Source organism: Asanoa siamensis (assembly GCF_016862555.1).
Lineage (GTDB): Bacteria > Actinomycetota > Actinomycetes > Mycobacteriales > Micromonosporaceae > Asanoa > Asanoa siamensis.
This window is the reverse complement of record NZ_BONE01000024.1, coordinates 1-56,790: the sequence shown is the minus strand read 5'-3', so window position 1 is coordinate 56,790 and position 56,790 is coordinate 1. Positions and strand designations below refer to the sequence as shown.

At 72.8% G+C, this 56,790-nt stretch carries 52 protein-coding genes and 1 pseudogene (1 of these 53 only partly in view); 39 read left to right on the top strand and 14 right to left on the bottom strand.

The window, feature by feature from the left end; translation table 11 throughout:
* The 3 genes in view from Asi02nite_RS16705 to thiD are tightly spaced (each overlapping or abutting the next) and all read left to right on the top strand, a layout consistent with a single transcriptional unit that may run on beyond the window.
* A protein-coding gene (locus tag Asi02nite_RS16705) for a thiazole synthase (protein WP_203713933.1) crosses the window boundary here: on the top strand, nt 1-70 show its final stretch. The gene continues 701 nt to the left of window position 1, outside the view; the window shows 70 of its 771 coding nt (coding positions 702-771); its start codon lies off the left edge, out of view; its stop codon occupies nt 68-70.
* Complete coding sequence (locus tag Asi02nite_RS16700) at nt 67-630, top strand: thiamine phosphate synthase (RefSeq protein ID WP_203713931.1); 564 nt, start codon at nt 67-69, stop codon at nt 628-630. The genes Asi02nite_RS16705 and Asi02nite_RS16700 overlap by 4 nt, the downstream gene beginning before the upstream one ends.
* The gene (thiD, locus tag Asi02nite_RS16695; protein WP_203713929.1) at nt 627-1,436 is read left to right on the top strand and encodes a bifunctional hydroxymethylpyrimidine kinase/phosphomethylpyrimidine kinase; all 810 of its coding nucleotides are present in this window, start codon (nt 627-629) and stop codon (nt 1,434-1,436) included. The genes Asi02nite_RS16700 and thiD overlap by 4 nt, the downstream gene beginning before the upstream one ends.
* A gap of 96 nt (nt 1,437-1,532) precedes the next feature.
* Here thiD and gntF read toward each other — a convergent pair.
* Nucleotides 1,533-2,387: pseudogene (gene gntF / locus Asi02nite_RS16690) on the bottom strand (guanitoxin biosynthesis pre-guanitoxin forming N-methyltransferase GntF); the annotation flags it as partial.
* 350 nt (nt 2,388-2,737) lie between these two features.
* Here gntF and Asi02nite_RS16685 point away from each other — a divergent pair.
* Nucleotides 2,738-4,738 carry an ATP-binding protein gene (locus Asi02nite_RS16685; protein WP_203713927.1) on the top strand — a complete coding sequence of 667 codons (2,001 nt, stop codon included), beginning with the start codon at nt 2,738-2,740 and terminating at the stop codon, nt 4,736-4,738.
* A 38-nt stretch (nt 4,739-4,776) separates the two neighbouring features.
* On the opposite strand, the gene Asi02nite_RS16680 is transcribed toward Asi02nite_RS16685, so the two are convergent.
* From Asi02nite_RS16680 to Asi02nite_RS16670, 3 genes are all read right to left on the bottom strand, one after another.
* On the bottom strand, nt 4,777-4,995 hold the full coding sequence (locus tag Asi02nite_RS16680) for a hypothetical protein (RefSeq protein ID WP_203713925.1): 219 nt from the start codon (nt 4,993-4,995) through the stop codon (nt 4,777-4,779).
* Entirely contained in the window at nt 4,992-6,017 is a 1,026-nt protein-coding gene (locus Asi02nite_RS16675) for a hypothetical protein (RefSeq protein WP_203713923.1), read from the bottom strand. Before Asi02nite_RS16675 ends, Asi02nite_RS16680 begins: the two co-directional genes overlap by 4 nt.
* A 188-nt stretch (nt 6,018-6,205) precedes the next feature.
* Nucleotides 6,206-8,002 carry a sigma-54-dependent Fis family transcriptional regulator gene (locus Asi02nite_RS16670; RefSeq protein ID WP_203713921.1) on the bottom strand — a complete coding sequence of 599 codons (1,797 nt, stop codon included), beginning with the start codon at nt 8,000-8,002 and terminating at the stop codon, nt 6,206-6,208.
* 109 nt (nt 8,003-8,111) lie between these two features.
* On the opposite strand from Asi02nite_RS16670, the gene Asi02nite_RS16665 reads away from it, so the two are divergent.
* The 10 genes from Asi02nite_RS16665 to Asi02nite_RS16620 all read left to right on the top strand — a co-directional run bounded on the left by Asi02nite_RS16665 (nt 8,112) and on the right by Asi02nite_RS16620 (nt 18,461).
* Nucleotides 8,112-8,354, top strand: coding sequence for a hypothetical protein (locus Asi02nite_RS16665; RefSeq protein WP_203713919.1), 243 nt, complete (start codon nt 8,112-8,114; stop codon nt 8,352-8,354).
* 79 nt (nt 8,355-8,433) lie between these two features.
* A complete protein-coding gene (locus Asi02nite_RS16660) occupies nt 8,434-10,086 on the top strand; it encodes a ferritin family protein (protein WP_239126759.1) in 1,653 nt (550 codons plus the stop codon).
* Nucleotides 10,087-10,096: 10 nt separating this feature from the next.
* Entirely contained in the window at nt 10,097-11,143 is a 1,047-nt protein-coding gene (locus Asi02nite_RS16655) for an FAD-binding oxidoreductase (RefSeq protein WP_203713917.1), read from the top strand.
* The gene (locus tag Asi02nite_RS16650) at nt 11,140-12,306 is read left to right on the top strand and encodes a ferritin family protein (protein WP_203713916.1); all 1,167 of its coding nucleotides are present in this window, start codon (nt 11,140-11,142) and stop codon (nt 12,304-12,306) included. Before Asi02nite_RS16655 ends, Asi02nite_RS16650 begins: the two co-directional genes overlap by 4 nt.
* Nucleotides 12,303-12,674, top strand: coding sequence for a propane 2-monooxygenase effector subunit MimD (mimD, locus tag Asi02nite_RS16645; protein ID WP_203713914.1), 372 nt, complete (start codon nt 12,303-12,305; stop codon nt 12,672-12,674). The genes Asi02nite_RS16650 and mimD overlap by 4 nt, the downstream gene beginning before the upstream one ends.
* 5 nt (nt 12,675-12,679) lie before the next feature.
* On the top strand, nt 12,680-13,750 hold the full coding sequence (locus Asi02nite_RS16640) for an amidohydrolase family protein (RefSeq protein ID WP_203713912.1): 1,071 nt from the start codon (nt 12,680-12,682) through the stop codon (nt 13,748-13,750).
* The gene (locus Asi02nite_RS16635; RefSeq protein WP_203713910.1) at nt 13,747-14,442 is read left to right on the top strand and encodes an iron-sulfur cluster assembly protein; all 696 of its coding nucleotides are present in this window, start codon (nt 13,747-13,749) and stop codon (nt 14,440-14,442) included. Before Asi02nite_RS16640 ends, Asi02nite_RS16635 begins: the two co-directional genes overlap by 4 nt.
* On the top strand, nt 14,439-15,464 hold the full coding sequence (locus tag Asi02nite_RS16630) for an NAD(P)-dependent alcohol dehydrogenase (RefSeq protein ID WP_203713903.1): 1,026 nt from the start codon (nt 14,439-14,441) through the stop codon (nt 15,462-15,464). Before Asi02nite_RS16635 ends, Asi02nite_RS16630 begins: the two co-directional genes overlap by 4 nt.
* Before the next feature lie 13 nt (nt 15,465-15,477).
* On the top strand, nt 15,478-17,169 hold the full coding sequence (groL, locus tag Asi02nite_RS16625; protein WP_203713901.1) for a chaperonin GroEL: 1,692 nt from the start codon (nt 15,478-15,480) through the stop codon (nt 17,167-17,169).
* 17 nt (nt 17,170-17,186) lie between these two features.
* Nucleotides 17,187-18,461 (top strand): Nramp family divalent metal transporter, encoded by a 1,275-nt coding sequence (locus Asi02nite_RS16620; RefSeq protein WP_275410348.1) that lies wholly within the window; start codon nt 17,187-17,189, stop codon nt 18,459-18,461.
* Here Asi02nite_RS16620 and Asi02nite_RS16615 read toward each other — a convergent pair.
* Nucleotides 18,458-18,691 carry a hypothetical protein gene (locus tag Asi02nite_RS16615; RefSeq protein ID WP_203713899.1) on the bottom strand — a complete coding sequence of 78 codons (234 nt, stop codon included), beginning with the start codon at nt 18,689-18,691 and terminating at the stop codon, nt 18,458-18,460. The genes Asi02nite_RS16620 and Asi02nite_RS16615 overlap by 4 nt on opposite strands.
* 122 nt (nt 18,692-18,813) lie before the next feature.
* On the opposite strand from Asi02nite_RS16615, the gene Asi02nite_RS16610 reads away from it, so the two are divergent.
* Nucleotides 18,814-19,356, top strand: coding sequence for a vWA domain-containing protein (locus Asi02nite_RS16610; RefSeq protein WP_203713897.1), 543 nt, complete (start codon nt 18,814-18,816; stop codon nt 19,354-19,356).
* On the opposite strand, the gene Asi02nite_RS16605 is transcribed toward Asi02nite_RS16610, so the two are convergent.
* Complete coding sequence (locus Asi02nite_RS16605) at nt 19,353-20,504, bottom strand: hypothetical protein (RefSeq protein WP_203713895.1); 1,152 nt, start codon at nt 20,502-20,504, stop codon at nt 19,353-19,355. The two genes, Asi02nite_RS16610 and Asi02nite_RS16605, sit on opposite strands and share 4 nt — an antisense overlap.
* Nucleotides 20,505-20,591: 87 nt before the next feature.
* Between Asi02nite_RS16605 and Asi02nite_RS16600 the strand changes: the two genes are divergently transcribed.
* Genes Asi02nite_RS16600 through Asi02nite_RS16560 form a run of 9 tightly spaced genes read left to right on the top strand, consistent with a single transcriptional unit; the run spans nt 20,592 to nt 32,416 of the window.
* Entirely contained in the window at nt 20,592-21,326 is a 735-nt protein-coding gene (locus tag Asi02nite_RS16600; protein ID WP_203713893.1) for a vWA domain-containing protein, read from the top strand.
* The gene (locus tag Asi02nite_RS16595; protein ID WP_203713891.1) at nt 21,313-22,374 is read left to right on the top strand and encodes a protein phosphatase 2C domain-containing protein; all 1,062 of its coding nucleotides are present in this window, start codon (nt 21,313-21,315) and stop codon (nt 22,372-22,374) included. Before Asi02nite_RS16600 ends, Asi02nite_RS16595 begins: the two co-directional genes overlap by 14 nt.
* Entirely contained in the window at nt 22,374-23,435 is a 1,062-nt protein-coding gene (locus Asi02nite_RS16590; RefSeq protein ID WP_203713889.1) for a hypothetical protein, read from the top strand. Before Asi02nite_RS16595 ends, Asi02nite_RS16590 begins: the two co-directional genes overlap by 1 nt.
* 34 nt (nt 23,436-23,469) lie before the next feature.
* The gene (locus Asi02nite_RS16585) at nt 23,470-26,112 is read left to right on the top strand and encodes a hypothetical protein (protein WP_203713887.1); all 2,643 of its coding nucleotides are present in this window, start codon (nt 23,470-23,472) and stop codon (nt 26,110-26,112) included.
* The gene (locus Asi02nite_RS16580; protein ID WP_203713885.1) at nt 26,102-26,497 is read left to right on the top strand and encodes a hypothetical protein; all 396 of its coding nucleotides are present in this window, start codon (nt 26,102-26,104) and stop codon (nt 26,495-26,497) included. Before Asi02nite_RS16585 ends, Asi02nite_RS16580 begins: the two co-directional genes overlap by 11 nt.
* Nucleotides 26,498-26,526: 29 nt before the next feature.
* Complete coding sequence (locus tag Asi02nite_RS16575; protein ID WP_203713883.1) at nt 26,527-27,006, top strand: hypothetical protein; 480 nt, start codon at nt 26,527-26,529, stop codon at nt 27,004-27,006.
* Nucleotides 27,003-28,697: an Hsp70 family protein gene (locus Asi02nite_RS16570; RefSeq protein WP_203713882.1), complete on the top strand. Its 1,695-nt coding sequence runs from the start codon at nt 27,003-27,005 to the stop codon at nt 28,695-28,697. The genes Asi02nite_RS16575 and Asi02nite_RS16570 overlap by 4 nt, the downstream gene beginning before the upstream one ends.
* Nucleotides 28,698-28,724: 27 nt before the next feature.
* Nucleotides 28,725-31,121 carry a CHAT domain-containing protein gene (locus tag Asi02nite_RS16565; protein ID WP_203713881.1) on the top strand — a complete coding sequence of 799 codons (2,397 nt, stop codon included), beginning with the start codon at nt 28,725-28,727 and terminating at the stop codon, nt 31,119-31,121.
* Nucleotides 31,122-31,135: 14 nt separating this feature from the next.
* Nucleotides 31,136-32,416 carry a hypothetical protein gene (locus Asi02nite_RS16560; RefSeq protein WP_203713880.1) on the top strand — a complete coding sequence of 427 codons (1,281 nt, stop codon included), beginning with the start codon at nt 31,136-31,138 and terminating at the stop codon, nt 32,414-32,416.
* Here Asi02nite_RS16560 and Asi02nite_RS16555 read toward each other — a convergent pair.
* The 3 genes from Asi02nite_RS16555 to Asi02nite_RS16545 are packed head-to-tail and all read right to left on the bottom strand — an operon-like array spanning nt 32,371 to nt 35,821.
* Nucleotides 32,371-34,413 (bottom strand): S9 family peptidase, encoded by a 2,043-nt coding sequence (locus Asi02nite_RS16555; protein WP_203713879.1) that lies wholly within the window; start codon nt 34,411-34,413, stop codon nt 32,371-32,373. The two genes, Asi02nite_RS16560 and Asi02nite_RS16555, sit on opposite strands and share 46 nt — an antisense overlap.
* Before the next feature lie 36 nt (nt 34,414-34,449).
* Nucleotides 34,450-35,481, bottom strand: a complete 1,032-nt coding sequence (locus Asi02nite_RS16550; protein ID WP_203713878.1) for a WXG100 family type VII secretion target — start codon at nt 35,479-35,481, stop codon at nt 34,450-34,452.
* Nucleotides 35,459-35,821 carry a hypothetical protein gene (locus Asi02nite_RS16545; RefSeq protein ID WP_203713877.1) on the bottom strand — a complete coding sequence of 121 codons (363 nt, stop codon included), beginning with the start codon at nt 35,819-35,821 and terminating at the stop codon, nt 35,459-35,461. The genes Asi02nite_RS16550 and Asi02nite_RS16545 overlap by 23 nt, the downstream gene beginning before the upstream one ends.
* A 115-nt stretch (nt 35,822-35,936) precedes the next feature.
* Between Asi02nite_RS16545 and eccCa the strand changes: the two genes are divergently transcribed.
* The 12 genes from eccCa (at nt 35,937) to Asi02nite_RS16485 (ending at nt 46,896) form a co-directional block, all read left to right on the top strand.
* Nucleotides 35,937-39,932: a type VII secretion protein EccCa gene (gene eccCa, locus Asi02nite_RS16540; RefSeq protein WP_239126758.1), complete on the top strand. Its 3,996-nt coding sequence runs from the start codon at nt 35,937-35,939 to the stop codon at nt 39,930-39,932.
* A 111-nt stretch (nt 39,933-40,043) separates the two neighbouring features.
* A complete protein-coding gene (locus Asi02nite_RS16535; protein WP_203713875.1) occupies nt 40,044-40,379 on the top strand; it encodes a hypothetical protein in 336 nt (111 codons plus the stop codon).
* A gap of 30 nt (nt 40,380-40,409) precedes the next feature.
* Nucleotides 40,410-40,721: a WXG100 family type VII secretion target gene (locus Asi02nite_RS16530; protein WP_203713874.1), complete on the top strand. Its 312-nt coding sequence runs from the start codon at nt 40,410-40,412 to the stop codon at nt 40,719-40,721.
* 26 nt (nt 40,722-40,747) lie between these two features.
* On the top strand, nt 40,748-41,152 hold the full coding sequence (locus Asi02nite_RS16525; RefSeq protein ID WP_203713873.1) for a hypothetical protein: 405 nt from the start codon (nt 40,748-40,750) through the stop codon (nt 41,150-41,152).
* Nucleotides 41,152-42,276 (top strand): hypothetical protein, encoded by a 1,125-nt coding sequence (locus Asi02nite_RS16520; RefSeq protein WP_203713872.1) that lies wholly within the window; start codon nt 41,152-41,154, stop codon nt 42,274-42,276. The genes Asi02nite_RS16525 and Asi02nite_RS16520 overlap by 1 nt, the downstream gene beginning before the upstream one ends.
* The gene (locus Asi02nite_RS16515; RefSeq protein WP_203713871.1) at nt 42,276-42,674 is read left to right on the top strand and encodes a hypothetical protein; all 399 of its coding nucleotides are present in this window, start codon (nt 42,276-42,278) and stop codon (nt 42,672-42,674) included. Before Asi02nite_RS16520 ends, Asi02nite_RS16515 begins: the two co-directional genes overlap by 1 nt.
* A 12-nt stretch (nt 42,675-42,686) precedes the next feature.
* Nucleotides 42,687-44,024: a hypothetical protein gene (locus tag Asi02nite_RS16510; protein ID WP_203713870.1), complete on the top strand. Its 1,338-nt coding sequence runs from the start codon at nt 42,687-42,689 to the stop codon at nt 44,022-44,024.
* The gene (locus tag Asi02nite_RS16505) at nt 44,021-44,299 is read left to right on the top strand and encodes a YbaB/EbfC family nucleoid-associated protein (protein WP_203713869.1); all 279 of its coding nucleotides are present in this window, start codon (nt 44,021-44,023) and stop codon (nt 44,297-44,299) included. Before Asi02nite_RS16510 ends, Asi02nite_RS16505 begins: the two co-directional genes overlap by 4 nt.
* Nucleotides 44,296-44,676 (top strand): hypothetical protein, encoded by a 381-nt coding sequence (locus Asi02nite_RS16500; RefSeq protein ID WP_203713868.1) that lies wholly within the window; start codon nt 44,296-44,298, stop codon nt 44,674-44,676. The genes Asi02nite_RS16505 and Asi02nite_RS16500 overlap by 4 nt, the downstream gene beginning before the upstream one ends.
* 17 nt (nt 44,677-44,693) lie before the next feature.
* Complete coding sequence (locus Asi02nite_RS16495; protein WP_203713867.1) at nt 44,694-45,401, top strand: hypothetical protein; 708 nt, start codon at nt 44,694-44,696, stop codon at nt 45,399-45,401.
* Nucleotides 45,402-45,406: 5 nt separating this feature from the next.
* Nucleotides 45,407-45,778 carry a hypothetical protein gene (locus Asi02nite_RS16490; RefSeq protein ID WP_203713866.1) on the top strand — a complete coding sequence of 124 codons (372 nt, stop codon included), beginning with the start codon at nt 45,407-45,409 and terminating at the stop codon, nt 45,776-45,778.
* Entirely contained in the window at nt 45,775-46,896 is a 1,122-nt protein-coding gene (locus Asi02nite_RS16485) for a zinc ribbon-containing protein (RefSeq protein ID WP_203713864.1), read from the top strand. The genes Asi02nite_RS16490 and Asi02nite_RS16485 overlap by 4 nt, the downstream gene beginning before the upstream one ends.
* Before the next feature lie 33 nt (nt 46,897-46,929).
* Here the strand turns inward: Asi02nite_RS16485 and eccB are convergent, their stop codons facing one another.
* A complete protein-coding gene (eccB, locus tag Asi02nite_RS16480; RefSeq protein WP_239126766.1) occupies nt 46,930-48,339 on the bottom strand; it encodes a type VII secretion protein EccB in 1,410 nt (469 codons plus the stop codon).
* A gap of 56 nt (nt 48,340-48,395) precedes the next feature.
* Between eccB and Asi02nite_RS16475 the strand changes: the two genes are divergently transcribed.
* Nucleotides 48,396-49,508 (top strand): type VII secretion protein EccE, encoded by a 1,113-nt coding sequence (locus Asi02nite_RS16475; RefSeq protein WP_203713860.1) that lies wholly within the window; start codon nt 48,396-48,398, stop codon nt 49,506-49,508.
* Nucleotides 49,505-50,218 (top strand): hypothetical protein, encoded by a 714-nt coding sequence (locus Asi02nite_RS16470; protein WP_203713858.1) that lies wholly within the window; start codon nt 49,505-49,507, stop codon nt 50,216-50,218. The genes Asi02nite_RS16475 and Asi02nite_RS16470 overlap by 4 nt, the downstream gene beginning before the upstream one ends.
* A gap of 41 nt (nt 50,219-50,259) precedes the next feature.
* Here the strand turns inward: Asi02nite_RS16470 and eccD are convergent, their stop codons facing one another.
* From eccD to Asi02nite_RS16455, 3 genes are read right to left on the bottom strand one after another with little or no spacing between them, the layout of a single operon-like run.
* Nucleotides 50,260-51,636, bottom strand: coding sequence for a type VII secretion integral membrane protein EccD (eccD, locus tag Asi02nite_RS16465; RefSeq protein WP_203713856.1), 1,377 nt, complete (start codon nt 51,634-51,636; stop codon nt 50,260-50,262).
* Between the two features lie 34 nt (nt 51,637-51,670).
* Nucleotides 51,671-53,248, bottom strand: coding sequence for a S8 family serine peptidase (locus tag Asi02nite_RS16460; protein ID WP_203713854.1), 1,578 nt, complete (start codon nt 53,246-53,248; stop codon nt 51,671-51,673).
* Nucleotides 53,245-54,471: an MFS transporter gene (locus tag Asi02nite_RS16455; protein WP_203713852.1), complete on the bottom strand. Its 1,227-nt coding sequence runs from the start codon at nt 54,469-54,471 to the stop codon at nt 53,245-53,247. The genes Asi02nite_RS16460 and Asi02nite_RS16455 overlap by 4 nt, the downstream gene beginning before the upstream one ends.
* Nucleotides 54,472-54,557: 86 nt before the next feature.
* On the opposite strand from Asi02nite_RS16455, the gene Asi02nite_RS16450 reads away from it, so the two are divergent.
* Nucleotides 54,558-56,168 (top strand): hypothetical protein, encoded by a 1,611-nt coding sequence (locus tag Asi02nite_RS16450; protein WP_203713850.1) that lies wholly within the window; start codon nt 54,558-54,560, stop codon nt 56,166-56,168.
* A 34-nt stretch (nt 56,169-56,202) separates the two neighbouring features.
* Here Asi02nite_RS16450 and Asi02nite_RS16445 read toward each other — a convergent pair.
* A partial coding sequence (locus tag Asi02nite_RS16445) for a COG4315 family predicted lipoprotein (RefSeq protein ID WP_203713848.1) occupies nt 56,203-56,790 on the bottom strand: 588 nt, incomplete at its 5' end.

Sequence of the window (56,790 nt, the reverse complement as noted above, 5' to 3'; positions counted from 1 at the left end):
CGCGGGGCGCATCGAGCGGCGGTGGCACGCGCAGGCGTCCACTCAGGACGCCGGCCGGGCCGCCCTGTGAGGCTGCCGCGACTGCTGGTCCTGACGGACCGCACGCAGTGCGCCGGCCCGCTGGTGGAGACCGTGGCCGCGGCGGTCGCGGCCGGCGCCCGCGCGGTGCTGCTGCGGGAGAAGGACCTGCCCGCCGCTGCCCGCGAGTCGCTGGCAGCTTCGCTGAGTGGCATACTGAGTCCCGTGGGTGGGACCCTGTTGGTTGCCGGCACCGCGCACCTCGCGGCGCGCGACCCGTTCCCGGCGATGCGGCCCCCGGTGCTGGGCCGTTCCTGCCACGACGCGGCCGAGGTGGCCGCGGCGCGGGCCGAGGGTTGCGACTACGTGACCGTGTCGCCGGTGTTCCCGACGGCGTCGAAGCCCGGCTACGGGCCGGCGCTGGGCCCGGCAGGGCTGGGCGCCCTGGTCGCCGACGCGCCGCCGGTCTTCGCCCTCGGCGGCATCCGCCCGACCGACGTGCGCGCGTGCCGTGCCGCCGGTGCGTACGGCGTCGCGGTCATGGGCGGTGTGATGCGCGACCCGGGGTCTGTCGCTGACTATGTGGACGCACTCGAGGAGGCCAAACCGTGAACCCACCCGTCGCGCTGACCATCGCGGGCTCGGACTCCGGTGGCGGCGCCGGCATCCAGGCCGACCTGAAGACCTTCGCGGCGCTGCGGGTGTACGGCACGAGCGCGATCACGGCGCTGACGGCGCAGAACACCATCGGCGTCCGCGGCGTGCACGCGACCCCGACGGATTTCGTCGTGGCGCAGATCGACGCGGTCCTGGACGACCTCCCGGTCGGCGCGGTGAAGACCGGCATGCTGGCCACCGCCGCGACGGTCGAGGCGGTCGCGGCACTGGCCGCGGCGGGCCGCCTCCCCCACCTCGTCGTCGACCCGGTGATGGTCTCCTCCAGCGGCGACCGCCTCCTGGAACCGTCGGCGGAGGTGGCCTACCGTTCGCTGCTCTTCCCGCACGCCACGGTGGTGACGCCGAACCTGCGCGAGGCCGAGGTGCTGCTCGGCACGCCGATCCGGAACCGCGACGACCAGCACGCGGCGGCTCGCGCGCTCGGCGATCTGGGTGCCGCGGCCGCGGTGGTCAAGGGCGGCCACCCGGCGGGTGAGGCGACCGGCGAGGCGGTCGACGTGGTCTGGGACGGCAAGGAGGCCTACGAGTTGCATGGGCCGTGGATCGACACCCCCAACAACCACGGCACCGGCTGCTCATTCGCGGCGGCCACCGCCGCCCATCTGGCCCAGGGGGACGACCTCCGGACGGCGCTCGAAGGTGCCAAGGCCTTCGTCAGCCGCGCGGTCGCGGGCGGCGCCCACTGGCGCCTGGGCACGGGCCACGGACCGCTCGACCACTTCGGCTGGGCCGACGCTTAGCCCCCACGCGAGCAGGACCGCGGCGTACCCGTGGGTCGTGTCCTGGCCGGTGGCCCGGACCTCGACGTGCGGGTCGAACGCGGGTCGCAGCACCGCCCGGAGGTCGTCTTCCCCGACGTTCGCGCTGGGGAACAGCCGGCCGCCGACGGTGTAGCCGCGGCAGCGGTGCAGCGCGGCGGTGACGAACAGGCCGCCGGGCCGGACCAGGCCCGTGATGTTGCGCATGAAGCGGCGCCAGGTGGCGGGGTCGTCGGTGGCGGAGTCGGCGCAGTAGGCGCTGACCACGGTCGCGTACCGCTGGTCGACGGGGCGCGGATCGCCGGCGTCGACGCGTACGAGCCGGGTGATCTTCGCTCTGGTCAGGTCCGCGCGGTTCGCCACCTCGGCTTCGGTCGGCTCGCGGCCCGTCTCGCAGCGCAGCGTGTGCCGGATGAACGGGCGCCAGTCGTGGGCGCCCGGCTCCCCGTCGATCCAGCGCCGGATCTCGGCGAGGTTCGCCGGCAGGTAGTCGCCCAGGTGGATCTCGGAGGCTCTCTCCGCGGCCGCGAACACGTGGTGCATCGTGGGCCCGACGCCGAAGAACAGCACCGGCTGGTCGCGTTCCGCGTGCCGCAGGGCGTCGACGAGGAACGCGATGGTGACGATCTCGTCGGGCTCGACGGTGCGGTAGTAGTCGGCCAGGTAGCGGGCCGGATCCCAGTCGGTGTCGAAGGACGCGTACCGGCGGCGGCGCAGGACGGCGGTGGTGAGGCGGGCGAGGCCGTACTCGTAGAGGGCCGCACCGAGGTTCGCGCCGGCGAGGAAGATCAGCGCGTCGGTCGTGGTGATCGTGTCCGTCGCGGCGGCGGCACCGAACGCCGCCGCGTAGTAGGGCAGCTCCTTGGCGACCTCGGTGGCGGCGTACGCGACGGCCGCTGGCAGCCGCGGTGACCGGCCGCGCCGGCGGGCCATCTCGTACGCCGCCTTGGACAGCACGTTGGTGCTCGTGCCCGTCGCGGCCAGCAGGCGACCGTTGGCCCGCAGGTTGACACCCAGGCCCACGGCCCAGGTCAGGTAGCTGCCGACGAGCATGGCCAGCACCCAACTTTGGTCGAGGCCCGCGAGCAGGCCCGAGGCCACGAGGCCGGCGCCGGCCGCCGCGGCGACCGCGTCCAGCGCGTAGGTGGACGCCGCGGTGGCGGCGACGCTGATCGTCCACGTGAATCGCATGGCCGACGGTTGCCCGGAAGCGCGCTCACCCGCCAGGTCAGATAGTTGTTAATCGCTGTCCAAAGCGGGTCCGGCGGCGGAGAGTGGACCACGTGGCCACGAGCCTGGGCGAGCTGCTGGAAGGCGCGCGGCGGGAGCGGTTCGTCGGGCGCCGCGCCGAGGTCGCCAGCTTCGACGACGCGCTCGCCGGGCGCACGCCGCGCCGGGTGCTGTTCGTCCACGGCCAGGGCGGCATCGGCAAGACCACGCTGCTGGCGGAGTTCCGCGCCCGGGCGCGCGCCGCCGGCCGCGAGGTGGCGCAGGTCGACGGCCGCGAGATCGACCCCTCGCCGGAGGCGCTGCTGAGCGCGCTGGGTGGCGCGCTGGGTGGCGCGCGGCCCGGCGTGCTGCTCGTGGACGGTTACGAGGAGCTGGGGCCGATCGACGGCTGGGTACGCGACGATCTCGTCCCCGGTCTGGCCGCCGACACCGTTGTCGCGCTGGCCGGCCGTTCGCCGCCCGCCGCGCCGTGGCGGGTCGACGCCGGCTGGCGGCACCTGGTGGCCGTGCACCGGCTCGACCCGTTCGACGAACGGGACAGCCTGGACCTCCTGGCCCGGGCCGGCACCGCGCCAGGGGTGCGGGCCCATCTCGTGCGGCTCGGCCACGGCCACCCGCTGACGATCGCCCTCCTGGCCGACCTGGCCGCGACGGGCGCGGTCCCGGAGTCCCTCGCCGACGCGCCGGACCTCATCTCGGTGCTGCTGGAGTCGTTGCTGCACGACGTGCCCGGCGACGCGCACCTGACCGGCCTCGCGACCTGCGCGATCGCCTGGGTGACGACCGAGGAGTTGCTCGCGCACATGGTGGGCGTCGCCGCGCCGGAGGTCTGGCGGTGGCTGGCGGCACGGCCGTTCGTCACCCGCGGCCCGCGCGGGCTGTTCGCCCACGACCTCGCCCGCGACGTGCTCGACGCGGAGTTCGAGCGCCGGCTGCCGGAGCGGTACCGGGGGCACCGCCGGACGATCCACGCGTACACGGTCGCGGGCCTGCGCACGACCAGCGGCCCCGACCGCCAAAGGCACGGCCAACAGCTGCTCTTCCTGCACCGCAACAGCCCGTTCGCCAGCGGTTTCGCGGCGTTGCGGGCGCTGGGCTCCGCCGCCGTCGTGCCGGCCCGCACCGACGAGCACGAGGAGGTCGGCGGGATCGTCGAGCGGTTCGAGGGTCCGGCCGCCGGGGCGCTCGCCCGGTCCTGGCTGCGCGACCAGCCCGACCACCTGCACGTGGTGCGCTCCCCCACCGGCGTCGCCGGGTTCGCCCATCACCTGTTCTTCCCCAGCGGCGGCGAGGCCCACGACCCGGTCGTGCGCGCGATCCTCGACCACGTCGACCGCCACGGCCCGGCCCGCCCGGGCGAGCTGGTCAACATCATCCGCTTCATGGGCGGCACGGGCGACTACCAACGCGACCCGTACGCCGTCCTGGCCGCACCGGTCTCCAGCGTGATCGAGTGGATGACCAAACCACTCGCCTGGTCGTTCGGCGTAACGGTCGACCCGGAGTTCTGGGCACCACGTTTCGACTACGTGGCTTTCGCGCCGCTGGTCTCGGTGGACCTCGACGGCCGCCGGCACGTCGCGTTCGGCCTGGACTGGCGCCGCCTGCCGGTCGACACCTGGCTGGACCTGATGCGCGAACGCGGCCACACGGGCGAGACGGGCCCACCGCCGACGGCCCTGCTCCGCCCACCACCGCTGTCCCACGCGGAGTTCACGGCGGCGGTCAAGTCGGCGCTGCCTTACTTGCACCGCCCGGCGCAACTGTGCACGAGCCCCCTGCTGGGCTCGGCGCTGGCGTCGACCCCGACGGGCCCGTCCACGGACGGCCTACGCGCCACGATCGAGGCGGCGGTGACCCGCCTCGCGGACGAGCCGAAGGGCGCCCAGCTGGCGTCGGTCCTGCACCGCACCTACCTACGCCCGGCGCCGTCACAGGAGGCCGCGGCCCAGGTCCTCGGCCTACCCCTGAGCACCTACCGCCGCCACCTGGCCCGCGCCCTGGACCGCCTCACGGAGCTCCTCTGGACGATCGAGACGTCTAGCGCGCTTTAGGTCCGGGGACGACCGGGATTGGATCCCCAGCGCCCTACTCACACCTGTTCGTCGGGCGAAGGTCGATTGGCTGGACCGCCCAGCAGCCGACCAGCTTCGGCCCGCCGCTCGGCGCTGGGGTGCCAGAGGGCGACGATCACGGTGGCTGTGTGGAGGGCCATTGCCACCATGCGCGGCAACATCAACAACACCACTATCGGCGTTCCAACCTGCCCGGCACTCGCGACCAGCTCACCGAGCACGTCAGCGGCGATCACCGGCTGACTCCGTCGCCGACGCTTCGACGCCGTGGCAACACCCGATCGAGCCACGCGCTGGCGGCGCCCACTTTTTCGAATGAGTCCCGCCAGTCGTCGTCAGGCCCTGGGAGCTCTCGAACGAACCGCAACTCGAGCATGGCGTCGCGGGATCCAGCCGGGTGGAAGTTGAACCGGCACTGCCATTCCGTATGAGGATCTGCCTCGTCGCAGCGGCACGTCATCTTTGCCAGTTCGAGCTTCAAACCGAAGTGAGGATCGGTGAGTACTGACACGAAGGACGCATGCGACTTCCAGGCATGGCTCATGGTCGACATCTCGATGATCCATCGGGAGCCGGTGACCCAGGAACTCGTCGTATACGCCGACGATACGGAGTAGAAGAGATTGATGCGCTGGAACAGATCGCTGCCCAGCCGCCAGAGAGCGTCGCCACGGAAGGCGATCCAACTTGGACGTTCGGCGGCTTCTTCCGCCGTCAGGACGCGCTGGTTCCACAACGGCAGAAACCCCGCGGCGCGAGTGTCATCCTCGACCTTGGCGAGGACGGCGCGCCAATTGGTTCCTCTGCTGCCCCGGAGAACAAGGTGTCCGGACCCGTCCCGCTCAATGAGGTGGAGGTCGCGTCCACCCTTGCCTGCGATCGACTGGACCCTGAGACCCGGAACCTGGCTGACTTCGACATCGGGCTGGAGATAGGGCAACAAGTTGTCGACGGCGACCGAGCTCATGAGTTGCGTAGTGCGATCGAGGAAGACGGTGTGATGATCCAGCGCAATGATGACCTTGCCACGCTCGTGCCAGACGCCCTTGACTCCAAAGGGATGCGCCCAACAGTTGCCGCCTGCGCGGACCACCTGCTCGAAAACCAGTCCGGCGAACCGTGTCCGTTCTTGATCGATGGTCGGCAGCATGACATCGGGACGCGATCGAAGGTCGGCGATCGCGTGGGCCTGCGGCTCGCCGGTGTAGAGCACTCGGCGGCGGGCGACCTGGGCCAGGGACTGCTGCTGCGCGAACATCGCGGCTCCGCTCCTGAGCGCTCCTACCCCTCGAGCACCCAACAACGTGGTTGCGGACGCACAGCCATGCCAAGCGAGCGTGATATCCCATGAATGGTGTGGCTAACGGGGTAGCGCCACACCGAGACGGGCCACTCAGGTCCCTGTGGCTCGAATTATCACCGAACTGACCCACTGCGGCAAGTCGGTCAGGTCGTCGGGGTGACGATGCCGTACTCGTGGATTTTTCTGTAGATCGTGGCTCGTGACATGCCCAGCGCGCTGGCCGCCTTGATTTTGTTGCCGTCCCAGTCCATCAGGCTGCGGACGATCGCGTCGCGTTCCATCGCTTCCAGCGGGCTCAGCAAACGGCGGCTGACCGTGCGGCATTCCGGCGGTAGGTCCGCCGGCAGGATCGCGCCCGCGCGGCGGTGTTGGACTATGCGGCGTAGCACCTGGAACAGCTGTTCCGTGTTGCCTGGCCAGCTCGAGCGCAGCAGCAGCTGCATCGCGTCCGGGGAGCACGTCAGGTTGCTGCCGCCGACCAGGCGGGACAGGAAGAACGGGACCAGGGCGTGGACGTCCTCCACGTGGTGGCGCAGCGGCGGCAGCTCCACCGTGCTCGGGAAGAACCGCAGCAGGCCCGCCATCTCGCCGCTGTCGTGGCGTTGGCTCAAGGTCACCGCGACCCACGGCGGCGACGGGAGGGCGCGGGCCTCCTCCAGCAGGCGGGACAGCGACCGCAGGCGGCCGCTGCTGAGCCGGTCCACGTGCGTGATCACCACCGCGCGGGAGTCGTCGAGCAGCTCGCGGTGGGCGTCGGCCAGCCAACCGCGGCGGACCGCCGTGGCCGCGTCCAGCACCGTGAAATGCACGCCGGGGCGGCGGTGCTGGTGGACCGCGCGGACCACCGCCAGCTTGCCCACCCCCGGCTCGCCCTCCACCGCGAGCCACTCGCCCGCGTCGTAGACCGCGCGCACCTGGTGGCAACCCCGCAGCCACAGCGCACCCGACCCCACCAGGCCGGGGAGGAACATCCGGATCGGGGTGGCCGTCTCCGGGCGCGACGCGGCGCCGGGCCCGGAGAGCTTCACGTGCACGACACCGCCGGCCAGGCGGCCCTCGCCGCGGACCGGGCGGCAGTAGAGGCGGGCCCGGGCGCCGCTCGGCAGGGACACCACCACCGAGCCCGTCGGCGTCCGGCTCGCCAGCGTCTCCGCGGCCTGGGCCAGCAGGATCGACTGCTCCGTCGGGTCGAGCACCTGCCGCGCGTTGTCGTTCATCATCACGACGTCGTTGTTCAGGGCCATCACGATTCCGGCGGTACGGCGGCAGGTGCGCAGGTATTCCTGCAGCAACTCGAGCTCGCGGATGCCGCTGTCGGTCAGCAGCGCCTGCTGGATCTGGCCCGCCGTGGTCTTGGCCAGCGTCAGCAGCAGCGGGTCGGCGTCCTTGCGCCAGCAGGTCAGGTCGACCGCGCCGACGGTCTTGCCGGAGATCGGGTGGTGGATCGGGACGCCCGCGCAGGCCAGGTCCTCCAGGTTCTCGGCGTAGTGCTCGTGGCCGAAGACGTGCATCGGCCGGCCGCCTTCCAGGGCCGTACCGATGCCGTTGGTGCCGACATGTTCTTCGGCGTAGCTGAAACCGGGCGCGAGGTTGACCCGTTCCAGGTGCGTGTCGAGATCACGACCCGCGTCCATCCTGGTCAACACGAGCCCCTGCGGGTCGGTGAGGATGATGCTGATCGGCTGGCCGTCGAGGTGCTCGCGCAGGTGCCGCAGCACCGGCAGGGCGCTGCGCGTCAGCGGCGTGTCGAGATCCGGGTCTCGCACGTAGGTCAGGTCGATATGGTCGGCGGCCACGTTCCAGCGCCTGGACCGCCACCAGGAGGCGAGGATCGCGTCGCGCACCTGGTTGGTGTCGACGGCCTCGGCGGTCAGGAACTGTTCCCGTGTTCGCGCCAGCTGGTCGCTGTGCCCGTCCGGCGACTTCGATCGTGGCGGCATGGCGGCCCCCATGCTCCGGTTACATCCTGGTTACACCGTACGCGCCGGGTCCAGCCGGACCGTCTCATGTTGAGACCCCACAGCCGGCGGCCGGGTGTGGACTCGAACGATGGAGCCGACGGAGGCGCGCGAGTCGTTCAACCCGTGGAGCGTCGTCAACGTGGTCTTCCACCACCTCGCGGCGCAGGGCCTGCATCCGATCCTGGGCGGCGCCGATCCGGGTGCCCCGGCGGCCGATCTCCTGCGCGCCCTGGGCATCGAGCCGGCGGCCGAGGGTGATCGACAGGTGGGCGAGAACGTCAGGAAGCACCTCGCGGAGATCCGCGCCGCGATGTTCGACGACGGCTCCTGACTCAATGTGAGACCGCAGGCGACAACGGTGTGCGGTCTGATCCGTCGCATGGCGCACAGTCAACGGTGAGGAGTGACCCATGAGTCGGCAGAGCGTGGCCAGGGCTCATCAGAAGATCCAGGAGTTGTCCTGGGAACCCATGTACCACGAGCCGGTGTCCCACTACGGAACCGACTACACCTTCCGCAAGGCGCAGAAGAAGGACCCGCTCAAGCAGGTCCTGCGGTCCTACTTCCCGATGCAGGAGGAGAAGGACCACCGGGTGTACGGCGCTTCCGACGGCGCGATCCGCGGCAACATGTTCCGCCAGGTGCAGGAGCGTTGGCTCGAATGGCAGAAGCTGTTCCTGTCGATCATCCCGTTGCCGGAGATCTCCGCGGCCCGCGCGATGCCGCTGCTGTTCCGCACGGTGCCCAATCCGGAGCTGCACAACGGCCAGGCCATCCAGATGATCGACGAGGTCCGGCACTCGACGATCCAGCAGAACCTCAAGCGCCTGTACATGAACAACTACATCGACCCGGCGGGCTTCAACAGCAGCCTCCGCAACTTCCAGAACGACTACTGCGGGACGATCGGGCGGCAGTTCGCCGAGGGCTTCATCACCGGCGACGCGATCACCGCGGCCAGCATCTACCTCACGATCGTCGCCGAGACGGCGTTCACGAACACGCTCTTCGTCGCGATGCCGGCCGAGGCCGCCGCGAACGGCGACTACCTGCTGCCGACGGTGTTCCACTCGGTGCAGTCCGACGAGTCGCGGCACATCAGCAACGGGTACGCGACGCTGCTCATGGCGCTCGCCGACGAGGGCAACCACCAACTGCTCGAGCGGGACCTGCGGTACGCGTGGTGGAACAACCACCGGGTCGTCGACGCCGCGATCGGGACCTTCATCGAGTACGGCACGAAGGACCGCCGCAAGGACCGCGAGTCGTACGCCGAGATGTGGCGCCGCTGGATCTACGACGACTACTACCGCTCGTACCTCGTACCCCTCGAGAAGTATGGTCTGGTCATTCCGCACGACCTCATCGAGGAAGCCTGGAACCAGATCTGGAACAAGGGCTACGTGCACGAGGTCGCGCAGTTCTTCGCGACCGGCTGGCTTGCCAACTACTGGCGGATCGACCCGATGACCGACAAGGACTTCGAGTGGTTCGAGCACAAGTACCCCGGCTGGTACGACCGGTACGGCAAGTGGTGGGAGCAGTACAACCGCCTCTCCACGCCTAACGGGCACCACCCGATCGTCGCGGAGGACGTCGACTACCAGTACCCGCACCGCTGCTGGGTCTGCATGGTCCCGTGCCTGGTCCGCGAGGACATGGTGATGGCCGAGGTCGACGGCCAGTGGCGCACCTACTGCCACGAGGCGTGCCGGTGGACCGACGTCGAGGCGTTCCGCCCGACCTACCAGGGCCGCCAGACGCCCAACATGGGCCAGCTCATCGGCTCCCGCGAGTGGGAGACCCTCTACCACGGCTGGAACTGGGCCGACGTGGTCTCCGACATGGGCTTCGTCCGCGACGACGGCAAGACCCTCGTCGCGCAGCCGCACCTGAACCTCGACCCGTCGAAGATGTGGACGCTGGACCACCTGCGTCGGATGGATCCTCTCCTGAGCCCGAACGTGCTGCTCAACGAGATGACGGACGACGAGCGGGCCGCCTTCCACGCCGCGTACGTCCGGGGTGGACCGGCCGGACGCTTCGCCCGCGACGACGCCTGACGGCACGGCGATGGGCGAGAAGCACCGCGTCCGGTTCGAGCCCGTCGGCATCGAGATCGAGGTCGACGAGGAGCAGACCGTGCTGCGTTCCGCGGCCGAGCAGGGGCTGATGCTCATGCACGGCTGCAAGGAAGGGCAGTGCGCGGCCTGCAAGTCCTTCGTGCTCGACGGCGACGACATCGAGCTCGACCGGTACTCCACCTTCGCCCTGCCCGACTACGAGAAGGAGGAGGGCTTCACGCTGCTGTGCCGGGCGCACGTCTACGAGGACGTGACGATCGAGCTGCTCAACTTCGACGAGGAGATGATCCGGTCCGGGCTGCCGATCCAGAACGCGGTGGCGGAGGTCGTGTCGATCGACCACGTGACGCACGACCTCCGGCACCTGGTGCTGCGGCTCGTCGAGCCGACGGACATCACGTTCTTCCCCGGGCAGTACATGGACATCGCGGTGCCCGGGACCGACGCGACCCGGTCCTTCTCGATGGCGAACACCTCCAGCCGTGAGGGCGGGCGGCTGGAGTTCGTCATCAAGGTCTACCCCGACGGCCTCTTCTCGTCCTTCCTGGACGGTCGGCTGGCCGTCGGTGACCGGCTCGACCTGACCGGCCCCTTCGGCGTCTTCACGCTCCGCGAGGGGCACGACGAGGACATCGTCTTCGTCGGCGGCGGCGCCGGGCTCGCACCGATCCTGGCCCTGCTGCGCTCGATGGCGGAGCGCGGGATCGACCGCCGGGCGGTGTTCTACTACGGCGCCCGGCGCCGGCGCGACCTCTGCTTCGTGGCGGAGCTCGAGGCGCTCGAGGAGAAGCTGCCGAACTTCCGCTTCGTGCCGGCGTTGTCGGAACCCTCCGATGAGGACAACTGGGACGGCGAGGTCGGCCTGATCACCGACGTGGTCAAGCGCGACGAGGCCGACCTGCGCCGCGCGCACGCGTACCTCTGCGGGCCGCCCCCGATGGTCGAGGCGGCGATGCCGTTGCTCGGCCTGCTCGGCGTACCCGAGAAGCACATCTACTACGACAAGTTCACGACGACTGGTGGGGAGGACCGATGACGACCGCGGAACGCAGTGTTCCCAAGCCCGTCTTCACCGACGCCGAAGCCGGTGCGAAGGAGTTCCCAGACTCGACCGCGCGCCGGTTCAACTACTACACACCGCAGAAGCGCAAGCAGACCCACTACGAGGACGTGACGGTCGAGGTCCAGCCCGACCCGCGGCACTACCTGGCGCAGGGCTGGCTGTACGGCTTCTCCGACGGTCGCGGCGGCTACCCGCTGGACTGGACCGTGCTGAAGGCGTGGGGCTCGGACCGGCCCGAGCCCGCCCGCGGTCCGGGTTCGGGCGGCAAGGGCTACGACTGGCCGGCCCACGGCTGGCACGAGTTCCGTGACCCCAACGAGGAGTGGGAGCTGTCGCTCTACCGCTACAACGCCAACGTCGTGCGCCAGGTCGGCCAGAACGTCGAGGCTGCCCGCCGCTCCAAGGCGTTCGAGCAGTGGAACACCAACTGGGTGCGGTTCGTCGAGCGGCACGTGGGTGCCTGGATGCACGTCGACCACGGCCTGGGCCTCTACCTGTTCGCCAACGCCAACCGGCGGGCGCCCACCAACATGCACAACAACGCGATCTCGGTGAACAGCATGCACCGGATCCGGGCCGCGCAGGACCTCGCGCTCTACGGCCTCACGCTGAGCGAGGAGATCGAGGGCTTCGACGGGTCGGCACACCTGGACGCCTGGAACAACGACCCGGCCTGGCAGGGCGTACGCGAGACGGCCGAGCGCCTGACCGCGGTCGACGACTGGTGCGAGGCGGTGTTCGCGGCCAACGTCGTGTTCGAGCCGCTCGTCGGCGAGCTGTTCCGCAGCCACCTCGTGCAGCACGCCGCGCCGCGCAACGGCGACTTCGTGACGCCCACGATCGTCGGGGCCGAGGAGTACGACTTCTCGGAGCGCGACCTGCGCTACACGCGGGCGATGTTCGAGTTGCTGACCGCCGATCGCGAGTTCGCCGAGCACAACAAGCGGATCCTGCACTCCTGGATGGCCGACTGGGTGCCGGCCTCGATCGCCGCGGCCCGCGCGTTGCAGCCGCTGTGGTCGCAGCCGGAGGCCAAGCCGCCGCGCTTCGAGGACGCGCTGGACAGCGCCAAGAGCCGCTTCGCCGGCATCGTGACCGACCTCGGCCTCGAGACACCGAAGGAGCTGGCCCAGTGACGCAGTTCAAGGTTTCGGAGAGCCCGTTCAAATCCGACAACAGCCCGTCGAACATGTGCGGCTTCACGCTGATGAACAACCAGGTCGGCGTCGTGGTGGCCGAGGTCATGAGGACCAAGCCGAACGTACGCGTCACGCCGTTGCCGTCGATGATCCGCGTCGACGCGCTGAACCGGATGGACGTCGTCTACGACGAGATCTCCGAGGCGCTCGGCGAGGAGGCCGGCTACTTCGACGCGGCCGAGTTCGAGGAGAGCATGTCGACCCACTACGGCCGGATGATCCACGAGGACGACCGCACCATCATGTTCGCCAACCCCGAGGACGCGGCCGAGTACATCGGCTTCGACCTGACCGCCGGGAGGTAACCGCTGTGTACGAGAAGGACGGGGAGAAGTACTTCGTCGTCGACAGCCACATGCACTACTGGCAGGCGGGTCCGGAGACCTGGGTGCCGGGTGCCGAGCACTACGCCAAGGGCTGGATCGAGTGCTTCCACGCCTACCAGGGCCTGGCGCCGGCCGAGACGCACTGGCCGATCGAGAAGTTCATGTCGTACACCGAGGACGACCTCATGAAGGACGTCTTTGAGGACGGCTACGTCGACGTGGCGGTGTTCCAGCCCACCTACCTGACCGAGTGGTACCGGGACGGCTTCAACACCACCGAGCGCAACGCGGCGCTGGGCGAGAAGCACCCGGGGAAGTTCATCGCCAACACGCGGTGGGACCCGCGCGAGGGTGAGGACGGGCTCAAGAAGCTCGCGGAGAACGTCGAGCGCTACGGCAGCAAGGGTGTCAAGCTCTACACGGCCGAGTGGCGCGAGGGGTCGCGCGGCTGGAAGCTCACGGACCCCGGTGCGTACAGGTATCTGGAGGCCTGCCGGGACCTCGGGATCGTGAACATCCACGTCCACAAGGGACCGACGATCTGGCCGCTGGACAAGGACGCGTTCGACGTGTCCGACGTGGACCACGCCGCGACCGACTTCCCCGAGCTGAACTTCATCGTCGAGCACGTGGGCCTGCCGCGGATCGAGGACTTCTGCTTCATGGCGACCCAGGAGCCCAACGTGTACGCGGGCCTCTCGGTCGTCATCGGCGGTCTCATGCACGCCCGGCCGAGGTTCTTCGCGAAGGTGATGGGCGAGCTGCTGTTCTGGGTCGGCGAGGACAAGATGACCTTCGGCAGCGACTACGGCATCTGGGAACCGAAGTGGCAGATCGAGGGGTTCGTCGACTGGGACTACCCGAGTGACGAGTTCTCCGACTACCCGCGGGTCACCACGGCGACCAAGAAGAAGATCCTCGGGCTCAACGCCGCGAAGCTGTACGGCATCGAGGTGCCCGCGGAGTGCCAGCTCCCGGCCGACGCCGGCACCCCCGCCGCCCGCGACGACTCGGTCGGCGTGTCGGCAGAGTCGCCCGCGGCCACGTTGGCATGACCACCACGGTCGGGTCGCGCACCCTCCTCGAGGCCCTCGGGGAGGTGCGCGACCCTGAGCTGGACGAGCCGATCACCACGCTCGGCTTCGTCGCGTCGGCATCGCTGTCCCCGGACGGCGACGCGGCGGTGCACCTGCGGCTGCCGACCTACTTCTGCGCGCCGAACTTCGCCTACCTGATGGTGGCCGACGCCTACGACGCCGTGTCCACCGTGGACGGCGTGCGCCGGACGGAGGTGGTGCTGGACGACCACTTCGCAGCCGACGCGATCAACGAGGGGGTGGCCGCGCGGGCCGGGTTCGTCGCCTCCTTCCAGGGCGAGGCGGTCGACGAGCTCGACTCGTTGCGGTCCGACTTCCTCCGCAAGGCCGTGCTGGCCGGCACCGACCTGGTGTGCCGGCCACTCGTCGACTCGGGCTCGTCGCCGGCGGCCCTGGCCGCGATGACGCTGGGCGAGGTGCCGCCGTCGCCGGCCCTCGACCGGTTGCGCGGCCGCCGCGCAGAGCTGGGCCTGCCCGCGGGCGACGAGGCCCCCCTGCTCGTCGATCCGGCATCCGGCGCGGCCGTCGGCGCCGAGGCGGTGCCCCTGCACCTGCGCAAGGCCCGGCTGACCCGCACCAGCCTGGACGCCAACACCGGCATCTGCCGCGGCATGCTGCGGCACCGCTACGGAGTGGAGGAGGAGACATGAAGGCTGTCCGGCTGAAGGCGTACCACGAGCTGCCGGTGGTCGAGGAGGTGCCGGACCCGACCGTCAAGGGCCCGTTCGACGTGCTCGTCCGGGTCGGCGGCGCCGGTGTCTGCCGGACCGACCTGCACATCATCGAGGAGCAGTGGGCGGCGGCGATGGGTGTCGCGCTGCCCTACACGCTCGGCCACGAGAACGCGGGCTGGGTGCAGGAGGTCGGCTCGGCGGTCTCCAGCGTCGCCGTCGGCGACACCGTGATCCTGCACCCCACGCCGACCTGCGGGCTGTGCCGGGCCTGCCGGGCCGGCGACGACATGCACTGCGTCAACAGCTCCTTCCCGGGCCTGTCCGGCGACGGCGGGATGGCCGAGTTCCTGCTGACGTCGGAGCGGGCGTGCGTGAAGCTGGATCCCTCGACCCAGCCGAAGGATGTCGCCGCGCTCGCCGACGCCGGCATCACCGCGTACCACGCGGTCCGCAAGGCCGCGCCGTTGCTCTTCCCGGGCACGACCGCCGTCGTGATCGGCGCCGGCGGCCTCGGGCACATCGGGATCCAGTGCCTGGCGGCGCTGACGGCCACGCGGATTGTCGTCGTCGACCGCAACCCCGACGCGCTCAAGCTGGCCGAGCAGATCGGCGCCAACGACACCGTCGTCGCGGACGGGTCGCACGTGCAGGCGGTGCAGGACCTGACCGACGGTCGCGGCGCCGACGTCGTGCTCGACTTCGTCGCCGAGCAGGGCGCGGAGAAGGACGGCTTCGCGATGACCGCGCGGGCCGGCTCCTACTTCGTCATCGGGTACGGCGGCACGGTGGAGATCCCGACCCTCGACATCATCTCCACCGAGCGCAACATCGTCGGGAACATCGTCGGCACCTACAACGACCTCGCGGAGCTGATGGTGCTCGCCCAGGCGGGGCGGGTCACGCTGCACACCCGCACCTATCCGCTGGACGCCGCGGTCGACGCGATCCAGGACCTCGACGCCGGCCGGGTCCGCGGCCGCGCCATCCTCGTACCGTAAAGGAGCCCTTCCGATGGCCAAGGAACTGCGCTTCGGTGCCGATGCGCGCTCCCTCCTGCTGAACGGCGTCGACAAGCTGGCCGAGGCGGTCAAGTCGACGTTGGGCCCGAAGGGGCGCAACGTCATCCTCGAGAAGATCACGGGCTCCCCGGTCGTGACGAACGACGGCGTGACCATCGCCCGGGAGATCCACCTGAAGGACCAGTTCGAGAACATGGGCGCGCAGCTCGTCAAGGAAGCGGCGATCAAGACCAACGACATCGTCGGCGACGGTACGACCACCGCGACCGTGCTGGCCCAGGCGATCGTGCACGAGGGCATGCGGGCGATCGAGGGCGGGGCGAACCCCGTACTCGTGAAGCGGGGTGTCGACCTGGCCGTCGACCGCCTCGTCGAGCGCCTGCGCGAGGTCAGCCGCCCGGTGTCCACACAGGAGGAGCTGAGCCGGGTCGCGGCCATCTCGGCCAACGACGACGACGCGGTCGGGTCGGTCATCGCGGCCGCGCTGCACACCGTCGGCGACGCCGGCATCGTCACCGTCGACGAGTCGCAGCGGCACGGCATGAGCGTCGAGTTCGTCGAGGGCTTCGAGTTCGACAACGGCTACCTGTCGCCCTACATGGTGACCAACCCGGCGAGCCTCGAAGCGGTCGTGGACGACCCGTACATCCTGCTCTGCAGTGAGAAGATCACGAAGGTCCAGCAGCTCATGCCGATCCTCGACAAGATCATGCGGGCACCGCGGCCGCTGATCATCGTCGCGGAGAACGTCGAGGGCACGGCGCTGTCGATGCTGGCGCACAACCACGTCAACGGGGTGTTCCAGTGCGTGGCCGTGCGGGCGCCCGGGTTCGGCGACCGCCGGCTGCACAAGCTGGAGGACATCGCCGCGATCACGGGAGGCGCCGTCTACAGCCGACACTCCGGCTTCACGCTGGAGACGATGACGCTCGACCAGCTCGGCCGGGCGGCCCAGGTACGCGTCAACGCCGAGCGCACGGCCATCATCGACGGCGCGGGCGACGCGGCGGCGGTCGAGTTCCGGGTGACCCAGCTCCGGGCCGAGCTCGAGCGGGCGACGTTCGGCGCCGACGAGGACGTGCTGACCGAGCGGATCGGCGCGCTGTCGGGCAAGGTCGCCGTGATCAACGTCGGCGCGCCGACCAACGCCGAGCTCAAGGAGCTGCAGCACCGGGTCGAGGACGCGCTGTCGGCCACCCGGGCCGCGATGGCCGAGGGGATCGTCGCAGGCGGCGGCGCGGCCCTGCTGCACGCGGCGAGCGCGCTGGACGCGCTGGACGTCAAGGACGACAAGGCGACGGGGGTCGAGATCGTCCGCCGGGCGCTGACCGAGCCGGCGTTCCTGATCGCCGCGAACGCCGGGTACTCCGGCCAGGAGGTCGTCGACCGGATCTCCAAGCTCGGGCCGGGCGAGGGCTTCGACGCCCTGGAGGGCCGGTTCGGCGACATGATCGAGATGGGCATCGTCGACCCGCTGCGGGTGGCCCGGTCGGCGCTGCAGAACGGCGCCTCGGTCGCCGGGCTGCTGTTGACCACCAACACGCTGGTCGCCGAGGAGCAGACGCCGTGGGGCGGCAGCGCGGCGCTGATGACCGAGTTCGGGCCGCTCGACGAGGGCCTGAAGCAGCCGTCGCCGGACTCGAGCACACCGCAGTCGCTGGGCCTCGGCCCGTCGGTCGGTTAGCTCGCACCGTGGGACCCGTGAAGGGCGACGGCGTGGCAGTGCCCGCCGTCGCCCCGTCCGTACTGCGGGAGCTGCGCTCCCGGGGGCGCCTGCGCGGGATGGTGGCGCTGCTCGGGCCCGCGTTCGTGGCGGCCGTCGCCTACATCGACCCGGGCAACTTCGCCACCAACTTCACCGCCGGCGCAAAGTTCGGTTACACGCTCGTCTGGGTCATCGTGGTCGCGAACCTGATGGCGATGCTGGTGCAGTACCTGTCGGCCAAGGCCGGCGTCGCCACCGGTCGCGACCTGCCGGAGCTGTGCCGCGAGCACCTGCCGAAGCCGGTCTCCCGCGGCCTCTGGGTGCAGGCCGAGATCATCGCGATGGCCACGGACCTGGCGGAGTTCGTCGGCGCCGCGGTCGGGCTCCACCTGCTCTTCGGCGTGCCGCTGTTCGCCGCGGGCCTCATCACCGCGGTCGTGGCGTTCGCCATCCTGGCGCTGGAGCAGCGCGGCTACCGGCGCTTCGAGCTGGCGATCATCGCGCTGCTCGGCATCGTCTTCCTGGGCTTCCTGTACGACCTGCTGGTCGTCGGCGCCTCGCCGTCGGGCATCGCGTCGGGCCTGGTGCCCCGCCTCTCCGGCGGCGACAGCCTGCTGCTGGTCTGCGGCATCATCGGCGCGACGGTCATGCCGCACGTGGTCTACCTGCACTCGGCACTGACCAAGTCCCGGGTGGCCTGCCGCGACGACGCGGAGCGCCGCGAGCTGTTGCGCTTCCAGCGCCTCGACGTGGTGATCGGCCTGGGCGCGGCCGGCCTGATCAACCTGTCGATGCTGGTGATCGCCGCCGAGCTGTTCAACGGCGGCGGCCGCTCCGACATCGACTCGATCGAGGGCGCCCACGCGGGCCTGGCCTCGATGGTCGGCGGCGGCGCGGCCCTGGCCTTCGCGGTGGCGCTGCTGGCGTCGGGCCTGTCATCGTCGAGCGTCGGCACGTACGCGGGTCAGGTCGTGATGCAGGGCTTCATCCGCCGCCGGATCCCACTGTTCCTCCGGCGCGCGGTGACGATGGCGCCGGCGCTGCTGGTGCTCGGCCTGGGCCTGCCGCCCACGGACAGCCTGGTGATCTCGCAGGTGGTCCTCTCGTTCGGCATCCCGTTCGCCCTGGTGCCCCTGCTGCTGCTGACCCGCCGCCGCGACATCATGGGCGTCTTCGTCAACAACCGCCTGACCAACACGACCGCGGGCACGATCGCGGGGCTGATCATCGCCCTGAACATCTTCCTGCTGTGGGACACGTTCTTCGGCTAGGTGGCGGCGAGGACCATCATGACGAGCCCGGCCACGGTCACCGCCGCGCTGACGCGGAGAAATGCCGGATTGTGCGCGCACCACCACCGGATCCGCGGCTGCACGCACCCGGGCACCTCGTCGATCCGCACGGCCCGCAGGGCGACGACATTGAGCACGCCGGTCAACAACCCGAGCGCACCGAACCCGGCCACCACCTCAGCGACCTGCGCGAACGTCGTCGGCTCCATATCCGCATCACACCGCGTGTCGACACCGTCTCCCGTCTCATCCTGAGACGCCGAGGCGCGTTCGTCGATGACCGGGACGGGTCGCGACCGGTCCGTCAGATCCGACACGGGGCGATGTGACCGTGACCGTACTGCTCTATCTCGTCGTGGACGTGTCGGGCTCCACGGTGCGTCGAGGCTTCCACGGCGGTGTCGTCCGCGCGCTGCCCGGGATCGTCGGCGACCTCGAACGGACCGGCGGGGACGACGCGTGGCTCAGCATGATCACCTACTCCACCGAGGCGGCGGTGCTGATCCCGCTCACCCGCGCGCGGGACGTCCAGGTCCTGCCCGCCCCGCGTGCCGGTGGCTTCAGCTCCCTGGCCGCGGCGTTGCGCCTCCTCGTCGGCACCGTCGGGAGCGACGCCGCCCTGCTCCGTGCGGACGGCCTCACCGCGCCGGAGCCGACGGTGCTGGTCGTGGCCGACGGCCTGCCGACCGACCGCGACGAGGACGTCCTGGCCGCCCGGGACGCGATCGAGGCCGACCTGCATCTGGCGCTTCCGGCCGACGTGCCGGCACTGGCCGCCGCGGGCCTGCGCGGCACGCGCCACCCGCTGACCCTGGGCACGCCGGAAGAGGTGGCCGCCTCGGTGTGCGACGCGGCGCGACGGGCCGTGCGCTAGAGGTCCAGCGGGCGGGCCGCGCCGAGCGTCGGGACGCCGTCGGCGATCGACACGGTCGCCAGCCAGGCGAACCGCGCCGCCGCGACCACGAGCAGCCCGGGTGCCGCGGCCAGCGCGTGCGGCGCCCGTTCCGGCCGCGGCGCCTGTGCCGGCGGGTCGACACTGCGCCAGGTCCGCGCGCCCGCGAGGTCGTACGCGAGCAGGTGGCCGGCTGCGGTACAGCCGAGCAGGACACCACCCGCGAGCGTCAGCGCCGCGATCGGCACCGGAGGTGCGAGCGCCGTCCACCTGCCGAGGCCGCCACCGGCCGGGTCCCACGCCGCGTACGCGAGCGTGCCGGACTCGGTGAGCGCCGCCAGCCACATCGCCCGCGGGCCGGCCGCACCGGCCGCCAAGGCCGCCAGCCGCCCAGCGCCCGGGACCGCCCCGATGTCCACACCCGACCCCGTCGCCCAGCCCCGCAGCGCCCGGTGCGCGATCCGGACGCGGTCCGGTGTCCAGAACACGTCCACCGACTCGCCGTCGCCGGACACCGCCGCCAGCGGGTACCGGACCTGGTCGGCCGTCACCACGGTGCGCTGCTCACCGAGTGACACCACACCCCCGGGGGTGGTGACCGGTCGCGCGAACACGCCGCCCGCACCCGACCAGAAGACGTGGTGGTCGGCGAGCGCCACGTCACGGGAGACGGTCGCGGTCGGCGTGGCGACGCGGCGCCAGCCGCTGCCGTCGCCGACGAAGACCCCGCTGCCGGTGACCAGGCCGACGACCGCGGCACCCGCCGGTCCCGGCTGGACGGCGACCGCGGTCGGGACGCCGGGCCGTTCGGAGACGAACCCGGGGCGGTCGGCCGCGCTGGACCGGACCTCACCTGTCGACGCCGCGATCCAGGCGGACACGAGCTGTTCGGCCACCTCGGCGCGCAGGCCCGCATGGTCCGTGAGGCGGTTGCGGGCCTCCCGCGCGTGGCCGCCGGCCAGCAGCCCCGGCAGGCCTGTCCGTGCGGCCACCACGAGCAGGCGCACAGCGTGGTCGTCGTCGGGCAGCAGGTCGCGCAGGGCCCTGGCCAGCCGGGCCGGCTCGGTCAGGAGAGACGGGTCATGGTCCGATACCGCCCGCAGCGCGGCGGCGGTCGACTCGACGTCCATCGTGTGCCTCCGGGGTGCTGTCCGTCAGTTCACGGCGAGCGGAGGTTGCCGCCGCTCACCTGTGTCTGGCGGACGAGAGGAAATCCGATGAGCGGTTCGAGCCATGGGGACGATCGCCTCCTGGTCCTCCCCTTCTACGTCGTCGTCGACGTGTCGCTGTCGATGAGTGTCGGCGCCGACGACGGCATGACCCCGATCGAGGCGGCGAACAAGATCCTGCCCACCGTCATCGACGGCATCGAGAAGTCGCCGACGTTGGGCGACGTGGTCCGGCTCGGCGCGGTGGACTTCTCGGACGACGCCCGGGTCGTGATGCGGCTCGACGACGTGCGCAACATCGACCCGATCCCGCAGTTCGCCGTGCGCGGCGCCACCTCGTACGAGGCCGCCTTCCGGCTGCTGCGGCAGGAGATCGAGAAGGACTACGCCACGCTGCGCGGGGACAACCTGAAGGCGTACCGGCCGGCGATCTTCTTCATCACCGACGGGGAGCCCACCGACGACCACGACGACATCGTGCGGGCCTTCAAGGATCTCACCGATCCGGCGTTCAAGCTGCGCCCCAACATCATCCCGTTCGGCATCGGCACGGCTACCAAGGCGCAACTCGACCAGTGGGTGCACCCGAACGCGGCCGACGGTGCGAAGAAGCCGATGCGCAGCTATGTCGCGGGCGACGGCGTCGACGCGGCGAAGGCGATCACGAAGGTGGCCGAGGTCCTGCTGTCGAGCGTGATCGCCTCGGCCCAGTCGGTCACCGACCACGGCAGTGGTGGCGGGTTCGTCCTGAAAGACGAGGACCTCGACAGTGACTGGAACTGAGCGCGCGGAGCCGTCGGACGTCCGCGAGCCGGACGCGGCCGGGGTCGCGCTCGCGGAGCCCGCGGCGGACGACGAGGCGGTCACGCCGGCCGAGCCCGGCGAGATGCCGCCCACGCACTGGCGGCGCCACCCTAACGGCCGCTGGATCGTCGGTGACCCGGGCAACCAGCCCGCGGTCGTCGCGACGCCGGCCGTCCTGGTGCGCCGTCGCCCGGACCTGGCCGTGGACGGCTGCCGCGTCGGGTCGCTCGACTACCGGGCGGCCAGCCTGCGCGGCCTGAGCCATCTGGAGACCGGCAAGCCCCGCCAGGACTCGTACGCGGTCGCGGTGACCCGCGACGGTCACTGGCTCGTCGGCTGCGTCGCGGACGGCGTCTCGGCCGGCAAGCTCTCGCACCGGGCCGCCGATCTCGCCTGCGAGAAGATCGTCAGCGAACTGATCGACGGGCTCGCCGAGGCGGGCATCGAGGCCGACCTGGGGAAGCTGCGCTGGGACGCCGCCGTGGACAGCGCCAACGACGCGATCAAGAACGAGTTCCTGCGTACGCTGCGCTCGTCCCGCAACCAGCAGCAGGAGATCGAGGCCGACGAGGTCACCCTCGCCGACGTCCGCCAGCACATGTCCTCGACCGCGGTCGCGTTCGTGGTCGCGACCCACCCGGGCCCCGACGGCACACACCGGTCGCTGGTGACCGCCATCGCCGGGGACTCCTCGGCGCTCCTGCTGCGCGACGGTGCCTGGTCGCCGGTCACCGCGGTCAAGGGCGCGGGCGACGAGGTCGCGTCCTCGGAGGTCCGACCGCTCCCCCGCGTCGTCACACCGGAGCCGAACGCGATCCAGCTACGGCCGGGCGACGTGCTGGCGGTGATCAGTGACGGCATCGGCGACCCGATGGGGTCCGGCGGCGGCGTGGTCGGGCGGTTCCTCGCGGAGCAGTGGACCAGCCCGCCCGACACCATCGAGTTCGCGCACCAGGTCGGTTTCTACCGCAGGACCTTCGTGGACGACCGCACCGCCGTCGCGGTCTGGACGGCCGCGGAGCCATGATGAGCAGCGACGCGGCGACCGTCCACCGGGCCGACCTCGGTCCGCTGGAGTACCTGGGCAAAGGCGGAACGGCGGTGATCTACCGCCTTCCCCGCTTCAGCCTGCCCGACACGCCACCCGTGGTGTTCAAGGAGTACAACGCCAAGACCAGGAAGTTCGGTGGTCACGCGCTGCGCACCGGACTGCTCTCCCTGGTCCAGCAGCGGCTGCGGATGGCCACGGACGAGCGTGCCCGCTGGGACGAGCGCATCACCTGGGCCGTCCGGGTGGTCGACGACGACTACGGCGTGTGCGGGATCCTGCTCCCCCTGATTCCGGACCACTTCTTCCAGGACCTGCGCGGCCGCACCGGCACGGTGAGCCGCGGCCCGCGCGAGGTCGACCTGCTCTTCGGCGCCACCGCGGACATGGCCAGGCTCGGCCTGCCCGAGGCGACGCCCGTGCAACGCCTCGGTGTCGCCGTCCAGATCGCCAAGGTGTGCGCGCGGGTGCACGAGCAGAAGCTGGTGCTCGGCGACATCTCGGGGCGCAACATGGTCTACGACCTCGACGGCCCGCGACCGCGTGTGATGGTCGTCGACGCGGACGGCGCCCGGCTCGAAGGCAGCCAGGGCGCCTTCGGTGGGCAGCCGCACACGCCGCACTGGGAGCCGCCCGAGGCGCTGCTGGCGGCCGCACGGCTGCGGGCCGCACGCCGGGCCGGCACCGTCCAGTCGGTCACCACGCCGCTGAACCAGACGATGATGCAGAACCGGGCGACCGACGTCTACAAGCTCGGCCTCATGCTGGTCCGCGTCGTCGACCACGGCCGCGGCAGGTCGGTCAACCGCAAGCCGAAGGTCGCGGTGGACATCTTCCGCACCGCCTGGGGCGCCAACGCGGCCGACCTGCTCGAGCGCAGCCTGAGTGACCGGCCCGCGGACCGGCCGACCGCACGGGCGCTCTACGAGTCGATGCACCGGACCGTCCGGACAACTCCGCCGCCCGCGCTGCCGCCGGGCACGAAGGTCGGCGGTTTCGTCTTCCGCGACGGCGTCGGGTGGGTGCGCCATGGTGCCTGAGAACGCTGGGCCGCCCTGGTGCCGATCCTGCGGCGTGGACGCGGTCGCCGGTGCGGCGGCGTGCGCCGGTTGTGGGCAGGCGCTGGACGTCGCCGTCGCCGGAGACCCGCTGATCGGGATCGTCGTGGTGTCGTCGGGACGCTTCCTCTCCCGGAACGTGATCGTGGTGGGCACCGCCGGCGACGCCGTCTCCCTGCTCGGCCGCGGCGACGAGCCGGTCACGGTGTCGGCCGCCGACTTCGCCGGCATGCGCCGGGTCGAAGTCCCGGCACCCGCGACGATCGGCGAGGCGGGCCGGCTCTGGTCGGCGTCACGCGCCGAGGCGATGGGCACGATCAAGGGCTCCTGGCCGCACGACCGGCTGCAGGCCATCGGCGACGAGTTCGCGGGTCGCGACCTCTCCCGCCGGCGCGCCGCGGCGGTCGACGCGATCGCCCTCGGGCGGCAGGTCTGGCTGCCGCGGGCCGGCCTGACCGAGTCGGAGCTGAGCTGGTACCAGGCACGGCACGCCGCGCTGCGCGGCGACCTGCGGGAGATGCTGGCGTGGCTCGCGAAGCTGCCCCCCGACGGGTACGCGGTGCGGGTGGCGCTGTTGCTGTCCACCGCCGCCGGCCTGCGCGCCGATCCGGCGCTCGCCGCGCTCGCCACCGCCCAACTCGCCCCCTTCGAACAGTCGTCACCCGACGCCAGGGCCCTCCGGCGCGTGCTCGGTCGCACCGCGGCCGACGACCCGCCCGCGGCCGTGGTCGAGTTCGCCTCGACGCTGCCCGGCAGGTGGGGAGCCGCGGCCGCGCCGGCGCTCGCGGGTGCCGAGGCGATCCGGGACCGCCGCCGTATACCGATCAGGCCGCGGTCCGGGCCCGCTGTCCGGGCGCTGGACGCCTACGTGGCCGGCCTGGCGGGCAGCAACCTGAACGACTACGTCGCGCTGCTGCGCGACCTGCCACGGGCGCTGCTCGACGACCTCGTGGACGCCGGCGCGCTGACGGCCGTTCCCGCCGACAACGGCATCTTCCCGGCTGACCTGCGCGCCTACCTGCGCTGTCGGCTGCATCCCGGTCGCGTCGACGCGGCCGAGCTGACCACTGCCGGCTTCGTCGCCGAATCGGCCCGGCGGCACTACCTGGCGCGCGACGCCGACGCGCTGGGCGGCCTCGATCCGGCCGACGAGACGGTGCGGCACTACCGCGCCCTGCTCGCGTACGTGCGTGACCGGGATCGCGCGCACGTCGACGACCTGTGGCCGGCGACCCGTGCGCTGGTCGACGACCTGTCCGCCGCGACCGGGGAGGTGTCGGAACAGCTCGCCGCCGACCGGTCGGCGTGGCCGCTGCTGCGCGAAGCCGCTGTCGCGGGGCGGCTCACGGTGAGCCGGCGGGTGCGGGACGCGCACCCCGAGTTCGCGTCCTGGTTCGACGTGTGCGGCCTCACCCGGCTCGTCTACGACGGGGACTGGGCCGGCGCCGTGCGCCAGGCCGGAGCGCTGACCGGGACGATCCGCGACTGGCCGCTGGCCGACGAGGTCGCGAGCCTCGCCGCCTTCGCGCGATGGCAGCTCGGCGAGGATGCCGCGGCGTTGGCCACATTGGACGCCGGTCCCGACGCGCCGTTCCGGGCCGGAATGGTGCTCAACGCCTCGATCATCGCCGCCGGGCGGGGCTCCACCGACGCGCTCGAGCCGCTCGGCCGCCTCTCCCGCGAGGCTTCGGATCGGCGTGTCGGCAACGCCGCCCTGCTGCGGGCGATCGGTCTCTGGCTGGCCGACGACGCCGTCCCCGACTACCCGGCGCCCCTGGCCGATCTCGTCCACGCCCGCCTGGCCAATCCGATCGAGGACGACGCGCTCTTCCTGACCCTGACCAAGTTCAGTGCGAACAACGACGCGGCCTGGCTGGCCGGCGCCTCGGTCCATTTCGTCAACCAGACCCAGGCGGAGATCATGCGGTTCTTCCAGACCCGCTGCCGCATCCTCGACGAGAACCGGCCCGACACGCTCGCGGACCTCGGACAGGTGCTGGTGCCGATCTGGCAGCGCAGCCCTCGGCCCGAGTGGATCGCCCGGGAACGGGACTGGCTCGTGGAACTGGTCCTGGACCTGGTGCACCGCCCGTTCGGGGAGGCCGTCGGGCTCACCGGAGTGATCCACATCCTGCTGGACGGCGGCGTGCTCGAACCGGGCGAGCGGTACATCCTGTCGACGCAGGCCGGCGCGCACATCGCCGCGAGCCTCGGCGACGGCGAGGACATCCGTCCCGAGGCGGAGCAGAAGCTGCTGTTCGACCCGGCCCAACGGTGGTTGCGCAACGACGGAGCGTTGGCCGATCCGCTGCGCGAGCGGGTCGGCGAGGAGCTGGCGAGGTGCGTGGCCATCGCGGCGGTGTCGATCGCCCAGAGCCAGACGGCGGTCGTGGACCGGTTGAGCGACGACTACAACGCGGTGGTCCAACGGCGGCAATGGGACCACGCCAACATCCGGTTCCTGCAGCACCGGCAGGTCACGATCCTGGACGAGCTCGCCGCCCTGGCCGGCCGCCTGGGCGCCTACCAGGCCCTCCTCGGCCGGCTCCCGGTCCCCGAGGACCTGCGTGAGCTCGCCGGGACGGTCGGTGCGCAGGCGACGTCGCTCGCGAACGAGGTCGCCCGGCTACGAAGGGACGTGCTGCCCTATGGGCGCTGACCGCAACCCGTACGTGCTGCTCGGCGTTCCGTTCGGGGCGAGCCGCGAACAGGCCAACGTGGCCTTCGCCCGGCAGGCGCGCGCCCTGCGCCGGCTCGGCAGCGCGGGACGCGACCGGTTCACCGACCTGACCTGGGCACTCAACCAGATCGACGAGGCCATCCGGGAACCCGAGACGGTGCTGTGGCTCTACCGGATCCCGTTCGACCCGGCCGTCCTCACCGCCTCCGGCCCCGGTGAGTTCGCCCCGCCGCCGAGCCCGCTGCCACGCCGCACCGCCGACAGTGGCGCCGCCCTGGCGGATCTGGTCCGGCAGGCGGCGACCGAACACCTCTGCGACCTCGTGCTCGAGCAGGCCGGGCGCACCCCGGTGCCGGCCCCCTGAACCCCAGGCCCACGACGAAGGGACATCCCGTGTTCGGCAAGAGACGCGACGCGATCACCACGAGGCTCGCGCACATCGACGCGCTCGTCGACCGCATGGACAGGCGCATGGAACGGATCGAGACGGTCACCCTGGTGCGCGAACCCGCCGCCGCCGTGGCCGCCGACGCGTACGAGGGCCTGCGCAAGCAGATCGTCACCGCTGTCTCGGCGCGTACCAGTCATCTCTCGCAGCTCGCCCAGTGGGACGTCGCGCTGCGGCGTGGCGCCGGGCCGGACGACCTGGCGGACCTGCTCGACCGCTGGTTCGAGCAGGCGGGGCTGGAGAAGGTGACCGATCCGCACCATCCCGACTTCGCGCGCTGCTTCGAGTTCGTCGACGACGCCGACAGCGGCCCCGTCGAGGTGCTCGAAGCCGCCTACGTCGATCAGTTCACCGGTCGCGCTGTCCGGCTGGGTCGGGCCCGGCACGTGGCCCGACGCCCGCAACACGAGGGAGGCAAGAGATGAGTGACGCGTTCGGCATCGACTTCGGGACCACCAACAGCGTGCTGGCCAGAAGCACTGCGGGCGGGGTGGAAGCCGTGCCGCTCGATCCGGACCTGCCGCTCGAGTGGGCCGACCTGGAGTTCGACCGCGTACTGCCGTCGGTCATCGGCCTGGACCGCGGGAACCCGGTGTTCGGCTGGGCCGCCAAGCGGCAGCGTGCCGGCAAGCTCGAGGCGGTCAAGCGGCTCTTCGCCACCGACGACTCCGTCACCATCGGCGACCAGGAGCTCAAGGTCGAGGTCGCGGCGGCGATGTTCTTCCGGCACATCCAGCAGCAGGCCGCCGCGGCCGGGATCGTCTCCCGGCTGGACCGGGCGGTGGTGACGATCCCGGCCAACAGCCGCGGCCTGGCCCGCTACCGCACCAAGCTCTCGGCGGGCCTCGCCGGGATGGAGGTGCTGGCACTGATCAACGAGCCGACCGCGGCGGCCATGGCGTTCGCGCACGCGATCGGCCAGAACCAGCGGGTCCTGGTCTTCGACTGGGGCGGCGGCACGTTGGACGTCACCGTCCTCCAAGCCTTCGACGGCGTGTTCATCGAGCAGGCGTCCAAGGGTGTGCAACGGCTCGGCGGACTGGACGTGGACGAGGCGTTCGCGGCCGCCGTGCTCCCGCGGATCGCGGGTTCGAACGGGTGGACGGCCGAGCAGCACGCGCTCTTCCGGCTCGACCTGGAACGGGCCAAGATCGAGCTGTCGCGGGAGACCGCCACGCGGGTGCCGCTGCCGACCGGCGGCTACCACCCGGTCACCCGGGCGATCCTGGAGGAGTCGATCGCCGCCCTGGTGAAGCGCACCCGCGAGCCGCTGGAGACCTGCCTGCGCGAGAGCCCGGGCCGGATCGACCACCTCGTCATGGTCGGCGGCAGCTCGAACATGCCTGTGATCCGCGCGTTCGTCGCCGACATCGTCGGCGTGGCACCGTCCGACGGCGTCAACCCGATGCTCGCGATCGCGCAGGGCGCGGCCATCGCGGCCGGCATCCTGCAGGGTTCGGTCACCGACCTCGACTTCCACGTCGGCACCGAGCACGCCCTGGGCACCGTGGTGCACAACGACTCCTCGCCACCCGACGGCGAGTTCTCCGTGCTGATCCGGCGCAACACCAAGTATCCGGCGCGCGCCACGGACTCCTACGTGCCCGCCATGGACTTCCAGGAGAAGGTCAACCTTCAGGTCATCGAGGGCGACCCGACCAAGCCGATCGGCCACGAGGACAACGTCATCCTCAAGAACTGGGACGTCGAGATGGCGGGCCAGCGGCTGAAGTCGGACGCCGCGTTCACGGTCACCTACGAGTACGACCTCGACGGCATCCTGCACGTCCTGGTCCGCGACCAGCGCACGGGCGCCGTGCTGTCCGAGCAGGAGGTCGCGGTGGGCGCCGGCGAGGACCGCTCCCAGCTACCCGGGATGCGGCGCAGCGTCGACAGCCTGATGGACGGGTCGGGCGGGCAACGCAAGCTCTCCCCGGAGGCGCAGGCGCTGGTACGCAAGGCCCGCGACAAGGTGCTGCCGTTCGTGGCGGACGACGACCGGGCGACGCTGGAGAAGCTGATCGCCGACCTCGAGACCGCGACCTCGGCGGAGGACGAGCCGGGCCGCCGGGCCGCGCTGGAGGCGGAGCTTCGCAACCACGCGTACCTGCTCTGACCGGGCCATGGCCGGAGGGAGGACCCGATGGGCGACGACGCCGACCGGTACGCCATGGTCGCGGCGGCGCTGGCCGGCCATCCGGCGATCGGGGAGGCGGCCACCGCGCTGCTGGAGATCGCGCCCGACCGGCCGCACCGGGGCCTCCTCGCGGCGGCCTTGATCGAGCGCCTGCTCGACGGCGACCCGGCGACGCTGGTCACGCTGGGTCGCGACATCGAGGCCCTGCTGGCCGTCGCGGAGGCCGAACCGCCGCCGCTGACGTCGTGGCGCGGGACCCGGGCGATGGCCCGGGCCACGGTGCTGATCGCACAGGCCGCCGTTCACGACCTGCCGGACGTCGGTGCGGCGGTGGCCGAGGTCGACCGGCTCTCGGCGGAACTCACGACGGACGATGTCGCGGACGACGCGCCGGCGGGCGGTGTGCTCCGCGGGCTCGTCGACCCGTTGATCGAACAACTGCCCACCATGATCGCGAGCGGCATGCCCAGGGCGCCGGTGAGCGCGAACGAGATCGCGCTCGGCGAGCTGCACGCGGGCCTGCGCCTCCTGCGGCCGGAGGCCGGTCCGCGGCGCTGGGACGAGGGCGTCGACCGCCTCCGGGCGGCACTCGCGGCGTCCCGGCCCGATCATCCGCAGCGGGTGCAGCACCTGTGCCTCCTCGGGTTCGGGTTGCTCCGCCGCGCCGAGTTCACGAACGACCCCGTGGACCTGCCCGAGGCACGGCGGTTGGCGCTGGAGGCGAAGAGCCTGCTCGCAGGCCCGCAGGACGGGGCCTTCGAGATGGTGCACGAGCTGCTCAGCCAGGTGCGGTTCCGACTCGGCGAGGGTGCGGACTCACACATCGACAAGGTCGAGTCGCTGCGTACGCACGTGTGGCAGGTGCTGATGCGGGCCGACGCGGCCGGAGCGGCCGCGGCGGCGCGGGATGCCTCCGCATCGGCCATCGCCGGTGCTCACAGCTGCATCCGGGCCAACGACGTGGCCGGCGCCGTCCGTGCGCTCGACGCCGGGCGTGGCCTCGCCCTCTACGCGGCCACGGAGTTGCGGGCGGTCGCCGACCGGCTGCGCGCCGCCGGCCACTCCGGGCTCGCCGAGGAGTGGGAAGCGGCGAGCGACGGGCCGGGCCCGAGCGTCGCGTTGCGGCGCCAGGTGATCGGGATCCTCGCCGACATCGTCCCCGACGGCGCGCTGTTCGATCCTCCGGACACACGCCAGATCCGCGCCGCGTTGTCCGAGCTCGACCTCGACGCCCTCGTCTATCTGGTCCCGGCGACCGACGGCTGGCCCGGTCTCGCCGTCGCGGTCCCGGCCCGCGGACGGCTGGCCTATCTGGCACTGCCCGCGCTGCGCCCGGCCGACAGCCCCGAGGTCGCCGCCTATCTCGCGGCGGCGAAGGCCCGGGACACCGCGCGCGTGGGCCGGGGAGCGCACCGCGACCTGCTCTCGCTCGACCGGACGTTCACCAGCCGGCTGGACGTCGTGTGCGACTGGGCCTGGCGGGCCGCGATGCGGCCCCTGGTCGAAGGTTTCCTGCCGACGCTGAGGCACAAGCCGTCCACGCGCGTTCCCCGGCTCGCCTTCGTGCCGATGGGCGAGCTCGCGCTGATCCCGTGGCAGGCGGCCAGGCGCGCGGGCGGCGAGCCGGCCGTCACCTCGGTCGCGCTCTCGCAGACGGCGTCGGCCCGCATGCTCTGCCACAGCGCCGACCTGCGTCCGGTTCCTCCGTCACGTCTCGGGATGGTGATCGGCGATCCCGACACCGCCGGTGCGGCCGCGACGCTCCTGGGCGCCCGGGCCGAGGCGTACGAGATCTGGGGCTCGTTCTATCGCGGTGGTCGCTACCTGGGCCGCCTCCCTGACGACCGCGGCATCAGCCCCTCCGGTGCCGGGACAGCGGACGAGGTCCGGGCCTGGCTCACCGCCACCGGCCGCGCGGCGGGCCGGATGCTGCACCTGGCCTGCCACGGTGTGGTCGACACGAAGGGCGCCTACCTGCTGCTCGCCGACGGCCGACCACTGGCCGCGGAGGAGCTCGTCACGCTCATGAGCGGGGTCCCCGAACGGGACGTCGGTCTGGTGGTGCTGGCCGCCTGCAGCACCGGACTCGCCGCCGGCGACTACGACGAGGCCTACAGCCTCGGCACGGCCTTCCTGGCCGCGGGTGCGCGGTCGGTCCTGTCGACACAGTGGACGATTCCGGACGCCGGCACATCGCTGCTGATGTTCATGTTCCATCACTACCTGATGGACGAACGGCTGCCGGTGTGGGAGTCGCTGCACCGGGCCCAGCTCTGGATGCTCGACCCGGACCGGCACGTGCCGGACGAGATGCCCGACTCGCTGCGCCGGCAGCTCGACGACTCAGGCCACGATCCCGCGAACGCCACCGAGTGGGCCGGCTTCATGCACGGCGGCCGGTGAGGAGAGGAGAACGGTTGTCCACCATCGACGAGCTCCGCGCCGAACTGCGCCCACTCGAAGGCCCGGTCCGCGCCCGTCCGCTGGTCGAGCTCGCGCAGGAGCTGAGCAACGCGTACTGGCGGGCCGGTCCCGGCAAGCCCGCGGCACTCCCGTTCCTGAACGACGCCATCACGGCCGCCGACGAGGCCTACACCTACTTCCAGGACGGCGACGAGGTGCGCCGGCGGGTGTCGGCGCTGCGCGGCCAGCTCTACGGCACGCGGCACCTGGCGCACCTGAGCCCGACGCGGGACCGCGACATCGCCGTCGCGCAGATCCGCGAGGCGCTGGCCAGCCGGCACCTGCCGCCGGCCGTGTGGGAGAACTGCCAGCTCACCCTCGGCCAGCTCTACCTGAGGAACCTGGTCAGCCTGCTGCAGGGACCGGACCTCACCGCCCGCATCCTGCACGACGGGCTCCCGCCGAGCGCGACCGTCGATGTCGATCGCGCCGTGGAATGCTTCGAGGCGGTCCGCCGGGCGCCGCTGACCCGGGAGGCCAAGGACGCCGCCGAGTTGTTGCTCCGCATGGCGGACGCGCTGCGGACGATCGTGACGATCAGGGGTGGAGGCTCGGGCACGGCGGCCATGAACCAGCTCGTGGCGGCGATGGCCGCGATCCAGGAGTTCCACACGGAGCGGTCCACCGTCCTCACGGCCGGGCCGATGATCAACCTGACCGCTTTCGACGCCGACGAGGTCGCCGACCGGGACCCGTTGGACCGGCCGGTCGCGGTGGTGGAAGCGGACGACCCGGCCGGCGAGCCGACTCCGCGACAGGTCCGGGCCCCGGCGGCCGCGCCGAGCGATCCGGACGAGGCCGGCGCGCTGCGACGCGAGTTGCGGGCCCGCGTGAGTGGCGGCGCCGACCTGTTCGACGCGCTGGACGACCTGCTCGATCCGACCCGACCGGCGCCGGCCCCGAGCCTGGTCGACGACGTGGTCGCCCTGGCCACGGCCGTGGTCGACGCCGGTGCGGCCAACCGCACCGATCGCCTCCTGCTCGCCGTCGGGCTCTGCCTGCGGGCGCGGGCGGCCGGTGCGCGGTGGATCCGTAGGGACCTGGACGATGCCACGGCCGCCCTGCTGGAGGCCGCCTCCGCGGACCGGCCACCACCGCCCGACGCGATGCGGGTCATGCGCCGGTTGTCGACCCTGCTGGACGCTCTCGATCCGCGCTGCCGCGCCGAGGCCCGCCTGTCGGAGAGACTTCAGCCGAGCAGGTCCGGGCGCCGCCACTCCTTCCCGCGGACGTGATGGTCGAGGAAGGCCAGCACTGTCGCGTACCAGGCCTTCGCGTTCCCCGGTTTCAAGATCCAGTGGTTCTCGTCCGGGAAGTAGAGGAACTTGTGCGGCGTCGTGCCGTCCTCGTCCTTCGAGCGGGACAGCAGGTCCCACCAGAGGCGCAAGGCCTCGCCGATGGGGACGCGGTAGTCCTTGTCGCCGTGGATCACCAGCATCGGGGTCGTGATGGCGTCCGCCGTGTGGTGCGGGGAGTTCGCGTCCAGGCGGTCCATCGTGAACTCGCGCGACCAGTAGTAGGCCGCGTCCGTCGTCGTCATCATCTGGTCCAGCGCCCACAGCGACGCGTGTGTGACGATCGCGTCGAAGCGGTCCGTGTGGCCCGCGATCCAGTTCGCCATGTAGCCGCCGAACGAGCCGCCCATCGCGGCCGTGCGGGTCTCGTCGACGTCCGGGCGGGCCACCGCCGCGTCGGTCAGGGCCAGCAGGTCCGTGTACGGCTCGTCGCCCCACGAGCCCCAGCCGCGCTTGACGAACTCGTAGCCGTAGCCCGTCGAGAGCCCCGGGTCCGGCAGCAGCACCGCGTAGCCACGCGCCACCGCGATCCACGGGTTCCAGCGCCACGTCCACGCGTTCCACGAGCCGAGCGGTCCACCATGGATCCAGAGCAGCAGGGGTACGGGCGCCGCATCGTCGGCGGGCAGCGCCAGCCACGCCCGCAGCGGCGAGCCGTCGACCGCGGTCGCCGTCACTTCCTCCAACCGCCCGGGTACGCGCACCGCGGCTCCCGCCGGACCGGGCAGGTCCTCGACCGGGCCACCCGACAGCGGCACCCTGACCGGGCCCGGCGGGCTGTCGACCGCGCTGCGCAGGGCGTACACCCAGCGACCGTCGGGCGAGATCCGGACGTCGGTGTAGGCGCCGTCGTCCTCGGTCAGCCGCGTCACCGCCCCCGTCGCGGCGTCGACCCGCCACAGTGGAGCGCGGCCCTCGTCGTCGGCGCCCACCACGAGCGCCGACCCGTCGGGGGTCCAGCGGGTGCCGCGCGGCCACCGGTCCCAGGCCGCGGTCAACGGCGCGAGCTCCCCGCCGGCCAGCGGCAGCAGCGCCAGCCAGGCCGTGCCGGGATCGTCCACGGAGGACCGTCGCCGCACCACGACGGCCACCCGGGCGCTGTCGGGCGACACCACCGGGTTGCTGTATTCCTGCTCGGGATCGTCGGCCAGCACCCGGCGCGCGCCGGTCGCCACGTCGATCGCGACGAGCGTGCCCCGCTCCGAACCGCCCCGCTCGGCGACCATCCACGTGGCGACGACCGTACGGCCGTCGGGCGCGACGTCCCACTCGTTCTCGTGCTCGAGCGCCCGGCCCACGTGACCGGTGAGGTCCCGCAACGGCAGGGCGCCGTCCGCGGTCAGGTCGGCGGCGAGCAGACGGCCGCGGGCCGGGCCGAGGTCGTGGTCCCAGAACCGGATCGGGTACTCCTCGTGCAGGATCGCCGAGATCCCGTCGTCCTTGCGCCGCTTGCGGGCCTCCCGGTCGGCGTCGGGATCGGCCGACGACGGCAGCAGCCCGGAGCCGGCGACGACGGTGCCGCCCGCGCTGACCAGCACGCCCTGCACACCGCCGGGCAGCTTGGCGACCACGCGCGCGTCGCCGCCACCGGCCGGCTGCAGCCACAGCGCGGCCTTGGGCTCACCCTCGCCGTCGTCGCCGTCGGGGTCGGGCCGCGCGGACGTGAACAGCAGGTCGCCGGCCGGCGTGAACGCCGCGGACGACTCACCCTTGACGCTGCGGGTCAGCCGCCGCGCCGGCCGCTCACCGGCCGGATCGACCTCCCACAAGGCGGTGGCGTACCGACTGTTCTCGCGGTCGGGTGTGGCCACGCCGACGACGAGCCGAGTGCCGTCCGGGGAGAGCAACAGCCCGCCCAGCCGGGGCAGTCGCACGTACGCGTCGAGGTCGAGAAAGGGGTCCGCTGATCGCTTGTTCGAGCCGGCGTCGACACTCATCCAGCCTTTCTATCACCGCGTCGCGCCGGCGGTCGATCACGCGACCTGGTCGCGGAGGATCGGTGGTGGCGCGTCGGCTCCCGCCTGCCAGTCGAGGTCGCCGTCGGTTTCCCAGGCGTTCGTGCCCTCGGCCAGACGGCCGTCGGTGACCGCGTAGCCCTCGGACGGCCGCCCGCCGAAGCCCAGACCCGCGCCGCCCATCATCGGGACGCCGGCGCTGTCCACCTGGGCCGTCACGGCCGTGGCGGGGCGGTCGACCGGGTCCCGGGCCACCGCGCCGGCCAGGCCGGCACCGGTAACCGCGCCGCCGGCGCCGCCGAGCACGCTGACCGGGACCGCGGCGGCGCCGGGCGAGGCCGTGATCGGGCCCGACGGCAGTGACACCGCGGCGGCCGCCGCCGGCATCGCGCGCAGGTCCGCCGCGCCCGCCAGGGCCGTGACCGCCGGAGCGGGAGTCGACGAGGCCAGCGCGTCGACCCTCGCCGGCAGCGTGTCGTCGATGCCCGGCACCGCCTCGCTGCCGGACGAGACGCCGGCCGGCAGGTCGGCCGGCTCGGCCGGGATGCAGGCCGGCCAGATGCGGTGGTCGGCCACCGCGTAGTCCGCGGCGAGCCGGGCCACCAACACGGTGACCCGCTCGCGTGCCTTCTCCCGCTCCTCCCCCGCCAGCACCCGACCGAGCAGCAGGGCCGCCGGGTCGGCCGGCGGCGGCTCGGGCCGGTCGGGTTCGGCCAACCGCTGGGTGTCGGCCAACGCCCGCGCCATCACCGTGAGCCCGGTGCGCATCACCGACGCCTCCGCCGCGAGCTTCTCCGCGTACGCGACGATCAGCCCCAGGCGATACTGGAACTCCCGGCTGCCGCCGCCGTCCCAGGCCGGCAGGACCCGGGACAGCTCCGCGCGCAACCCGTCAGCGACGCCGCCGACGTGCTGCTCGACCCGGTGCCAGGTCTCGGCCACCGCGTCGACCTGCTCCGGCCGGCCCTCGGCCAGCATCTGGTGCAGCTTCTCGTGCGGTTCGCGCCGGTAGCGCTCGTAGAACTCGTCAACCACCCTTGGTGCTGCCATCGCCGACCTCACTCACCCCGTCGAGCTCACGGTCGACCTTCGTCGTGTCGACCGCCGCGTCGGCGTCGAGGTAGATCCGCAGGACCTCGGCCGTCGCCTGCTCCGCTATACGGAGCGCGTCGACCAGACGGCTCAATCGCAGGACATATTCGTCGTGCAGGAGTTGGTGCCGGTCGGCCCGCTGCTGCCCGTCGTGGAAGCCGCCCAGCGCCGGCCGGTCGTCGCCGGGCGCCGCGGTCAGGGCGTCGAGGGCGGCGCGGGCCTGGTCGAGCCGGGGCGCGAGGCTGCTGTGGAACTCCCGCAGCGCGGCGAAGTCGACAGAGAGATCGTGGGCGACCATCGCAACCTTCCAGGGGTACGGAGTCGGATGGGCGATGCGAAGTCTAGCCGACGTTCGCCAGGCGGCCAGGCGACGAGAAGACGGTAGGCCCGCGACGCGTATAGCATCGCCGCTCGTGGAGGTATTGGACGGTGGACCCCGCTCCGGCGGCGGTGACGGCGTCGCGGGGACCGCCCTGTTCCGCCGGCCGCCCCGACAGCCACCGCCCGCCCTGCCGCGCGGCGAACTGACGCTGGAGCCGCCGCCGGAGCTGTCCGACCCACTCCCCCGCAGCCCGCTGCAGCTCCTGATGATCGTGCCGATGGTGGCCGGCGTCGCGGCGATGGCGATCCTCTACTCCGGTCGCGGCGGCGGCACACTGACCTATGTGGTCGGTGGCCTGTTCGGCCTGTCCATGCTCGGCATGGCGATGACCTCGATGGGCGGCTCCGGCCAGAACACCCGGGCCGAGGTGGACGCGCAACGCCGCGACTACCTGCGCTACCTGGCCCAGGCCCGCCGGCAGGCCCGGGGCGCGGCCGCGCAGCAGCGCACCGCGTTGCTGTGGCGGCACCCGGCGCCCACGGCACTGTGGGCGGTCGCCGCGTCCCGCCGGCTCTGGGAACGGCGCACCACCGACGACGACTTCGCCGAGGTCCGGCTGGCCGTCGGCACGCAGCGGCTCGCGGTCACGATCGTGCCGCCGGAGACCCGGCCGGTCGAGGACCTCGAACCGTTGACCGCGATCGCGCTGCGCCGCTTCGTCCGGGCACACTCGGTCGTGCCGGACCTGCCGCTGGCGATCCAGCTCCGCTCGTTCAGCCGGGTCGCGCTGCGCGGCGACCGCGGGCCGCTGCTCGGGCTCAGCCGGGCCCTGCTGGCCCAGCTCGCCACCTTCCACTCGCCGGACGACCTGCGTGTCGCGGTCGTCACCGCGGCCGAGCGGCGGGCCGACTGGGACTGGGTCAAGTGGTTGCCGCACGCGCAGGACGACCGGGTCGTCGACGGAGCCGGCGCGACGCGGCTGGTCTTCGAGTCGACGACCGCGCTCGAGGCGGCGTTCCGCGAGGAGCTCGCCATCCGCCCCCGGCACTCGCCGGACGCCAAGCCGCTGACGACCGCGCCGCACCTGGTGATCGTGCTCGACGGCGGCGACGTGCCGGCCACCTCGCAGCTGCACGGTGCCGGCGTGCTGGGCGTGACCGTACTCGACCTCGCCGGCACCGTCCCGCGTGACGCGGGCCGCTGGCTGCTCGCCCTCGACGTCACGGCGGAGTCTCTCTCTGCCGACCGCGGTGACCGCACGCTGGCCCTCGGCGTCCCCGACCGGCTCACCGTCGAGCAGGCCACCGGCCTCGCCCGCCAGCTCGCCCCGCACCGGCTCTCCCAGCACGTCGAGAGCGTCGAGGCGACGGCCCGGGTGATGGAGCTGCCGGAGCTGCTCGGGCTCGGCGACGCCGGCGCGGTCGACACGACCCGGACCTGGCAGCGCCGCCCCGAGCGCGACCGGCTGCGCATCCCGCTCGGCATCAGCCCGGACTCCGCCGTCGTGGAGCTCGACTTCAAGGAGGCGGCACAGGACGGCATGGGGCCGCACGGCCTGATCATCGGGGCGACCGGCTCCGGCAAGAGCGAGCTGCTGCGTACCATCGTGGTCTCCCTGGCCGTCACCCACTCGTCCGAGGAGCTCAACCTCGTCCTCGTCGACTTCAAGGGCGGGGCGACGTTCGCGTCGCTGGACGTGCTGCCACACACCAGCGCGGTCATCACCAACCTCGCCGACGAGCTGTCGATGGTGGACCGCATGGAGGACGCGGTCGCCGGCGAGCTGGTGCGCCGCCAGGAGCTGTTGCGGGCCGCGGGCAACTACGTCTCACGGTACGAGTACGAGAAGGCGCGGCTCGCCGGTGAGCCGCTCGACCCGCTGCCCAGCCTGCTGATCATCTGCGACGAGTTCAGCGAGCTGCTCGCGGCCAAGCCGGACTTCATCGACCTGTTCGTGACGATCGGCCGGCTCGGCCGGTCGCTCGGCGTCCACCTGCTGCTGGCCAGCCAGCGGCTCGAGGAGGGCCGGCTGCGCGGGCTCGACACCCACCTGTCGTACCGGATCGGCCTGCGCACGTTCTCCCCGATGGAGAGCCGCGTGGTGCTGGGCGTGCCGGACGCGTACGAGCTGCCCAACGCGCCGGGCCACGGCTACCTCAAGGCGGGCACCCTGCCGATGCAGCGGTTCCGGGCCGCGTACGTGTCGGGCGCGTACCGGCCGGCAGTGGTGTCCGGGCCGAGGGCGCAGGCCCTGGTCCGCCGCCGGATCGCCCGCTACGGCACCGACCACGTGCCGATCCCGGCCGACCTGCCGGTCGACGACGAGGTCGGCGTGGCCGACGAGGGTGCGGAGGCGGGCCGCGCCGTCTCGATGCTCGACATCATCGTCGACCGGCTGCGCCAGGGGCCGCCCGCACACCGGGTCTGGCTGCCGCCGCTGGACGACGCACCGCCGCTGGACGCCATGCTCGGCGAGCCGGTCGCCGACCCGCGGCGGGGTCTCGTCGCGGGCGCGGAGACGCTCCAGGTGCCGGTGGGCATCGAGGACCGGCCGTTCGAGCAGCGCCGCGACCCGTTCCTGGTCGACCTGGCCGGGGCCGGCGGCAACGTGGTCATCGTCGGTGGTCCGCGGTCCGGCAAGAGCACCCTGCTGCGCTCGATGCTCTGTGCCCTGGCCCTGACCCACAGCCCGCGCGAGGTGCAGTTCTTCGGCATCGACCTGGGCGGTGGGGCGCTGCGGGCGCTGGAAGGCCTCCCGCACACCTCCGGGGTGGCCGTGCGGCGCAACGTCGAGGCCGTCCGGCGCACGGTCGCCGAGGTGAGCGTGCTGCTCGACGAGCGGGAGGCGCGCTTCACCGAGCTCGGGGTCGAGTCGATCGACGCGTACCGGGCTATGCGCGCCCGGGGCGAGGTCACCGACGACCCGTTCGGCGACGTGTTCCTCGTCGTCGACGGCTGGGGCACCATGCGCGAGGAGTTCGAGCAGCAGGAGGAGATCATCTCCCGGCTCGCCCCGCGCTGCCTGGGGTTCGGCGTCCACATCGTGCTGACCGCGACCCGCTGGTCGGAGGTCCGCTACAACCTGCGGGAGCTGTTCGGCTCCCGGCTCGAGCTGCGCCTGGGCGACCCGACCGACTCCGAGATCGACCGGCGGGCGGCCGCCAACGTGCCGGAAGGCACGCCCGGCCGCGGCCTGACCCGCGACAAGCTGCACTTCCTGGCCGCCGTGCCGCGCGCCGACGGCCGCACCGGTGCCGACGACCTGGCGGCCGCGACCGCGGACCTGGTGCGCCGGGTCCGCGAGGCATGGCCGCACGAACCCGCGCCGGCGGTACGGCTGCTGCCCCGGCTGCTGCCCGTCGCGGAGCTCGCCGCGGTGGTCGAGCCGGACCGGCCGGGCATCCCGATCGGGCTCAACGAGACGCGGCTGGCGCCCGTCCACCTGCCGTTCGCGAGCGAGCCGCACCTGATGGTCTTCGGCGACGGCGAGTGCGGCAAGACCAACCTGCTCCGGCTGATCGCGCGGTCGATCGTCGCGCGGCACACCCCGGACCAGGCGAAGATCCTGCTCGTGGACTACCGGCGCACGCTGCTCGGCGTGGTCGAGGGCGACCACCTGCTGGACTACACGACGTCGGCGCAGACGACGGCGCCCATGGTCGGCGGGATCCACCAGGCGCTGACCGAGCGGCTGCCCGGACCGGACGTGACGACCGAGCAGCTCCGCAACCGGAGCTGGTGGGCCGGCCCGGAGATCTACCTGATCGTCGACGACTACGACATGGTCGCCGCCAGCAGCGGCAACCCGCTGGAGCGGCTCGTCGACCTGCTGCCACCGGCCCGCGACATCGGCTTCCACCTGATCCTCGCGCGCCGCAGCGGTGGTGTCTCGCGGGCCATGTACGAGCCGATCCTGCGACAGCTCACCGATCTCGACTCCCCGGGCTTCCTGATGTCCGGCAACCCCAACGAGGGCGCCGTGCTGGGCAACCTGCGGCCCGCCCCGCAGCCCCCGGGTCGCGGTGTGCTGCTGCGCCGCAGCGACGGCGCCAACCTCGTGCAGACGGCCTGGGCGGAGCCCGACTGATCGTCCGCAGTGGATGGTCCCCACAATTCTTCATCCGTGTTGAACTGTCGCGCGCGCGGTCCCGTACCCCATGCCGCCCAAGGACGACGGACGGCATCGGAGGAAGAGACCATGGCTGGTGAAGCAGACTTCGGCGTCGGCGAAAAGACCGCTGATGCCGCGATGCAGGTGGTGATCGGCGCCCAGGCGGCGCTGAACCGCGAGCTGGAGATGGCCCGGCACGAGGCGCAGCAGCTTCGCCGGCACTGGACCGGCAAGGGTCAGCTGGCCTGGGAGCGGGCGGTCGGCAAGCTCTGGCAGCAGTGGGAGCTCGTCGGCCAGGAGTTCGGCAAGGTTGGCGACAAGTTCGACCAGCAGCAGCGGGACAACACCCAGCTCAACGAGCGTGGCGCCGACGCCGGCACGCAGCTCGAGCGGCACTTCGACATCAACACCCGCCTCGCGTAGCGCGGCCGGCGAACTCCAAGGAGAGACGAGATGCCGTACACCCCTGGCGATTCCAGTGGCATGTCGATGTCGTACCAGGGCGCCGAAGCGGCGGCCCAGTTCTTCGACCAGACCGGCCAGAAACTGATCCAGTGCGTACGCGAGTTCGAGGAGCGGATGAAGGCGCCGCTCAACCAGTGGGCGGGTGACACCGCGCTCACCGTCGACGACCTGCACCGGGACATGCAGGAGACGATCAACCAGATCAACCGTGCCGTGGACGCCGCCAAGACCGTCATCCGGGGCGCCAAGGACGAGTTCCGTAAGGCGGACCTCGCGGGCCAGTCCCTGTTCCAGCGCTGAGGCCGGACCCGTGGTGGCCGCGCTCGGTGGTCGATCCGGCCGCCGAGCGCCCGCCGTGGCACCGTTTGGAGGACGAGATGCACGCACCGGACCACGACGTCGCCGTCTCACACCCGGAGCTGGCCGAGAAGTCGTTCCAGCTCGACGATCTGGCTGACCAGTTTGGACGCTCGTTCCCCGTGACGACGGAGTGGGCGGCCGAGAATGCCGGCTTTTCCTTCACCAGAGCCCTGACGACCTTCGTCGGCCAGCTCGTGCCCGCCGCGGTCAACACGGCCGTGACCGAGCTCAAAGAGGACAGTGCCAGCATCGCCAAGGCGAACAGGCAGTTCGCCGAGAGCGACGAACGGCAGGAGGACTCCGCCATCACCTCGATCGGCGCGCAGGAGCAGCCGCTGACCTCGATGCGGCTCGTACGGGGTGATGCGTGATGGTGAGCTTCCTCGGTCTCGAGGCGTCGAACCCGCCGGTGTTCGAGACCGCGCTCGTGCAGGCCCTGCAGGGGGCGATCAGCGGCATGACCAACCTGAACGCCGGTGTCGACGCCGCGACGACGCTGCCCGGCCTGGCCGGCGTCACGAAAACCGCGCAGGAGCAGCGCAGGGCACTCGTGCGGGACGGGCTGACGCGGATCGTCGGCTCCGTCGTGCAGGCCAAGGTGACCACCAGCGCCGGCGCGACGCAGCTCCAGGCGACCAAGGCGCGGCTGGACGCGATCGTCGCCACGGCGCGGTCGATGGGGTTCGACGTGCTGCCCGCCGGCGTGGTCCGGGTGAGCACCGCGCAGCGGGCGTGGGCCAAGAGCCTGCCGTCGCCGGCCGACGTCAAGGCGATGATCAAGCTCGAGCAGTGGGCGGCGCAGTTCACGGCCCAGGTCACCGCGACCACGGGCCAGGCGACGGCGATCGACGCCGCGCTCACCACCGCGCTGACCACGATGGCCGCGGACTATCTCACCGGGCTGTTCACCAAGCAGACCGGCCTCGGCACGGCGTCGACCGTGCCGGCTCTTCCACCGGCGACACCGCCCGGGCTGCCGCCGCTGAGCCCGCCGGCCGGTGTTCCGCCGGTCACGGGCCCGCCGGTCGCGAGCCCGCCGTTCGCGAGCCCGCCGTTCGCCGGCGCGCCCGGGGTCGGCACCGACCCGGGCGCCGTGACGGGGCTTGCCGGGGCGGGATCCGCACCACTGGCGGGCGCGGGCACGCCCGGGTTCGGTGTGGGTGCGCTCGGATCCGGCGCCGGTGGCATCGGTTTCGGCAGCGCCGGCGCGCTGGGGGCCTCTGGACCGGCCCTCACGGGTGCCGCCGGCGCGGCGGGCACTGCCCTCGGCGGCGCGGCCGGTGTCGGCGGCGCCGGCCTGCCCGGGGTCGGCGCCTCCACCACCACCGCCGGCCGGACTTCGGCCGGTGCGACCGGGGGCGCCACCGGGTTCGGTGGCCACGCCGGTCAGGGCCGCACGGACCGGACGACGGACGGCCGCCTCGCGGACTCCTGGTTGACCGAGGACGACGCCCCCTGGGGCGCCGACGACGCACCGGACGGGGTGATCTGCTGATGGCGACCGGAAACGCGCCCGACTTCGGCTCGGCGCTGGAGCGCACCAAGCGCCTGCAGGCCAATGTGGACCAGCTCAGGCAGGTCAGTGAGTACGTCACGATCCTCGCTCAGATGGTGCCGGCGCTGCAGAAGTCGTTCGACGAGGCCAACCGGTCGAGCCACTGCGGGCAGGCCGGCACGGCCAGCGCGCTGGGCGCCGACTCGCTGCCCGAGGTCGAGGCGATCGAGTCCCGGATCAGCAGCACGCACCAGGCGATCACGGCCAACCTGGCCGACGTGGGGACGTCGCTGCGCTACACCGCCGGCGCGATCGCGACCATCGCCGACCGGTTCAGGACCGCGGAGGAGCGCATCGAGGTCTCCGCGGCGCAGGTTCTCAGACTCCTTCCGCGCTGACGGGACCCGACCATGGACACGACCTGGGAAAGCATCGTCGACGGGGTGAGCACCGCGAGCTCGCACCCGCATCTCCAGCCGGCCGCCCAGAACTGGCAGGCCGCGTTCCGCGGCGTCGTCGTCCTCATCGGACGGATCGACGACCTGATCACGAAGTCCGCGGACTGGACCGGCGGGGGTGGTGACGAGTTCCGCGCGCACCTCAAGCAGCTGCGCGGTGCGCTGGAGGACACCATCGGCCAGCACAAGAACATCGTCGCCGGGCTCACGGAGTCGCACCGGTACCTCGCGGACGCGTACCAGGCGATCCGGGTCCCGGAGCCCTTGAACGCGAGGGTCTCCGCCGAGAAGCAGCGCTACCAGGCGACCGGCACCTACGCACCGCTGCCGCCGGGGGCGCTGCGGGCGACGTTGGAGCAGGACGTCGCGCGGACGAACATCGCGCCGCAGCAGCGGCCGCAGATCGTGGCCCAGCTCGTGCGGATGTTCGAGGTGCCGGCCCAGCAGGCACACCAGCAGCTCGTTCGGGGGTATCGCAGCACGCTGCAGACGTTCCCGAAGGGCACCCGGGTGCGGGTCCCGAAGTCGCAGCCGGAGGAGCTGCCGCCCAAGAAGGCGCCGGCCACGCCGCCGACCCGGTTCGCGGGCGCGAACGCGGCGACGGGTGCGCCCGGTGCCGCCGCGGGTCCCGCCGCCGCGGTCACCGCCCCGCCGAAGTCGGGGTTGCAGACCGCGATCGACGAGGGACTGAAGTCGCTGTTCACCTCGGCGGGTGCGGCAGCCGGCACGGGCCTCGTCAACCAGGCACTGGGCATCGCCCAGCCGGCGACGACTCCACCGCCCGTCGTGCCGCCGGTCATCCCACCCGTAGTCCCACCTGTCACGGTGCCGTCACCTCCCTCGTTCGATCCGAGCGTGCCTAACCTGCCGTCCGGCGGCTCGGGTCTGCCGGTGAAGGACCCGCGGTTCGACCTGGGTACGGGTCTCGCCGGCGCCGATCCCGCGCCGTTGCAGGGGTTCGGTGCGGGCGGAGGCGGACTCGGCTCGGGCGGCGGCGGGTTCGGTGCGGGCGCGGGCGGCCTGCGGGTGCCGGGGCTGGGCGGGCCGTCGGTCGCCGAGATGGCGACCCAGATGGCCACGTCCGCGCCCGCCGCGGCGTCACCGGCCGCCTCGGTCGGCGGCGGAAAGGCCGGCACCGGTGGCACGCCCGCGCCGATGATGGCCGCGACCCCGATGGCCGGCACCGCCATGAACCAGTCCGAGACGGCGCAGCGCGGCGAGTACAAGCTGGTCGCCGAGGCCGGGACGTTCGCGCCGAACGCCGACGTGCCGCCGGGGGTGCTCGCATGAGCGCCGACCTGGCCGCGTTGGAGAGCTCCGTCGCGGCGACGTACGCGGAGCTGAACCGGCTGCTCGCGGCCTCCTACCGCGGTGTGGACCGGGCCCGGCTGGTGACGGCCGTCGTGGACGGGCACGGCCTGCTGGTCGAGGTGACCTTCGCGAAGACGGTCGCGCGGCACGACCCGGCGGTGGTGGCGGAGGCCGTCCGGGACGCGGTCGCCGACGCGCAGCTCACCGCCGGGACGGCGATCGCGGCGGCGATGGAGGAGGTGACCGGCGCATGACCACGGACGACTTCGGGCCGCTGCGGTACCTGCCCCAGGACGAGTCCACGTACGAGCGGATGACCCGCGACGCGATCGCCGCCGTCGACGCGACCGGCCCGGCGCTGTGCCGGCTGGCCGCGGTCAAGACCGAGGGCCACACCCGCGACAACCGGATCAGCGTACGGGTGACGGGGTCCGGAGCGGTCTTCGACGTCCGGTTCCGGGACGGTGCGCTGCGCGACTACCACCACGTGCGGCTCGGCGAGGTGGTGACACGGCTGCTGCGGGCGACCCAGGTCCGCGCGCGGGAGGCGTACGAGCGGGAGGCCCGGGCGCTCACGCCTCCCGAGGTTCTGGAATGCGAACGGCTGCTCGCCCGGGTGCGGCAGCACTAGCGTCGAGGGAGGTGCTCATGTTTGACGTCCTGCGCACACCGGAGCTGCGCGAGGCGGCGCGCGCGGTCGCCGAACGCGAACAGACCGCCGCCGGGATCCGGGCCGCGGTCCCGGAACGGATCGCGGCGACCGACCGAAGTGGAGCGGTTCGCGTCGTGCTCGACGTCGACGGTCTGCCCGAGCGGATCGAGGTCGACGCGGGCTGGCGGCGCACGCTCGGCAGCGAATCGGTCGGCTCGGCGGTCGTCGACGCGCATCAGGCGGCGACCGCGCGCCGGGCGACGGCGTGGCTCTCGGCGCAGAGCGGCCAGGCCGAGCCGTCCCATGCCGATCCCGAGCCGTTCCTGCACGACCTCGGCGCACGGGTGCGCCAGGCGGCGGACGCGCGGGGGTCGATGGACGCGATCGTCGACGAGTTCGACGCGGTCCTGCACGACGTGGCCGTGCGCGCGCCGGAGGCGGAACCTGTCACCGCGTACGGCAAGGTGACGTTGGCCCTGGGTTTGGACTCGTCGCTGGCGTGCACTGTGGATGCCGGCTGGGCGGCCGAGCACACGGCGGACGAGCTCGCCGAGGCCCTCAACCGGGTGCTCGCATCGGCCCGCGCCGACCTCAACGGACGTGCCGGCCCGGCGCCGGCGCGACGGATGGAGGACGCGACGATCGCAATGCTGGGTCTGCTCCACCGGGTGGCCGAGGGCCCCTCCACGTTCGAGGAGCACTGAACGCGATGGCGGGAAACGACGGCGTCGCGGTCGGACGGGCGATCACCCGGAACCAGGCCGAGCTGTGGGACCGGCTGTCCGCGGAGCTGCGCCAGCTCGAGGCGACGGTGGCCGGGTCGCGGCTCGGCTACCTGCGGGTGGACGCACCGACGTACGCCACCTTCATCGGCGCCTACCGGGGTGCGGTCGCCAAGGTCGCCGCGAAGTGCCACGACGGCGCGGTCATCTGGTCGACGTTGGCCCAGGCGCTGCACATCAACCTGGCGATCTTCGAGAAGCACGACGAGGAAGCCGTCACCCGGCTGAACGCGCTCATGGCGGCGGCGGTGGACCGCGACCACCCGGCCCACTTCATGTTCTACGAGGCGCCGAGATGAACAGGGACAACCTCACGATCACCGACCTGGACCTGAGCGAGCTCGTGTCGGCGATGCCGGGCTTCGCGCTCGTCGTGCCGGGCACCGACTTCAGCTCGCTCGTCCGGGTGGACCTCGAGAACCCGGACCTCAACCGGACCGCGACACAGGTCAAGCAGGCACTCGAACAGCTCAAGGGCTTCGTCACGGCCGTCGAGGAACGGGCGGCGCAGATCAGCTCACCCGAGTTCGTCAAGCGGATCCTGGCGCAGGCGGCCAGGTATGTCGAGGCCGTGCCGGACTTCGTGGAGTCCTGGATGCGCTTCCTCACGCAGACGCTCACCGACGTCGGCAGGTTCATGCGCGAGGCGTACCAGATGGTCGTCGAATCCACTGCCGTCGAGGACAGTCTGCTCGCCGACCTCGCCAGGTGGCAGCAGGTGATGCGCAGCGCGCTGGACCTGGGCGGCAAGGTGAGCCACGTCATCGAGGACGCCAAGGCCGGCAACAAGGCGGTGGCCCGCGGGTCGTTCGACGGGGAGGACGCGTGGGCGGGCCTCTTCTACGACGCCTACGTCGAGGACACGAACGCGCAACTGGCGCAGGTGATGCGGCTCTTCGACATGTCCCGCGTCGCCTTCGCCTCGCTGCAGGTGTGCCTCGGCGCGACGGTCGCGCTGTTCTACTCGTGGGGCATGATCCTGTTGCAGGCCGCGATGTTCCTGGGCCGGATCCTGGCGTTCGACTACAAGATCATCAGGAGCAGCAGTGACTACGCCACCTTTGCCCGCCTGACGGCGAACGCGATCGCCGCGACGAAGCTGGCGAAGCACGCGTTCGACAAGCAGGCGGACCAGATGGCCAACATCCAGGCGGACCGCATCGGCCTGAACCAGCCGGGTCTGCCGACGTCGACGCCGATGGGCGTCGGTAAGGAGTGGCACAACCCGTTCAAGAGCCCCCACTTCTGGCCGGGCCCCGCGCTGGCAGCGGACCTCAACCGCCCGGCGCCGACTCCCGCTGCCCCCGCGGACCCGGTGCCGCCGCTACCACACCACCACCCGGCGGACCCGGTGCCGCCGCTGCCGGGACGGAGGCCGGATCCGGCACCCGCGGGCGACCTTCCGCCGCTCAAGTAGTGCACGCGGCCAGCCGGTTTCCGACCGGACGTTCTAATTTCCCGGGGTGGGGGCCGGGGCGACGGTCGGTGGTGGCGACAGGCGCGCGGCGGCCCGTGGGTCGAGTGCGACGCCCGTCGGGACCAGGGCCAGCAGGTCGGCCGGGACCGGCGTCGGTGTGACGCCCGCGTAGCCGAGCGACGCCTGCACCTGGGCGGCGTCGGCGCCGGGCAGCGGGAACTTCACGCCCTGGTCGGTGATCAGGTAGACCGCGCCGGGTTGGTTGGCCGCTCGCACCAGCGCCGCCTGGCCGCCCGGCACGGCGACCCGGTCCGCGGCCCGGACGCCGTCGGTGCCGCCGACCGCGGTCGCCTGCGCGTCCAGTGGCGGCACCTCGGGCGGCGTCGCGCCGAACGTCTCGACGGTGATCGCCGTGGCCGCCGCGGCGTCCCGGTAGATCGCGCAGACCATCGCCGACGGACTCTCGGTCCCGCGGACCGTGGGGACCGCGCCCGGGAAGCCCGGTGGCTCGGCGGGCGTGGCCACCAAGACCGCGCCGGCCTCCTGCGCCGAGATCTCGTTGACCGCGCGGCCGGATGCCCGCAGCAGTGTGGCGGTGACCGCGCCGACCGGGGCCAACCCGTCGGCGAGCATCACGTAGTGCTGGTCGGCCGCCCGGAACAGCTGGCCGACCAGGGTGAGCTCGCCGCGGATCCGCGCGCCGGCCCGCTGACCGGCACCCTCGACCGCGAGCGGCGCCAGGTCGGGGCCGGGCGGCACCGAGTTGAGGAACGTCTCGCCCACGCTGACCGGCTGGATCCCGGCCCAGCCCAGCGCGGCGAGGACGCCGTTGTCGCGGATGCGTAGGCGATGGTCGCTCCAGAGCAGGTAGCGCTGGTCGTCGCCGGCGGTGACCAGGAGGCCACCGTCGCCGACCGCGGCGCCGCCGGTGGGCGCCCGGCCCACGAGCAGGTGCGTGGCACGGTCGACCGAGGTGGCCGCGCGGCGCGCGCTGCAGACGCTGACCGGCAGGCCGATCAGAGACGCCTTGCCCGGCAACGTGTCCGGCGCGTCGGCGATCCCGATCGGCAGGCCGCGCGGGACCGTCCGAAGTGAGCTCTGCGAAAGGGTGCGCACCGCCGGCCGGGGCTGCCCGAGGACGAGCACCGCCGACGTCCAGTTGAGCACCGGGTGCAGCAGGCCTTCCGTGTAGATGAACTTCGCGCCCGTCTCCCGCTCGACGATGATCGCGTTCTCCACCGGGCGGCTGCCGCCGGGTCGCAGCAGGCCGTAGACGCCGACGCCGGCGAGCAGCAGCACGGCGACGGCGATGCCGCCGACCACCGCGAGGCCGTAGCGTCGCATCGGCAGCTCGTTGGTCTCGGGCTCGCCGGCCAGCGACGCGGAGACGATCCGGCGGATGAGGAACCGGTATGCCTGAAGCTGTTCCCGCCGGCTGCGCATCGTCACCCCACTCCGCGTTCCCGGTCAATATACCGTCGGCGCGTAAACTACCGGCCATGCCTGAGTTTCCGGCTGCCGGTCGACCCGCTGGCCGGTTCGGCACAGCCCAACTCGTCGTGATCGAGATCGCCGTCCTCGCCGTCGCGGCCGCGGCGTACGCCCTGACTCCCGCACCGGGCATCGTGGCCGTTGCCGTCGTCGTGGTGCTGCTGGCCGCCGCGCTCGCCCGGTTCGGTGGCCGCTGGCCGTACGAGGCGATCGGTGCCCGCCTGCGGCTGGCGCGCCGGCGGGCCGGTGGGCTCGCCGCCGCCCGCGCACCCATCCCTGTGCCGGCAACGACCACCGTCGCCGATCGTGGCGGCGCGACCGGCGTCGGCCGCGACGAGCTGGGCTGGTTCGCGGCGGTGGCGGTGCGCGCGCCCGACGGGCTGTCGCCGCGCGCCGGCCGGCCGTTGCGACTGGACTGGCTCGCGGCCCTGGCCGCGGAGGACGCGTTCCCCGCGAGCCACCTGCAGGTCGTGGTGCGACAGTCGGCGCCGGCCCCAGCCGACGCGCGGGTGCCGGCGACCGGGTCCTATCTGGAGCTGCGAAGCGCGCTGGCCGTGCCGCCGCCGCGCGACGTCTGGATCGCCGTGCGGCTTTCCGGCGGCGACGCGCGGGACCTGGCGGCCGACCGGGGCGGCGGCGAGGCAGGCGTGCACCGGGCCCTCACCGCCGCCGTCTCCCGCGTCGCGTCGGGGCTCGCGGACCTCGGCGTCGCGCACACCGTCCTGGATGGACCGGGTCTGCGGCAGGCGGTCGCGTACGCGTGCGGGTCGGACGAGGCGGGTACCGAGCGCTGGTCCCGCTGGCAGGCGCGGCACCTGGCGCACGTCTGCTTCGCCGTGCGGGCGTGGGCGGCCGGTCACGCCGATCCGCTCGAGGTGCTGACGCGGGCGGTCGCCGCGGGCGACGTCAGCGTCGCCGTCACCTTCGACCGGGGCTCGGCCGCCGCCCGCACCGTCGTGCGCGTCGCCGCCGGCCACGACACGATCGACACCGCGGTCCGGGAACTGCTGGCGGGTGCGCGCGGCGCGGGGATCCGCCTGGTCCGGCTCGACGGCGAGCAGGCACCGGCGGTGTACGCGACCGCGCCGACCGGGGCCACCATGGGACTGGGGGCCTTGTGACGCCGGGCAGCGAGCCGAAGACCATCGCACCGCGCGGCCGGCTGGCCGACGAGGTGCTCGACCGGCTCGCGGTGACCCTCGGCGAGACCGGGGTTGCCTTGGGCCTCGATCCGGCCGACCGGCCCGTGCTGCTCGACCTGTTCCGCCCCGAGCCGACGCGGGTGGCCTTCGTCGGCGGCTGGTGGGCCGCACAGGTGCTGGTGTTCCGGTGCCTCGGCCACGGCGCGTCCGTTTCCGTCGAGGCCGTGGACGCGGTCGACCCGGCGCGGACCGGCACGCTGGCCACCGCGGCGCACTGGCTGGCGCTGGACGAGGCGGCCGGCGGCACCGGCGAGCGGGTGGTGTGGCGCCGCTCGTCCCCCGGCGGCCCGCCGGCGAGCGCGCGCCGGCCCGAACTGTGGCTGCGTGACGTGGGCGCGACGCAGCACGACGCCTCCGCTCGCGGTGCGGGCCCCTGGCCGACCCAGCTGACCATGCTGCCGCAGCTCACGGCGGCCAGCCTCGCCGTGTTGGCCGGCGTCGACCTGCTGCTCGTGCAGCGGCTCTCGGCGGTGGAAGCGGAGTTGCTCGCCTCGTCGTACCCGATCGATCCTGGTTGGCTCCAGCGACTGACCACGATGGACAATGACATGGTCGCGGCGCTCGGCGGCGGGGCGATCCGCTTGGTCCGGCTGATGCCGACCGCGACCGAACGCCGACTGTTCGGCTGAAGCCCAGCCTTAGGCGTCCTACGGGTTCGGCGGGGCCGCGCCTAGCCGCGGACGGAGCGGATCCAGGCGACGAGCCCGCTGACCCACGCCGCCATCGGGAAGATCGCGAGGATCAGGACCATCTCGAGAATGTCCAGCGTACGGCCCCAGAACGGCGAACGTTGCCTGTCCCGCGCGACAGCGGCGGCGACGCTGATCGCGGCGACCGCGAGCAGCGCGCCGAGCACGACCGTCAGGCGGCCCAGCGGCCCGAGGTCGGTGAACGCGGCGACCGCGGCGGCGGCCAGGGCCACCCCGCCGGCGCCCAGCAACGGCAGTCGCTGTGCCAGGCCGGCGAACCAGCGTGCCCGGGCCAGCATCGTCAGGCCGAGCAGGAGACAGAGCACCAGGCCGCGTACGCCGTCGCCGGCGACCGCGACCGCCGCGGCCGCGCCGATGACGGCCAGCGCGCCCAGCATGGCCGCCAGGAACGCGTCGGCCCGGTCGGCGCGGGCGAAGATGTCGGGCCCGTCGACCGACTGCTCGTCCTGGCGCACCTGCTCGCGCTCGCTCAGCACCGACGGCACGGGCAGCCGGCCGAGCCGGTAGGCGAACATCGGCAGCAGCGGCAGCATGGCGAACACGACGGTCACCGTCACCGCCGCGGCCGCCGCGGTGCCGACGTCGAACAACAGCCGGACCCCGGTCGCGAACAGCAAGGCCACGGCGACCACGCCGGCACCGAGGAAGACGGGCCCGGCGGCGCCGACACCGACGGCCGCGGCCGCCGCGACCAGCACGACAGCCGTCCCGGCGACGAGCACGTGCGGCGGACCGAGGTCGCCGATCCCGAGATCACCGGCGAGCACCAGCAGGCCGCCGACCGCGGCGTAGACGACGGCGACGAGCGCGAACACGGTGGCCGTGCGGGCGTCGCCGAAGGCCCGCGCGGCGACGACGGCGGCGACCAGCAGCGCGGCGGCCAGCACGAGACCGGCCAGGCCGCCGGGCAGCTGCGGCGGGCCCGCGAGCAGCACCACCACCGCACCGCCGAGCAGGGCCGCGACCCCGAAAGCCAGGCCGAAAGCCCGTGTCGTGGCGCGGTTCCACCGGCCGGGCCGGGCGTTGGCGGCCGTGGCGACGGCGTCCACCACGTCGTCGAAGACGGGCAGCGGTGCCTCACCGCCGCGCGGCCGCAGGAAGAGCAGCTCGCCGTCGCGCACGTTGAGCTGCGCCGGGCTGCGCGAGCTGTCCAGCGCCGGCCCGGCGGAGCGGGACAGCGCCCAGCCGTCGCGCGCGGCCGGGTCGTCGGCGAGGTCGTCGCCCGCGTAGCTGAGCAGGGTCGGCAGGAGGTCGGCCAACGACACGTCGGCCGGCAGCGCGAGATCGACCCGACTCCGCGGGGCGACGACCGTGACGCGGCAGAAGCCACTGGTCACGTCTGCACCTCCGTACGTCGGCTGCCCGAGGTTATCACCGGCCCGCCGCGCGCCAGGCCCGGCGACGTCCACGCCGGACGATGGGTACGGCGGCCAGGATCAGCAGCGCCAGCGCGACGCCGAGGACGGCGACGACCACGGCGGTGGTGCTGACGGCGCCCAGCGGTGACGGTGGCGGCGGGGCGTTGCGCACGCTCTGCTCTCCCGCGGCGGCAGCGGCCGGTGCGTCGAGTGCGCCGACCGCGCGGACCGGGTTGACCACGCCGTGGCCGACCTCGGCGTTCCACAGGTCGCTGGGATGGTCCGCGGTCCGGACGATCCGGTCCGCCACCTCGGCGGGCGACAGTCCGCGGTCGTACGCGCGGATCAGCGCCGCCACGCCCGACACGTACCCGGTCGCGAAGCTGGTGCCGCCCTCGGCGCTGAACAGATAGCCGCCGCCGGCCGGCGCGGGCCCGGCGATCCGCTCACCGGGCGCGGCCACGTCGACGAAGTCACCCGCGGTAGAGCTGGCGACGTGTCGGTCCTCGGCGTTCACGCTGGCGACGGCGAGCACGCCGGGGTACGCGGCCGGATAGGTCGGGCGACCCGACTCCACACCGGACTCCCCGGTGTTGCCGGCCGCGGCCACGACCACGACCCGCTCGTCGATCGCGTGGGCGACGGCCGCGGCCAACTCGGCCGTGGGCGGCGTGGTCAGCGAAAGGTTGATCACGTCGGCGTCGAACTCGTCGACGGCCAGCCGGATCGCGTCGGCGATGTCGCCGGAGAGGCCGGGCTCGACCGACCGGCGCTGGTCACGCAGGACGCGGATAGGCACGATCCGCGCGCCGGGCGCCACGCCGTGGAACCGGAAGCCGGAACTGACGGTCTCCCCGCCCGCGATGATGCCCGCGATCAGGGTGCCATGCCCGTTCTCGTCACACCCACCGTCACCACCGCCGCGGACGCTGAGACCAGCGCCATCACCGCTGCCGTCAGCGCCGCCGTCGTCGCCGTCCCCCACATCGCCGTTGCCGTTGGCGTTCCCATTGCCGTTGTCATCGCCGTTGTCATCGCCGTTGCTGTCGCCACTGCCGTCACCGTTGCTGTCGGCGTCGCTCCCGCTGCCGTCGCCGTTGTCGTCGCTCCCGGCGCCGTCATCGTTGCCGTTGCCGTCGCTGCCGCCAGCGTCGCTGCCGTTGCCGATGCCGTCGCCGTCGTTGCCGTTGCCGTCGCCGTCGTTGCCGTTGCCGTCGCGGTCGTCGTCGCCGTCTCTGCCATCGCCGTTGGCGTTGCCCCCGTTGTCGTTGTCAGTGCGGTTGTCCTCGTTGCCGTTGCTGCCGTTGGCGTCCGTCAGGAAGTCGTGGCCGGGCAGGACCTTGCCGGCCAGGGCCGGATGGTTGGCGGAGACGCCCGAGTCGATGACAGCCACCTTCACGCCCACGCCGGTGCTCAGGGGCCAGGCCAGGTCCGGGCGTAGCCGGGTGAGTGGCCAGGGCGCCTCGGCCAGCGGATCGACCACGTTCGGACCGCATCGGGCGGCGGCGTGGGCCACGCCCGGCGCGGCGAGCGAGGAGGCGCCGATCAGGCAGGTCAGGGTTGCTGCCAGGAATCGCGACCTGGGGTTCATGCCGCCGCCCTTCCGGTGGTCACGGGGTCCGCGCCGAAGGTGATCAGCCGCGCGGGCGACTGTGGATGTGCTTCGGGTGTCCGGATCGGACGGCGGGTCAGTGGGGTCAGCAGGATCGCGGCCAGGGCGGCGGGGACCGCGAGCACGAGGAAGGCCGCGGGCCAGTTGACGGTGTCCGCCACCATCGCCACGAACGGTGGGGCCAGCGCGCCGCCGCCGAAGATGGCGGTGTTCTGCAGGCCCATGGCCGTCGCGGCGCGGTCCGGGGCGGACATCTCGCCCGCCGCGCCGAAGGCCAGACCGTTCCAGCTCACGGCCGTCACGCAGAACAGCAGGAGCGCGCCGACGAGGATCGGGATCGGCGCTTCGACCACGGCGCCGACCAGGGCGGCCAGGGGTACGGTGCCGGCCGCGATGTACCGCAGCGGGCGCAGCCGCGAGCCGACCGTGTCGGACCAGAGGCCGACCGCGAGCCGGCTCGCCGCACCCAGCGCCTGCGCGCAGGTCAGCACGGCCGCCGCCGGCGCCATCGAGACACCGCGGTGGTCGACGAGGCAGACCAGCAGCAGCGAGGTGATGCCGACCTGGGGCAGCACCAGCAGGCCACTGACCAACGCCAGGCGCAGCAGCCTGCGGTCGGTCAGGACCCCCCGACCAGCGCCGCGCGGGCCGCCGGTCGTTGCGGCGCCGGGCGACCGCACGCCGAGCGCGACCACGGTGCCGGTGAGCAGGCAGGCCACGGCCAGCAGCGCGAAGACGGCCGGCAGGCCGCCCCACTGCGCCACCCGCGGCAGCGTCGCGGCCGCGACGGCGGCGCCGGCCGGTAGGCCGCTCGCCCGCAACCCCATCGCCAGCCCGCGCTGCCCGGGTGGGAACCACGCGAGGATCGCGCTGCCGCTGGCCACCATCACCCCGGCCGCGGTGGCGCCGGCGACGACCAGCGTGGCGGCCACGACGGCCACGGAGGTGGCCGCCGCCGCGAACGCCAGGAAGACCGCGGTGCCGGCCAGGCCAAAACCGATCACGTTCTCCTCGCCGTACCGGTCGCAGACCCGTCCCCAGGCGATCAGGCACAGCACGATGCCCACCGTCGGACAGCCGAGCAGCACGCCGACGCCGCTGAGCGACAGGCCCAACTCGTCGCGCAGGACGGGGCCGACCGAGGCCAGACCCTGGACGTACGCGCCGACGACCAGCTGCGCGCCCGCGCCGAGGCCGAGCACGACCCACCGGTACCAGCCTCCAGTGTGGTCCCCCGCCCCCGTCAGCACGGCGATCCCACCCAGCGAAGGCTGCTAGCCTGCGGCTCATGCGCAACGACCCGGTTGGTCCGGAGGGACGGTCCCGGTCGGCTCCAGAGCCCGCACAGCCCGAACGCCCGGTCCCGGAACGGACCGTCGCCCCGCCCCTGCCCGGCTCCCGGACGACACCCGCCGCCGCGCCGCCGCAGGGCACCGAGCCGGGCTCCGCGGAGGCCGCGCCGGAGACCGACGCACCCCGCGCGATCACCCGCCCGCGCCCGATCACCCCACCCCGCGAGATCGCCCGCCCCCTTGACCCGGCCCAGCCCACCGCCGTCGACAAGGCCCGGGACGTGGCTGAGCCCGCCGAGCCGGCCCCCGTTGCCGAGCCCGCGGACGTGGCCGAGCCCGCCCCCGTTGCCGAGCCCGCGGACGTGGCCGAGCCGGCCCCCGTGGTCGAGCCCGCCGCCGTGGTCGAGCCCGCCGCCGTGGTCGAGCCCGCCGCCGTGGTCGAGCCCGCCGACGTGGCTGACACGCAGGACGTGGCTGAGCCTGCCGACGTTGCCGACGCGGACGACGTGGCTGAGCGAGGAGAAACGACCGAGCGTGCCGACGTCGCCGAGCACGACGGCCCCGCTGAACCCACCGACGAGGCCGAACCCGCCGACGTTGCCGGACGTGACGAGACTGCTGAACGCACCGACCTTGCTCAACAAGACGACGCGGCTGAGGCCGGCGACGTTGCCGAGACCAGCGAGATCCGCCAGCCCGGCGACGTGCCGCAGCCTCGCGAGATCGCCCCGCCGCGTGACCTCGCTCCGCCGCGCGACGTCGCCCAGCCCGTCGAGAGCGCCGTTCCCGCCATCGAGGCCACGCTGAGCGGTCCGCTCCGCCAACCCCTGCACGGCTACGTGCCCCAGCAGGCCACCCCGCCGCAACCGAAGCCGCCACGCGCGCCCAAGCCGGCCCGGCCGCCGAAGGCCGTGCGTCCCCCGAAGCCCGTGCGTCCGCCCAAGCCGGCGGCGCCGCCCGCCCCCAAGGTCAGGGTCAGTCGTCGCCGCCGCGGGTTCGAGGCCACGCTCGTCCTGTTCGGGCTGTTGCTCGGGATGCTGGCCTTCGGCCCCGCCGGCTACTCCGTGGGCGTCGGCGCCCGCCGGCCGGCCGCCGGTGAGACGGCCACCGCGCCCCTCGCGCCCTTCGAAGCGAACCAGTACGCCATCAACCGCACCATGGTCGACGGCGACCTGGCCGACCTCGCCGACCCGTGGCTGCCGTGGATCGGCGGCTGCCGCGACCGCTTCGACGCCGGCGGCCCCACGCCCGCGCCGGGCGAGGAGCGGCGCGTCGCCTGCCGGTACGGCGGCCTGGACGTGGTCTTCGTCCGCTACAGCTCCGAAGGAGACCTCGAGCAGGCCCGAGGCCAGCGCCGGCAACAGAATCTCGACGCCGGGGCGCTCGCCCCCGGCGTGACCGCGCCGACGCGACGCGACGGCACGTCCGGTGTCAACCGCGGTGAGTACGTCGAGTACGCCTACCGCGACCCGGCCGGCGTCGTCCAGGCCGGCATCTGGTGGAGCAAGGCGGACACCCGCGCGACGGCCTACCTCGAGACCCCCTGGCGCGACGGGCTCGGCGAGCGCTGGGATCCGGTCCGCGACCTCTGGCAACGCCACAGCTGAGGCCTCCATCCACATCGGACGTACGCGTGACGGGTCAGAAGTTGAAGCCCGATCCGGCGGTGCCGGAACCGTTGTCAGCCCCCGCCGGGCTCTCGGCCGGCGCGTCGGGCTCGTCGACCTCGTTCTCCGCGGCACCGGCGTCCGGCGGCGCGACGGCCTTCGGGGTGCCCTTGGGCAGGCAGCTCAGGTTCTTCCTGCCGTCGGGCTGCACCACGAACCAGACGTTGTCGACCTTCTGGCCCTTCCACTGGCCCGGCTCGGTGTCGCCGATGTAGCGGTACACCGGCCAGCCGCCGATGGTGAGCTGCTCGGTGCCGTCGGCCCGCTTCAGCGTGCCGACCTTCTCCTCCGCGACGCCGGACAGCCGCACGTCGCCGTCGGTGTAGGCGGGCGGCCACACCTGGGTGCACCTGCCTTCGCACTCCGACGCGGACGGCTTCGGGCTGTCCAGGTCCAGCCGGTAGAGCACGTACCCGTCCTGGTCGGTGACGACCCTGCCCATCCTGGGAACCGTCTTGCCGTTGAGCTCGGAGGTGAGCCGAACCTTAGGAGCGGCCGGCGCGGCCGGCGCGGCCGGCGCGGCCGGCGCGGCCGGCGCGGCCGGCGCGGCCGGCGCGGCCGG

Coding starts and splice junctions, on each gene's coding strand:
- Asi02nite_RS16675 (WP_203713923.1), bottom strand. CDS start 6,017: ATGTTCGCGCAGCAGCAGTCCCTGGCCCAGGTCGCCCGCCGCCGAGTG.
- Asi02nite_RS16670 (WP_203713921.1), bottom strand. CDS start 8,002: ATGCCGCCACGATCGAAGTCGCCGGACGGGCACAGCGACCAGCTGGCG.
- Asi02nite_RS16665 (WP_203713919.1), top strand. CDS start 8,112: ATGGAGCCGACGGAGGCGCGCGAGTCGTTCAACCCGTGGAGCGTCGTC.
- Asi02nite_RS16660 (WP_239126759.1), top strand. CDS start 8,434: ATGAGTCGGCAGAGCGTGGCCAGGGCTCATCAGAAGATCCAGGAGTTG.
- Asi02nite_RS16655 (WP_203713917.1), top strand. CDS start 10,097: ATGGGCGAGAAGCACCGCGTCCGGTTCGAGCCCGTCGGCATCGAGATC.
- Asi02nite_RS16650 (WP_203713916.1), top strand. CDS start 11,140: ATGACGACCGCGGAACGCAGTGTTCCCAAGCCCGTCTTCACCGACGCC.
- Asi02nite_RS16635 (WP_203713910.1), top strand. CDS start 13,747: ATGACCACCACGGTCGGGTCGCGCACCCTCCTCGAGGCCCTCGGGGAG.
- Asi02nite_RS16630 (WP_203713903.1), top strand. CDS start 14,439: ATGAAGGCTGTCCGGCTGAAGGCGTACCACGAGCTGCCGGTGGTCGAG.
- groL (WP_203713901.1), top strand. CDS start 15,478: ATGGCCAAGGAACTGCGCTTCGGTGCCGATGCGCGCTCCCTCCTGCTG.
- Asi02nite_RS16615 (WP_203713899.1), bottom strand. CDS start 18,691: ATGGAGCCGACGACGTTCGCGCAGGTCGCTGAGGTGGTGGCCGGGTTC.
- Asi02nite_RS16605 (WP_203713895.1), bottom strand. CDS start 20,504: ATGGACGTCGAGTCGACCGCCGCCGCGCTGCGGGCGGTATCGGACCAT.
- Asi02nite_RS16600 (WP_203713893.1), top strand. CDS start 20,592: ATGAGCGGTTCGAGCCATGGGGACGATCGCCTCCTGGTCCTCCCCTTC.
- Asi02nite_RS16590 (WP_203713889.1), top strand. CDS start 22,374: ATGAGCAGCGACGCGGCGACCGTCCACCGGGCCGACCTCGGTCCGCTG.
- Asi02nite_RS16580 (WP_203713885.1), top strand. CDS start 26,102: ATGGGCGCTGACCGCAACCCGTACGTGCTGCTCGGCGTTCCGTTCGGG.
- Asi02nite_RS16570 (WP_203713882.1), top strand. CDS start 27,003: ATGAGTGACGCGTTCGGCATCGACTTCGGGACCACCAACAGCGTGCTG.
- Asi02nite_RS16565 (WP_203713881.1), top strand. CDS start 28,725: ATGGGCGACGACGCCGACCGGTACGCCATGGTCGCGGCGGCGCTGGCC.
- Asi02nite_RS16555 (WP_203713879.1), bottom strand. CDS start 34,413: ATGAGTGTCGACGCCGGCTCGAACAAGCGATCAGCGGACCCCTTTCTC.
- Asi02nite_RS16550 (WP_203713878.1), bottom strand. CDS start 35,481: ATGGCAGCACCAAGGGTGGTTGACGAGTTCTACGAGCGCTACCGGCGC.
- Asi02nite_RS16545 (WP_203713877.1), bottom strand. CDS start 35,821: ATGGTCGCCCACGATCTCTCTGTCGACTTCGCCGCGCTGCGGGAGTTC.
- Asi02nite_RS16535 (WP_203713875.1), top strand. CDS start 40,044: ATGGCTGGTGAAGCAGACTTCGGCGTCGGCGAAAAGACCGCTGATGCC.
- Asi02nite_RS16530 (WP_203713874.1), top strand. CDS start 40,410: ATGCCGTACACCCCTGGCGATTCCAGTGGCATGTCGATGTCGTACCAG.
- Asi02nite_RS16520 (WP_203713872.1), top strand. CDS start 41,152: ATGGTGAGCTTCCTCGGTCTCGAGGCGTCGAACCCGCCGGTGTTCGAG.
- Asi02nite_RS16515 (WP_203713871.1), top strand. CDS start 42,276: ATGGCGACCGGAAACGCGCCCGACTTCGGCTCGGCGCTGGAGCGCACC.
- Asi02nite_RS16510 (WP_203713870.1), top strand. CDS start 42,687: ATGGACACGACCTGGGAAAGCATCGTCGACGGGGTGAGCACCGCGAGC.
- Asi02nite_RS16505 (WP_203713869.1), top strand. CDS start 44,021: ATGAGCGCCGACCTGGCCGCGTTGGAGAGCTCCGTCGCGGCGACGTAC.
- Asi02nite_RS16500 (WP_203713868.1), top strand. CDS start 44,296: ATGACCACGGACGACTTCGGGCCGCTGCGGTACCTGCCCCAGGACGAG.
- Asi02nite_RS16495 (WP_203713867.1), top strand. CDS start 44,694: ATGTTTGACGTCCTGCGCACACCGGAGCTGCGCGAGGCGGCGCGCGCG.
- Asi02nite_RS16490 (WP_203713866.1), top strand. CDS start 45,407: ATGGCGGGAAACGACGGCGTCGCGGTCGGACGGGCGATCACCCGGAAC.
- Asi02nite_RS16485 (WP_203713864.1), top strand. CDS start 45,775: ATGAACAGGGACAACCTCACGATCACCGACCTGGACCTGAGCGAGCTC.
- eccB (WP_239126766.1), bottom strand. CDS start 48,339: ATGCGCAGCCGGCGGGAACAGCTTCAGGCATACCGGTTCCTCATCCGC.
- Asi02nite_RS16475 (WP_203713860.1), top strand. CDS start 48,396: ATGCCTGAGTTTCCGGCTGCCGGTCGACCCGCTGGCCGGTTCGGCACA.
- Asi02nite_RS16460 (WP_203713854.1), bottom strand. CDS start 53,248: ATGAACCCCAGGTCGCGATTCCTGGCAGCAACCCTGACCTGCCTGATC.
- Asi02nite_RS16450 (WP_203713850.1), top strand. CDS start 54,558: ATGCGCAACGACCCGGTTGGTCCGGAGGGACGGTCCCGGTCGGCTCCA.